The sequence below is a fragment of the Agromyces sp. NBRC 114283 genome, assembly GCF_030268405.1.
GTDB classification, from domain to species: Bacteria; Actinomycetota; Actinomycetes; order Actinomycetales; family Microbacteriaceae; genus Agromyces; species Agromyces mediolanus.
The window spans coordinates 2400845-2456093 of sequence record NZ_BSQP01000001.1; the positions used below are offsets into that span (position 1 = coordinate 2400845).

Below are 55249 nucleotides of genomic sequence, written 5' to 3' on the forward strand. Positions count from 1 at the left end.
GCCTCTACAACGTGTCCGAGTTCGCAGCCGAGGTCGCGCAGGCCGCCGTGGACCCCATCCCCGCCGAGCACACGCGCCTCGTCGGCGACGTCTCGGGCTTCGCCCCCGAGGCCTGACGGGCGAGAGCGCCGAAGACGAAACGGCCGGCCGACGGAAGCGGGGCTTCCGACGGCCGGCCGTCGTCGTTGCGGTTCCGGGTCAGGCGGCGACGCCCTTGCCGAAGGTGAACGCGCGCACGATCTGCACGATGCCGAGCACGATGAGCGCGATTCCCGCGAAGATGAACAGCACCACGGCGCCCCAGAGCGGCGAGAAGAGCAGCACGACACCGGCCACGACGCTCAGGATGCCGAAGAAGATCGCCCACCCCTTCGACGCGGCGTCGCCCGACTGGACGAGTGCCACGATGCCCTCGACGATCCACAGGATGCCGACGAAGAGGCCGAGGAACAGTCCGAGGATGACGGCCGACTCGCTGGGGTTCGCGAGCACGATCACACCGCCGATGACGAACAGGACGCCGAGGATGATGTCGAGCGCCCTCGCCCCGCCCGAGATCCCCTTGGAGAAGATGCCCAGGCCGAGGTAGGCGAGGCCGGCGATGATGAAGTAGATCCCGAAGAGGATCGTGATGACCACGGCGGAGTTCTTCGGCCAGAACGTGATCAGCAGACCGAAGATGAGCGCGACGGCACCGGAGATGCCCAGGGTGGCGCGCACCGTGTTGATGGCGGACTTCGTCAGGTCCCTCGCATCGAGCGAGAACGCAGCGAAGACGCCGTCCGACTGGGGCGTTGACATGAGCGGTTCCTTTCTCACGACTGGGAGATACGGGGCCAGGCTAGGCCGCCACGCAAGCTGAGTGTCGGATGTGAACCCGCGCGTCGCGATGCGACCTTTCGCGACGGGAGCTAAACGGTCGCGCCATGGAACGGATGTCGCTCGGGTGCGCTAGCGTCGCTTCAGGCTCCGAGCGGGCGGTGCGCGCCGCCCTCGCCGAACGATGCACCGGGGGAGAGATGGCCGAGCACGCCGACGCCGACCGCGAGCGACAGCGGCTCGCAGACCTGGCGCGTCTGCGCCGCGTCCGCGATCGCATCGACCGCGAGTACGCCCGGCCGTTGAACGTCGACGAACTCGCCCGCGGGGCGAACCTGTCCGCCGGCCATCTCAGCCGCGCGTTCAAGGCGGCCTACGGCGAGTCGGTCTACAGCTACCTCATGACCCGCCGCATCGAGCGCGCGATGGCGCTGCTCCGGCGCGGCGACCTCAGCGTGACCGAGGTCTGCTTCGAGGTGGGCTGCTCCTCGCTCGGCACGTTCAGCACCCGCTTCACGGAGCTCGTCGGCGTGCCGCCGAGCGAGTTCCGCGCGCAAGCGGCGGGGCCCCTCGAGGGCGTGCCGTCGGTCCTCGCCAAACGCGCGACGAGACCGATCAGGAATCGAGAAGCGCGCCCGAAACCCCAGCGACTAGCGTGACGCGCATGGACATCTCGATTCAGTACACCTTCCTTCCGCACACGGATGCCGAGGCATCCCTCGCCTTCTACCGCGACGTGCTGGGATTCGAGCTGCGCAACGACGTCGGCTACGACGGCATGCGCTGGCTGACGCTCGGCGCGCCGGAGCAGACGAACTCCGTCGTGCTCTACCCGCCGAACGCCGACCCGGGCATCACCGAGGACGAGCAGCGCACCATCGCCGAGATGATGGCGAAGGGCACCTTCGCGAGCATCGTCCTCGCGGCCGGCGACGTCGACGCCGCCTTCGACCGGGTGCAGGCGAGCGGGGCCGAGGTGGCGCAGGAGCCCATCGACCAGCCGTACGGCGTCCGCGACTGCGCGTTCCGCGACCCCGCCGGCAACATGGTGCGCATCCAGCAGCCGAGCTGAGCGACATCCGCCCACCCACCACTGCCGAAGCCGAACGCCGAATGATGGAGCAGCCATGACCGATGCCCCGACGCCCGCCGCCACCGAGCACCCCGCCGACCAGCACGAGCGCATCCTCGTGCGGGGCGCCCGCGAGAACAACCTGAAGGACGTGGACGTCGAGCTCCCGAAGCGCCGACTCACGGTGTTCACGGGCGTCTCCGGCTCCGGCAAGAGCTCGCTCGTCTTCGACACGATCGCGGCGGAGTCCCGGCGCATGATCGACGAGACCTACAGCGCCTTCGTGCAAGGCTTCATGCCCTCGGTGCCGCGCCCCGACGTGGACGTGCTCGAGGGGCTCACGACGGCGATCATCGTCGACCAGGAGCGGCTCGGGGCGAACCCCCGATCCACCGTCGGCACGGTCACCGACGCCAACGCGATGCTGCGTATCCTGTTCAGCAAGCTGGGGCAGCCGTACATCGGCGGCCCGACCGCGTTCTCGTTCAACATCCCGACGCAGAAGGCGAGCGGGGTGATGACCGGACCCGGCGGCGAGAAGAAGATCGTCAAGGACGCGATCTACCTCGGCGGCATGTGCCCGCGCTGCGAGGGCCGCGGGCAGGTGTCGGACCTCGACCTCTCGCAGATCGTCGACGAGTCGAAGTCGCTGAACGAGGGCGCGATCATGGTGCCCGGCTACACGGCCGACGGCTGGATGGTGAAGGGCTTCTCCGAGTCGGGCTTCTATCCCGCCGACAAGCCGATCGCACAGTTCAGCGAGAAGCAGCGGCAACTCTTCCTCTACGGCGAGGTGACGAAGGTCAAGATCAGCGGCATCAACATGACCTACGAGGGGCTCATCCCGAAGCTCACGAAGTCGATGCTCTCGAAGGACCTCGACGCGCTGCAGCCGCACATCCGCGCGTTCGTCGAGCGGGTCGCCTCCTTCGCGACCTGCCCGGAGTGCGACGGCACCCGTCTCACCGAGGGCGCCAGATCCTCGAAGATCGACGGCATCAGCATCGCCGACGCGTGCCGCATGCAGGTGACCGACCTCGCCGACTGGGTGCGCGGCCTGGATCTGCCCGAGGCGGGACCGCTGCTCGGCGCGCTCAGCGCCAACCTCGACGCCTTCGTCACGCTGGGCCTCGGCTACCTGAGCCTCGAGCGGCCGTCCGGCACGCTGTCCGGCGGCGAGGCGCAGCGCATCAAGATGCTCCGTCATCTCGGGTCCTCGCTCACCGACATCACGTACGTGTTCGACGAGCCGACGATCGGGCTGCACCCGCACGACATCCAACGCATGAACGGCCTGCTCCTGCGGTTGCGCGACAAGGGCAACACCGTGCTCGTCGTCGAGCACAAGCCCGAGACGATCGCGATCGCCGACCACGTCGTCGACCTGGGCCCCGGGGCGGGCAGCAACGGCGGCGAGATCTGCTTCGAGGGCGACGTGGAGGGGCTCAAGCGGAGCGGCACGCTCACGGGTCGGCATCTCGACGATCGCGCCTCGCTCAAGGCCGAGGTGCGCAGCGCCTCCGGGGCCATCGAGGTGCGCGGCGCCAACGAGCACAACCTGCGCGACGTCGACGTCGACCTGCCGCTCGGCGTGCTCACGGTGGTGACGGGCGTGGCCGGGTCGGGCAAGAGCTCGCTCATCCACAACTCCGTGGTGAAGCGGCCGGGCGTCGTCTCCATCGATCAGGGCGCGATCAAGGGCTCTCGGCGGAGCAATCCGGCCACGTACACCGGGCTGCTCGAGCCGATCCGCAAGGCGTTCGCGAAGGCGAACGGCGTGAAGCCGGCGCTGTTCAGTGCGAACTCGGAGGGCGCCTGCCCGACGTGCAAAGGCTCGGGCGTCATCGTCACCGAACTCGGCTTCATGGACACGATCGAGACGCCGTGCGAGGACTGCGGCGGCAAGCGCTTCCAGGCGGCCGTGCTCGACTACAAGCTCGGCGGGCTCGACATCACCGAGGTCCTCGACCTCCCCGTCGCGCGGGCGCGCGAGTTCTTCGCCGAAGGTGAGGCGAAGATCCCAGCCGCGGTGGCCATCCTCGGCCGGCTCGCCGACGTCGGGCTCGGCTATCTCACGCTCGGGCAGCCGCTCTCGACGCTCTCCGGCGGTGAACGTCAGCGCGTGAAGCTCGCGATCGCGATGGGGGAGACGGGCGAGGTCTACGTGCTCGACGAGCCCACGACCGGCCTGCATCTCGCCGACGTCGAGAACCTGCTCGGTCTGCTCGACCGGCTGGTCGACTCCGGCAAGTCGGTCATCGTGATCGAGCACCATCAGGCGGTGATGGCGCACGCGGACTGGATCATCGACCTCGGCCCCGGCGCCGGGCACGATGGCGGACTCGTCGTCTTCGAGGGCACGCCGGCCGAGTTGGTCGCGGCGAAATCGACGCTAACCGGGCAGCACCTGGCCGAGTACGTCGGGGCGTGACCGCACGCCTCGATAGGCTCGCGGGATGAGCGACGCCGCGAACACCTCCCGATCCGTCACGAGTGAGACCGGCGAGGTGCTCGCCGGCGGCAACATGGGCGAGGTCGTCCGCATCGGCGACACCGTCCGGCGACCCGCGGGGGAGTGGACGCCGGCCGTGCAGCGGCTGCTGGCCGCGCTCGGCGAATCCGGCGTCTCCGGCATCCCCGTGCCGCTCGGGCTGGATGAGCGCGGCCGCGAGATGCTCTCGTTCGTCGAGGGCGACAACCTCGCGTCGGCCGATCCCGCGGTGCTCTGGTCGGAGCGGGTGCTGAGCGACGCGGGCGCGCTGCTCCGGCGGCTCCACGACGCGAGCGTGCCGCTGATTGGAGCCGATCTCGTCTGGCGCACCGCAGCGCGGGAGCCCGTCGAGGTCATCTGCCACAACGACTTCGCCACGTACAACCTCATCGTGCGCGACGGCGAGCTCGTCGGAGCGATCGACTTCGATCTCGCCTCGCCCGGGCCCAGGCTCTGGGATCTCGCGTACCTCGCCTACCGCATCGTCCCGTACGCGGCGGACGCGCCGGATGCCGACGGGCTCGACCGCGACGCGCGTCTCCTGACGCTGCTCGACGCGTACGGAACGGATGCCTCGCCGCGGCAAGTGCTCGCGGCCGCGGCCGAGCGACTCGGCGAGCTCGAGGCGTTCACGCGTGAGCGCGCGGCGGAGAGCGGACGGGCGGATCTGCTTGAGCATGCGGCGATGTATCGAGCGGATGCGGCGGCCCTCCGCGCCGAGCTGGGGGAGCGGGGCTGAGCAGGACTCGCGGGCGTCAGAGCGTCCGGGTCATCTGGATGCGGCGACCATAGGCGTCAAGCCCGAGCGCCACCTCGATCGGCGGAAGGCGCAGCTCGAAGTCCGTGATCGGTTCCGTCTCGATGAAGCCGTGCCGGAGATAAAAGAGGCCGTTCCACGGCACGTCCGCGTAGGTACGCAGCGTCAGCGCCGTGTACCCGCGCGTCTGCGCCTCGGCCGCGGCCGCTTCGACGAGCTGACCGCCGATTCCGCGGCGCCCCATGTCCGGGCGAACGGACAGCTGTTCGAGATGAGCCTGCCCCGCGATCTCGAGTACCTGGACGAAACCCAGAATGGGAGCCGATGGCTCGGCGCCCGAAGCGGCGACGAGGGTGAACCCGGGCGCCGCGGCACGTTCGTCCGCAGTGCCCGGCGGCGGCCAATCCCGGGCCTCGAAGCGGTCCACGAACAGCTGATCGGCGTCGCGCTCGATCTCCTCGGTCGCAGCGAAGTCGGGGCCGCTCGCGGCGCGAATCGTGATGGCCATCCTCCGACGCTATCGCAGCCGCCAGGCGAATCGGAGAAACCACTACCATTCTTCGCCCGCAGGGCGTATGCTTCCGCTACTGGAACGGGGGAGCGGCATGGAACTCATCTTCTGGCTCGGAGGATTCCTGGCCCTCCTCGCCGGCGGCACCGCCTGGGTGACGGTCAGGTCGCGTCGAAGCCGGTCCCGCGCTGGCGATGCCGACGCGACCATCTCGGGGGAGCGTTCGCACAGCGATGCGCTCGCGGCCGCACACACCGCCGGTCAGGCGCTCGGCCCGCAGTGAGCGAGCCCGGGTATCTGCTCGTCTCGGCGAGCTACGCCTTCGCGAGTGCCGAGCGCGCGCTCGAATTGGGTTTCGACGACAGGCGCGCCATCTCGTCGACCTGGCGCGAATCCCGGGCGAGGATTGGCGCGATCGCCAGCGCCGACTGGACCAGGTGCTCGGGGATGCCGTCCGAGCAGCGGTCGACCTTCAGATGCCGGCGGGCGACGACGGGATCGAGCTCGTGCTGCGCATCAGCTTCATCTCCAACGGCGGCGAGCAGCTCGGGTACGCACTCACGAGCGAGTTCCTGCGGGCGTGGGCCGCACTCGGCGGAGCCATCCACATCGACAACTGAGGCACGCACACGCAGCATCAGTCGTCGCTGGCGACGACGAGATGCAAGGTTCCCGAGCGTCGATCGATCGTGACGAACTCATGAAACCCGAGATTTCCGGTAACCCAGCCGTACTCGTGGAGGAAATCGTCCGACGGGTTCCTGAGTCGATAGGTGCGCCCCGAACGCAACACCTCGTACACCGGCCCGAGACGCTCGTGCACGTCTGACGGCTGGCGGTACTCCGGATCACGCCAGTCCTGCTCATCAACCCAGGTTCGAATCATCGACCTGGCAAGCTCTGCATTCGTCTCGGAGAATCGACCTTGGTGAATCGCTCCCACGTACCAGCGACCGTGAATGACCGGCGGGTCGACCAGTTCCTCGCCGTCAAACGGAGACGCGTAGTCGTGCCCGTATCCCGGGCTCGAGATCAGGAGTTGGAGCAGCTCACGGTCCGACTTCGAGGCGTCGAGCTCGAACCGAATCAACTGCACCCACATGAAGGTCAGACGATCCAGATGCACGACGTCCCATCCGGTGATACGCAGCGCTGCCATTCGATGAATGTACCGGCGCTAGTCCACTATCGAACCAGGTTCTCGTTTCGCCGATAATGCACATTATGTCCGAATGAAGGGCAGAGTCACGTAGTAGCGCAGGAACCCACTCCCCGTTGCTCCGGCGGATGGGCACGGAGAACCCGCCGGTCGCTGCGACACGGGCTAGGCAAACGTTCAAAGGTTCCCATGATCGGTCACCGCTCACTAGAGTGACAGCATCGAGCGGACAGTTCCGTCCGAATCGTTCATTCGATTGAAGAACCCGAAGGATCCACCGATGACGACGACCCCTGCGGCGATTCCCCCAGGCTGGTATCCAGCACCCGACGGGTCGGGAACGACGTGGTGGTGGGATGGCGCTCAGTGGATCCAGCCGCAGCAGCTGCCGGGTTCGACGAACCCCCGCTCGCTCGCCAAGCTAGCCCTGATCACGCAGATTCTCCTGGTTGCCTGCGGCGCGGCGGGCGCGATGACCCTCGCCATCGAGATCTACGGCGTGAGCGTCACCAGCGACTTCCTCAACGGCAACGACACATCAACCGCCCTGTTCGACCTCTACGACCAGGGCAGCCTCGTCATCAGCATCGCCGCCGCCCTCGCCACGATTGCGACCGCGGTGCTCTGGGCCGTCTGGCAGTTCCATGCGGCGAAGCATGTGGCGGGCCAGACCCGGCGCACCCCGGGATGGCACGCCGGGTCCTGGTTCATCCCGATCGCCTGCTGGTGGTTCCCGTACCAGAACATCTCGGACCTGTGGCGCGCCACCGGACGCGTGCGTCCCTCGTGGCAGATCGCTTGGTGGCTGCTCTGGCTCTCCGGGAATGTCGTATCGCAGGTCTCGTACCGCGTCTACCTCGCTGCGGAGGATCTCGAGCAGCTGCGGGTCTCGATGTGGATCAGCATCGTGGGCGAGCTGCTCACGCTGGCCGCGGTGCCCCTCGCCTGCCTGATCGTGCGCGGCATCACCCAGGGCATCGTGCAGCGCGCCGCGACGCCAGCGCACACGCTCGTCGCGTGAGCCGGGCTCGCGTCGACGTGCACGCACTGCTCGAGGCCTTCGGGCCGGAAGCCGGTGCGCTCCCCGACTGCTACGCGGAGGGATCGGCGGCGAGCCACTGGCCGCTGCTCGTCGACGCGCTCCGACAGACCGGCTGGGTGGTGCAGTGGAACTCGGACGGGTCGCACGTGCTCGCCGAGCAGGCGGCGTCGAGACTCGCGGCGGGAGACTCGATCCGCGTGCACCCGACCTCGTCGGTCCAGGTGAACTTCTTCGACTGGGGCGAGGTCGCATTCGACTTCGACCTTCGCGAGCTCACGGACCAGTCCGCAGCAGACGCGCTCTGCGACGTCATCGCCCTCGGCGGCACCGCGCTCGGCCGTGACGTGCGGGTGTTCGAGGAGGGCGCCGCCGACGACGAGGTGCTCCGGTACAGCGTGGCCGACAGCACGTTCATACTCCGTCGTCCGCGGAGCGCGTGAGGCTCGCATCGCCCCATCGTCACACAGCAGGCCCGCGGAACACCCACACGCCCGAGTCTTCGACATGACCGCGGGGGTACTCGAAGGCTTCGACTCCGATGAGTTCGAAGCCCACCTTGCGGCAGATGGCGCCCGAGGCCTCGTTCGTCATGCGCGGGTACGCATAGATCGCGACCGAGGGGTCGTGACGGCGGACCTCCGCGATGAGGGCGCGAAGCGCACCGGTCGCGATGCCACGCCCCTGATAGCCAGATTCCACGGCCCACCCCGCCTCGACCGCCGCTTCGCCGTGGTGCTCGTGCGGCCAGTAGCCGATGGAACCGACGCCCTCCGGGTGCCCGTCGATCACGATGCGGAACATACGGGCGGTACCGTCTCGCCACTCCCCCAGATACCGCTCGTGGCGGCGTTCGACGGCCTCCGGCGTCTCCGGGCCGCCGAGGTGGGCCGTCATCTCTGCCGTGTTGCTGCGCTGGAGCGTGGCGAGATCGTCGTCAGACCATCGTTGCAGTCGCACCTCAGTCATGGCGCCAGTGAATCACCGACCACCGACATCCCCAGGAGCGAAACGGAGACCCAGTAGCCTGTCCGAACGCACTCAGAAGGGGCGGACGGAATGCGCTCGGACGATGACACTCCTCCGTCGTTGCTCGACGGTCTCCAGCCAACTGCCGGATTCGACACGAGCGAGGTCGTCCGGGCGATCGGCGACGGAGACGAGCTGTGGCACCGCGCCGCGGTGGATCTCCTCCGCTGGCGCGTGAAGACACGCAGCGGCTTTCGCGTTCCGGGCGGCGCGGTCGCGACGCCGGGCGCACGGCTCATCGTCCGCGCCGGCATCCTCGCTTGGAGCGTCCCGGAACCGGTCGAAGTGGTCGCCGTCGTCGACGAACCGTCGCGCGTCGGATTCGCCTACGCCACGAGACCGGGCCACCCGCTCGACGGCGAGGAAGCGTTCGTGCTCGATCGCGCCGCCGACGGCGTGATCACCCTCACCATCAGGTCCCGCTCACGCGCGGCAGCGTACGGTCCGTGGCACCGCGCCTACCCGCTGCTTCGGATCGCTCAGCGCGTCACGAGGTGGCGTTACCTCCACGCCCTCCGCTGAGCGCAGCCATTCAGCCCGCCGAGGCGCGCTGCTCGTACCGTTCCAGCCGGCGCCCCTGCGCCGGCATGCCCAGCTCGTTCAGCGGCCCCGTCGTCGCGCGTTCCGGCAGCCGCTCGGTGGTGGGACACGTCATGACGATGTTGCCGGACAGGTCGTCGAAGGTGTGCTCGAAGATCGCGTGACCGCAGACCGGACACGGCCGAGTCCGAAGCTCGGCGGCATCCGTCTGGTCCACGTCACCGACCGAGGGCGGGGCGCCGAAGATCGGCTCGAGCGCGGAGTCCACTCGATCGAAGAACCTGGTGAAAGCGTTGCCGTCTCCTGGGCGGCTCGCTGCGTCGCGTGCCATGGCCGGATGCTACGCCTCGACGCCGGGCGCCGCCACCCCGCCGCGCTGCCTAGGCTGGACCCATGAGCTCTGCCCCCACGACACCCGCGACCATCATCACCGGCGGCACCCGCGGGATCGGCCGGGCCATCGCCGAGCGCCTCGCGGGCAAGGGGCACGCGCTCCTGCTCAGCTACCGCAGCCGGGAGGACGAAGCGCAGGAACTCGCCGCGCGGCTCCGCGCGAGCGGCGCCCGGGTCGAGCTACTCCGTGTCGACCTGGCCGACCTCGACGCGGCCGCGAACATCGTGCCGGCCGCCATCGAGCAGTTCGGCACCGTCACCGGACTCGTGAACAACGCCGGCATCACCGGCAAGATCGGCGGCTTCCTCGACGTCCCGCTCGAAGAGAGCGAGCTCGTCTTCCGGGTGAACGTCCTCGCCCCGCTCCTCATCACCCAGCAGGCGATCCGGCACATGTCCACCGAACTCGGCGGACGAGGCGGCTCGATCGTGAACATCTCCTCCGGCGCCGCGACGAGCGGCTCGCCGAACCGCTACGTGCCCTACTCGATGAGCAAGGCCGCCCTGAACGTGCTCACGCTCGGCACCGCGAAGGAGTTCGCGCGCGCAGGCGTCCGGGTGAACACGGTCTCCCCCGGCACGACGCGCACCGAGATCCACGCGGATGCCGGCCGGCCGAACGCTCCTGACGAGCGCGCAGCATCGATCCCGATGGGTCGCGCCGGCGAGCCCCACGAGATCGCGGGCGCGGTGGACTACCTCCTGTCGGACGACGCGAGCTACACGACGGGCACGGACATTCGAATCAGCGGCGGCAACTGACCCCGGCGACACGGTCGGCCCCGGTCAGACCTCCCCGAACCCGGACTCCACGAGCTCGGCGAGCGCGTCGACCGCCGCCCCGCCCGCGGGATCCGCGCTCGCGATGACGACCTCCGCGCCCTTCGTCAGGCCCATCGCCATGATCGCGAGCAGACTCTTCGCGTCGGTGCCGTTCACCGTCACCGGCTCGGCGAAGGTGCTCGCGAGCTTCACCAGCTCCGCCGCGGGGCGCGCGTGCAGCCCCGACGGGTTGATGAGTCGCACGGTACGCTGGGGCCCGCTCGCTCCGGCAGCGAACGTCGAGCCGGGACCGGCGGCGGATGCCTCACCGCCATCGACCTCGCCTCCGGCGGCGCTGCGAGCCGCAGCGACCACAGCCTCGAGCCCGTCGCCGGCCTGCGCCGCGACCGCAGCGGCCACCCCGCCCTCGACGATCGGGGTGTCCACGATGCGCACGCGCTCGCGCACCTCGTCGTCGAGGAAATCGAGCGCGGTCTCCGCGGTCAGGATCGCCGAGCCGAGATCGCAGAGCACGACCACGCCGTGCCCGGCGTCCGCCTCCGCGATCGCCGCGCTCACGCGGTCGAAGCTCGTCCCGATCCGCCCGTCGTCCGTGCCGCCCGCCGCGATGAGCGCCGTCTCCGGAGCCATCTGACCGGCCAGCTCGACGAGCCCCTCGGCGATCTTCGCGGAGTGCGAGACGAAGACGAGGCCAACACGGCCTGCCGACCCCACCCCTCAGTCCCCCGCCGCCGCGACGGCCGCGTCCGCAGCGGCGCGCAGCAGAAGCGCCGACGACTCGGCCCCCGGGTCGCGATGGCCGGCCGACCGTTCACCGAGGTAGCTCGCGCGCCCCTTCCTGGCGACGAGCGGCTCGGTCGCCTCCGCCCCGGCCTCCGCCGCGCTCGCCGCGGCCTCCAGGACCGTGCGGGCGTCCGCACCGGACGCCGCCTCGGCATCCGCGGCCTCGACCGCCGGAGTCCAGGCATCCACCATCGTCTTGTCGCCCGACTCGGCCTTGCCGCGGGCGACGATGCCGTCACGAGCGGCGGTCAGCACCGCGGCGATCGCCGGCCCATCGAGGGAGGTCGCGGACCCGGCCGCCATCGCCCCCTTCAGGTACGCGGTGCCGTAGAGCGGGCCGGCGGCACCGCCGACCGTCGAGATCAAGGTGGTCGCCACCAGCTTCAGCACGTCGCCAGGGGTCGATCCCGCGGCGAGGTCGTCGAGCTTCGGCAGCACGGCCTGGAAGCCGCGGTCGAGGTTCTCGCCGTGATCGCCGTCGCCGATCTCGCGATCGAGTGCGATGAGCCTCGTGCGATGCTCGGCGACGGTCTCCGCGCTGCGGCGCACCCAGTCGACCGCCCAGGTGATGTCCAAGCCCACGCTCAGCCCCTCTCTACCGGCCCCAGCGGAGCGCGGCCGTCTGCACCGGCGCGTCCCACAGCTGGATCATCTCGTCGTCGAGTTTCAGCAGGGTGATCGACATGCCCTGCATCTCGAGGGCGGTGATGTAGTTGCCGACGAGCGATCGGGCGATCTCGATCCCCCGTTCTCCGAGCGCCTCGGCGGCCCGTCGGTACGCGAGGTAGAGCTCGACCTGCGGCGTCCCGCCCATGCCGTTCACGAAGAGCAGCACGCGGTCCCCCGAGCCGAACGGCAGATCTTCGAGGATCGGGTCGAGCAGCCGGTCGACCAAGCGGTCGGCAGGCTCGAGCTTGATGCGCTCGCGACCCGGCTCCCCGTGGATGCCGATGCCGATCTCGATCTCGTCCTCGGCCAGGGTGAAGCTCGGCTCCCCGGCGTGCGGCACGATGCACGGCGTGAGCGCGAGGCCCATCGAACGTGCGTTGGCGTTCACCCGTTCGGCGACGGCGGCCACCTCGTCCAGGGAATCGCCGCGCTGCGCGGCGGCGCCGGCGATCTTCTCGACGAGCACGGTTCCCGCGACCCCTCGGCGGCCGGCCGTGTAGAGGGAGTCCTTCACCGCGACGTCGTCGTTCGTGACGACCGCACGCACCTCGATGCCCTCCGCCGCGGCGAGATCGGCCGCGGTCTCGAAGTTCAGCACGTCGCCCGTGTAGTTCTTCACGATGTGGAGCACGCCCGCTCCCCCGTCGACCGCCTTCGTCGCGGCGAGGATCGGGTCCGGCGTCGGCGAGGTGAAGACGGCGCCGGGCACCGCCGCGTCGAGCATGCCGTAGCCGACATATCCCGCGTGGAGCGGCTCGTGTCCGCTGCCTCCGCCGCTGACGAGCCCGACCTTGCCGGCGACCGGCGCATCGGCTCGCACGACCAAGATCGGGTCGTACTCGACACGCACCAGATCGGCGTGGGCGGCCGCGAAGCCCGCCACGGACTCGTCGACCACGCGCTTCGGGTCGTTGATGATCTTCTTCACCGCAAATCCCTTCCCCGCAGGGCCGCGCGGCGTCGCGCAGAGGGCACCGACGCCGCAACGGCAGTACCGCCAACCTACGCCCCGCCGAGCGGTTCAGGTAAGGGGGCTCGGATGAATCGCCCGGAACACGCGGCGAGGGAGCGCTCTTCCCCCGCGCCCGAGTCTGTGACTAGGGTGAGCACTATCACCGCCCTTGGGCGCGGCCCGCGGGCTCAGCGAAAGGATGGGTAGTCAACGTGGACAATCTCGGGGTCTTGTTCCTCGCGGAGCTCGTCGGCACGGCGATGCTCGTACTGCTCGGCTGTGGCGTGGTCGCCAACGTCGCACTCGTGCGCACCAAGGGATTCAACGGCGGATTCCTCATGGTCAACTTCGGCTGGGGCCTCGCGGTCTTCGCCGGTGTGGTCGTGTCATACGCCTCTGGCGCGCACATCAACCCGGCCGTGACGCTCGGCCTCGTCGCGAACGGCGCGACCGAGTTCGGCAACGCTGCGATGGGGACGACGGTGGCGGTCTCGTTCCTGAGCGTCATCACCTACATCGGTGCGCAGCTGATCGGCGCGATCATCGGCGCCGTGCTGTGCTGGCTCGCGTACAAGCAGCACTTCGACGAGGAGCCCGAGCCGGCGAACAAGCTCGGCGTGTTCTCGACCGGCCCGGCGATCCGCTCCTACGGCTGGAACCTCGTCACCGAGATCATCGGCACCTTCGTGCTCGTCTTCGTCGTGATCGGCTTCGGCCGCAACGGCGACGCCTCCGGCCTCGCCGCCCTGGGCGCGCTGCCGGTCGCGCTCCTCGTGGTCGGTATCGGCGCCTCCCTCGGTGGCCCGACCGGGTACGCGATCAACCCGGCCCGTGACCTCGGCCCGCGCATCGCGCACGCCATCCTGCCTATCAAGGGCAAGGGCTCGAGCGACTGGAGCTACTCCTGGGTGCCCATCGTCGGTCCGATCATCGGCGGCGTCCTCGCCGGCTGGGCGGCCATCTTCGCCCTGCCGCTCCTCGGTTGAATTCACTCGGGGCCGCCCTCTCGGAGGGAGGCCCCGAGTCGTTCCGACCGCCTGAACCTCAGCATCACCACGACGGCGACCGCCGGAAGGCGGACGCGAGAGGAGCCATTCCATGGCCGACTACATCCTGTCGATCGATCAGGGCACCACGAGCACCCGGGCGATCATCTTCGACAAGTCCGGTTCGATCGTCTCGACCGGACAGCTCGAGCACGAGCAGATCTTCCCCAAGGCCGGCTGGGTCGAGCACGACCCCATGGAGATCTGGAACAACACCCGTGAGGTCATCGGCCAGGCACTCGGCAAAGCGGACCTGACCCGACACGACATCGCCGCGGTCGGCATCACCAACCAGCGCGAGACCGCCGTCGTCTGGGACAAGAACACGGGGCAGCCCGTGTACAACGCGATCGTCTGGCAGGACACCCGCACGCAGAGCATCGTCGACCGCCTCGCCGCCGACGGCGGCGTCGAGCGGTTCAAGCAGGACGTGGGGCTCCCGCTCGCCACCTACTTCTCGGGGACGAAGATCGTCTGGATCCTGGAGAACGTCGAGGGCGCCCGCGAGAAGGCCGAGTCCGGGGACCTCCTCTTCGGCACCACCGACTGCTGGGTGCTGTGGAACCTCACCGGCGGTGCCGACGGCGGCGTGCACGCCACCGACGTCACCAACGCGAGCCGCACCCTCTTCATGGACCTCGAGACGCTGAGCTGGCGCGACGACATCCTCGAGGCGTTCGGCGTGCCCCGCTCGATGCTCCCCGAGATCAAGAGCTCGTCCGAGGTCTACGGGACCGTCGAGCCGTCGAGCCTCCTCCGCGAGGTGCCCGTGGCCGGCATCCTGGGCGACCAGCAGGCCGCGACCTTCGGCCAGGCGGCGTTCGACCCGGGAGAGTCGAAGAACACCTACGGCACGGGCAACTTCCTGATCTTCAACACCGGCACCGAGATCGTGCATTCGAAGAACGGGCTGCTCACCACGCTCGGGTACAAGCTCGGCGACGACGACCCGCACTACGCGCTCGAGGGCTCGATCGCGGTCACCGGCTCGCTCATCCAGTGGCTGCGCGACAACCTCGGCCTCATCTCCAGCGCACCCGAGGTCGAGGAGCTCGCCAAGAGCGTCGAGGACAACGGCGGCGCGTACTTCGTGCCCGCGTTCTCGGGCCTGTTCGCACCCTACTGGCGACCGGATGCGCGCGGTGCGCTCGTCGGGCTCACGCGCTACGTCAACAAGGGGCACATCGCCCGCGCCGCGCTCGAGGCGACCGCCTTCCAGACCCGCGAGGTGCTGGACGCCGTGAACGCGGACTCCGGCGTCGAGCTCAGTGAGCTGAAGGTGGACGGCGGCATGATCGCGAACAACACGCTCATGCAGTTCCAGGCGGACATCCTGGGCGTTCCCGTGGTGCGGCCGGTGGTCGCGGAGACGACGGCGCTCGGCGCGGCGTACGCCGCGGGCCTCGCGGTCGGCTTCTGGTCGGGCCTCGACGACCTCCGCGCCAACTGGCAGGAGGACCGCCGCTGGGAGCCGGAGATGGACGCCGAGGAGCGCGAGCGCGAGCTGCGGCTCTGGAAGAAGGCCGTCACGAAGACCCTCGACTGGGTCGACGAGGACGTGCGCTGACGGCGGTCGCGCCGCGCGATCGGGAAGGACGACGGATGCCCCGCACGCTCGTGCGGGGCATCCTCGCGTCCGCCGGTCGCGACCGGCTCAGCGCTGGGTCGCCGCGACCCACTCGCCGAGCTTGCGCGCCGCGGCTCCGGAGTCGATCGCCTCCTCGGCGACCGCCATCTTGTCCCGGAAGCGATCGATGATCGCCCGCTGCACCTGGGCGGGGTCCTTGGCCAACTCGAACGAGACGAGTCCCGCTGCGGCGTTCAGCACGACGATGTCGCGGATCGGGCCGCGCTCCCCCGCGAACACGCGGTGCACGATCTCCGCGTTGTGCGCCGCGTCGCCGCCCACCAGGGCGCTGATGTCGGCGCGCGGGATACCGAGATCGCGCGGGTCGAGGTCGTGCTCCTTCACCGTGCCCCGCGACACCTCCCAGATGTGCGAGTGGCCCGTCGTCGTGAGCTCGTCGAGGCCGTCGTCGCCGCGGAACACGAGGGCGGTCGCCCCGCGTGTCTGGAACACGCCGACGATGAGGGGGACGCGATCGAGGTGCGCGACGCCGACCGCGGATGCCTCGGGCCGAGCCGGATTGCAGAGCGGCCCGAGGAAGTTGAACACGGTGGGCACGCCGAGCTGCGAGCGCACCGGGCCGGCGTGCCGGAACCCGGGATGGAACGCGCCGGCGAAGGCGAAGGTGATGCCTGCTTCGCCGAGCACCTCGGCGACGCGCTCGGCGGGCAGCGAGAGGTCGATGCCGAGCGCGGCCAGCACGTCGGACGAGCCCGAGGCGCTGCTCGCGGCGCGGTTGCCGTGCTTCACCACCGGGACGCCGGCCGACGCGGCGATGACCGACGCCATCGTCGAGACGTTCACGGTGCCGAAGCGATCGCCGCCGGTGCCGACGATGTCGAGCGCCATGGGGTCGACCTGGAGCGGCAGCGCGTGCTCGAGGATCGCGTCCCGGAAGCCGACGATCTCGTCGACGGTCTCGCCCTTGACCCGCAGCGCGACGAGGAATCCCGCGAGCTGCGCCTCCCCCGCCTGGCCGGTCATGACCTGCTCCATGCACCACGCCGCGTCCGACACGCTGAGGTCCTCGCCCTCGAGGAGGGAGCCGATGATCGCGGGCCAGGTGCGTTGAGCCGTCATGGCTTCGATCCTACTGGCGCGGATTCACGGTGAATTCCCGGCGATCCCGCAGCGCAACTGAGGGTGACCTTACTTCAATGGACGGACACGGCTTGCCCTCCTGACGAAAACTCAGCGCTGGTTTCAGCCATAATGGAGGGGTGACGAGCACCTCTATCACTCCTCAGGCGAGCATGCCCGTGATCAATCGGCCCAACACCGTGGCGGTGGGGACGATCGTCTGGCTCGGCAGCGAGGTCATGTTCTTCGCTGGCCTCTTCGCTATCTACTTCACGCTGCGGTCGACGTCGCCCGAGCTCTGGACGTTCGAGGCGGGTCGCCTGAACTTTCCGTTCGCGCTGACGAACACGATCATCCTCGTGCTGTCCAGCTTCACGTGCCAGTTCGGCGTCTTCGCCGCCGAGCGCATGCAGCCGTACATGACCGGCGCCTGGTACAACCCGCTCAAGTGGGGCATGGTCGAGTGGTTCTTCCTCACCTACGCCATGGGCGCGGTGTTCGTCGCCGGCCAGATCTGGGAGTACGCCCAGCTCGTCAGCGAGGGCATCGCCATCGACTCGAACGCCTACGGTTCGGCGTTCTACCTCACCACCGGCTTCCACGGCCTCCACGTGACCGGCGGTCTCATCGCGTTCCTGCTCGTCATCGGCCGGGTCTTCGCGGTCAAGAACTTCGGCCACAAGGAGGCGACGAGCGCCATCGTCGTCTCGTACTACTGGCACTTCGTCGATGTGGTCTGGATCGGCCTCTTCCTCGTCATCTACGTGCTCAAGTGATGATTCCGAAGCGCCGACGCAGTATGTCCGAGAACAGAAAGAGCCCTATGAACCGCCAGAAGCGACGCACCGGCCGCCGGCACCCGCTCGCCACCGTCGCACTTCTCGCCCTGGGTCTGGTCTTCACCGGCGGCGCCTACGCGGCGTTCAGCACCGGCACGGCCCAGGCCGAGTCCAGCGCGAACTCGCAGCAGACGATCGACGAGGGCAAGAAGCTCTTCCAGGCGAACTGCGCCACCTGCCACGGCCTCGAGGCGCAGGGCACGAAGGAAGGCCCGAGCCTCATCGGCGTCGGCGCCGCGGCGGTCGACTTCCAGGTCGGCACCGGTCGCATGCCGATGCAGATGCAGGGCCCGCAGGCGCAGCAGAAGCCGGTCCAGTTCACTGATGAGCAGGTCAAGCAGCTCGCCTACTACGTCGCCTCGCTCGGCCCTGGCCCGGACATCCCCGCCGACCACCTCACCAACGGCGGCGGCGACGCCGCGAACGGTGCGGAGCTCTTCCGCATCAACTGCGCCATGTGCCACAACGTGGCCGGCGCGGGCGGTGCGCTCACCGAGGGCAAGTTCGCTCCCCCGCTGACGGACGTCTCGGGCGTGCACATCTACGAGGCCATGGTCACCGGCCCGCAGAACATGCCGGTGTTCAACGACATGAACATCTCGCCCGAGGACAAGCGCGACATCATCACGTACCTCAAGTACGTGCAGGACAACCGCTCGCCCGGCGGCTTCGAGCTCGGCTCGATCGGCCCGGTCGCAGAGGGTCTGTTCATCTGGATCTTCGGTCTCGGCTCGCTGGTCGCGATCACCGTGTGGATCACGGCCAAGTCCAACTGACGCACCCCGGCATCGAAGAAGCTTCACAAAGGAGAACCATGGCTCAGGACGACCACAGCGGCACGGAGATCGCCGCTGCCGACTCGTCGCACGCCGCGCCCGCCGCTTCGCCGGGCACCGCGCTCATCGCCCAGGATGCGTTCGAGAACCCGGGCTTCCCGCCCCACCGTCCGCGCGTCACCGACGAGGACCCGAAGCGCGAGAAGCGTGCCCAGCGCACGGTGTACACGCTCTTCTACCTGTCGATCGTCGGCAGCGTGTGGGCGATCGCCGCGTACATGCTCTTCCCGATGGAGTCGAACAACGTCGGCGACGTCCGGCTGAACAACCTCTTCATCGGCCTCGGCGCGACGCTCGCCCTGCTCGGCATCGGCTTCGGCGCCGTGCACTGGGCGAAGTCGCTCATGTACGACGTCGAGCTCGTCGACGAGCGCCACCCGATCGGCGGCTCGCCCGAGACGCAGGCCGCCGCGGTCAAGGTGTTCCAGGACGCCGACCGCGAGTCGGGCTTCTCCCGCCGCGCCGTGATCCGCAACAGCCTCATCGGCGCGCTCCTGGTCTTCCCGCTCCCGGCCGTCGTGCTGTTCCGCGGGCTCGCCCCGCAGGACCAGAACCCGATCGAGTTGCTCAGCCACACGATGTGGAAGAAGGGCACGCGCCTCGCGCTCGACCCCTCCGGCGCCCCGATCAAGGCGTCCGACGTCACAATGGGCAGCGCGTTCCACGTCATCCCCGAGGGCCTCCAGGACCTCGAGCACGGCAAGCTCGACGAGAAGGCCAAGGCCGCCGTCCTGCTGATGCGTCTCGACCCGAAGGACCTCAACGAGCTCCCCGAGCGCAAGGACTGGTCGTACGACGGTATCGTCGCGTACTCGAAGATCTGCACGCACGTCGGCTGCCCGGTGGCGCTCTACGAGCAGCACACCCACCACCTGCTGTGCCCCTGCCACCAGTCGCAGTTCGACGTGTCGAACCACTGCGAGGTCATCTTCGGCCCGGCCAAGCGGCCGCTGCCGCAGCTGCCGATCGCCGTCGACGACGAGGGCTACCTCATCGCGCAGAGCGACTTCACCGAACCTGTCGGCCCGAGCTTCTGGGAGCGTCATTGAGCACCGCAACCACCAACGCCCCGCAGAAGCGGTCGTTCACCGCGGCGGCGTCCGTCTACGTCAACGAACGCACGAGCATCGCGGGCTTCGTCAAGGAGCTCGGCCGCAAGGCCTTCCCCGACCACTGGTCGTTCCTGCTCGGTGAGGTCGCACTCTTCGCCTTCGTGGTCGTGCTCATCTCGGGCACGTTCCTGACCTTCTTCTTCCAGGCCTCCATGGCCGAGGTGCACTACAACGGCTCGTACGTGCCGCTGAAGGGCGTCGAGATGTCGGTCGCCATGGCGTCGACGCTCGACATCTCCTTCGACATCCGCGGCGGCCTCTTCGTCCGCCAGATGCACCACTGGGCGGCCCTGCTGTTCGTGGCGGCCATCGGCCTGCACATGCTGCGCATCTTCTTCACGGGTGCGTTCCGCAAGCCGCGCGAGCTCAACTGGGTGATCGGCTTCGTGCTGTTCATCCTGGCCATGGCCGAGGGCTTCACGGGCTACTCGCTCCCCGACGACCTGCTCTCGGGCAACGGCCTCGCGATCATCAACGGCATGATCAAGGGCTTCCCCCTGGTCGGCACGTGGATGTCGTTCCTGCTGTTCGGCGGCGAGTTCCCGGGCACCGACATCGTCGGACGCCTCTACACGCTGCACATCCTGCTGCTGCCCGCACTCGTGGTCGCCTTCGTGGCACTGCACCTCGTGTTCGTGGTCGTGCACAAGCACACGCAGTACGCAGGCCCCGGCAAGACCCCGGGCAACGCGGTCGGCCCGCCCATCCTCCCGGTGTACGCGGCCAAGGCCGGCGGCTTCTTCTTCATCGTCTTCGGTGTGCTGGCGCTCATCGCGTCGCTGTTCACGATCAACCCCATCTGGAACTACGGCCCGTACGACCCCTCGCCCGTCTCCGCCGGTACCCAGCCCGACTGGTACATCGGCTTCGCCGACGGCGCCCTGCGACTCATCCCGCCGGGCTGGGAGTTCGTCTGGCTCGACCGCACCTGGTCCTTCAACATCCTGGTGCCCATCATCGCGATCGGCGTGTTCATCGTCCTCGCCCTGATGTACCCGTTCATCGAGGCCTGGGTGAAGGGCGACAAGCGCGAGCACCACATCGCCGACCGTCCCCGCAACGCCCCGACCCGCACCGCGATCGGCGCTGCCGGCGTCACGTTCTACGCGGGCCTCTGGGCCGCGGCGAGCTCCGACCTCCTCGCGACGCACTTCTCGCTGACCATGGAGGGTGTGATCCACGCGCTCCAGGCCGTGGTCATCCTCGGGCCGTTCGTGGCGTACTTCATCACGAAGCGCGTCTGCATCGCCCTGCAGAAGAAGGATCGCGAGATCGTGCTGCACGGCTTCGAGTCCGGCCGCATCGTGAAGCTCCCCGGTGGCGAGTTCATCGAGGTGCACGAGCCGCTCGACGAGTACGAGCGCTGGCGCCTGGTCAGCTTCGAGACCTACGAGCCGCTCATGCTGCGCCCGAACTCGCGCGGCAAGATCACCTTCGGTCAGCGCCTCCGCGCCGGCATGTCGCGCTGGTTCTTCGAGGACCGGATCGCCCCGGTCACGAAGGGCGAGCTCGAGGCCGGTCACGGCGAGCACCACTGAGCCGACCCGCTCAGCATCAGCTCGGGCACCGCATGACCATTCAGACCCTGTCTGAGTGGCTGCGGTGCCCGAGCTGTTTCGCGTCTCCGCTCGAGGCGCTCCCCCCGCTGCAGCTGCGCTGCCCGAACGGGCATTCCTTCGACGCGAACAAGCGCGGCTACCTCACGGCGATCGGCGCGCCCTCCGCCGGCCTCCGCGGCGACGACGCCGCGATGCTCGACGCCCGTGACCTCGTGCACGACACCGGCTTCTTCGATCCCCTCAAGCACGAGCTCACGAGCGTGCTGCGGGGCTCCGCGCTCGGCCCTGTGCCGCGCGTGCTCGACGCCGGCTGCGGCACGGGCCACTACACGACGCTCGCGCTCGAGGCACTGTCCGGATCGAACGACACGATGCCGCGGGTGCTCGCGATGGACCTCTCCCCCGCCGCGGTCGTGCGAACCGTCCGCCGTCGGCCGGACTCCGTCGACGGCCTCGTCGCCGACACCTGGCAGCCGCTGCCGGTCCGCGACGCATCGATCGACGTCGTGCTCGACGTCTTCGCTCCGCGCAACGCGCGCGAGTTCCGGCGCATCCTGCGCCCGGGCGGGCTGCTGCTCGTCGTCGTACCTCGACCGGAGCACCTGCGGGAACTCCGCACCGACGGTCGTGTGCTGACCATCCCCGAGGGCAAGGCGGCCGCGCTCGTCGACGAGCTCGCTCCGAGCTTCGCGCTCCGCACCGCGCGGTCCGTCGACGCGCGCTTCGTCCTCGATCAGGATGCCGCCGCTGACGGCGCTCTCGCAGCGGCCATCATCGCGATGGGCCCGTCGGCCCATCATCGTGCCGCTGAGCCCGGAGCGGGCGCCCAGGAGCTCCCGGACGCCATCACCCTCGCGGTCGACCTGCTCGTGTTCGAGGCGGTCGGCGATGATGCCGGAGCCGGCGCAGCTCGCGAGTGACACAGGCCCGCGTACGGCCGCCGCGCACGGAGCCCGGCCCGCCGTACGCCGCCACCGCTCACGCTCGCGCACATACGCGGAACGGCCCGGCATCCATTCGGATGCCGGGCCGTTCGAAACGCGATGCGTCAGCGGGCGAAGTTGCCCCGGTAGTACTCGTAGACCCAGCCGACGAGCGAGATCAGCACGAGCGGGACCGCGATGAACGAGATCCAGAAGCCGACCGCGAGGCCGAGGAAGCCCAGCGCCGCGGCGCCCGCGAGCACGATCGGCCACCAGCTCCACGGGCTGAAGAAGCCCAGCTCGGGGTCGCCGTCGTCGATGTTGGCGTCGAGGCGGTCCTCGGGGAGCTCAGCGCCCTGCGCCTTGTGCACGCGTCCCAGGTAGAACGCGATGAACGCGGACAGGATGGCGGCGAGTGCGATGGCGATCATGCCGGCCCACTCGGGGCCGCCGTTCACCTCGATGCCGCTCGCAGCGGTCCACACGCCGTAGACGGCCGCGATGATCGCGAGGAAGACCGCGAGGATCCAGAAGAGGATGACATTCGCGCGCATTACTTGATCTCCTCCTTGGCGGCGTCGTACACCGGCGCCTCAGGGGCGTCCTTCGCGGGTCCGATGCCGACGGGCACGCCCGCCTCCGGGTGGTTGAGGTCGAACGCCGGGCGCTCCGAACGGATGCGCGGGATCGACGTGAAGTTGTGCCGCGGCGGCGGGCAGCTGGTGGCCCACTCGAGCGATCCGCCGTAGCCCCACGGGTCGTTGACCGTGACCTTCGGAGCCTTCCGCGCCGTGATGTACACGTTGAGGAAGAACGGGATGAGCGAGATCGCCAGGATGCCGGCGCCGATGGTCGACAGCTGGTTCATCCAGGTGATGTTGTCCTCGGGCAGGTACGAGTAGTACCGACGGGGCATGGCCACGACACCGAGCCAGTGCTGCACCAGGAACGTGGTGTGGAAGCCGATGAACAGCAGCCAGAAGTGCCACTTGCCCAGGGTCTCGTTGAGCATCTTGCCGGTCCACTTGGGCCACCAGAAGTAGAAGCCCGCGAACATCGCGAACACGACCGTGCCGAACACGACGTAGTGGAAGTGCGCCACGACAAAGTACGTGTCGGAGACGTGGAAGTCGAGCGGCGGCGACGCGAGGATCACACCGGTGAGGCCACCGAACACGAAGGTGATCAGGAAGCCGAGCGACCAGATGAGCGGCGTCTCGAAGGTGATCGAGCCCCGCCACATCGTGCCGACCCAGTTGAAGATCTTCACACCCGTCGGCACGGCGATCAGCATGGTCATCAGCGCGAAGAACGGCAGCAGCACGGAGCCGGTGACGTACATGTGGTGCGCCCAGACGGTGACCGAGAGGGCCGCGATCGCGATCGTCGCGTAGATCAGGGTCTTGTATCCGAAGATCGGCTTTCGGCTGAACACCGGGAAGATCTCCGACACGATGCCGAAGAACGGCAGCGCGATGATGTACACCTCCGGGTGTCCGAAGAACCAGAACAGGTGCTGCCAGAGGATGACGCCGCCGTTGGCGGGGTCGTAGATGTGCGCGCCGAAGACGCGGTCGGCACCGGCGGCGAGGATCGCCGCGGCGAGGACCGGGAACGCCATCAGGATGAGGATCGAGGTGACGAGCGTGTTCCAGGTGAAGATCGGCATGCGGAACATGGTCATGCCGGGCGCGCGCATCGTGACGATCGTCGTGATGAAGTTCACCGCACCGAGGATCGTGCCGAAGCCGGAGAGGCCGAGGCCGAGCATCCACAGGTTGCCGCCGACGCCAGGCGAGAAGGTCGTCGAGGCGAGCGGCTGATAGGCGAACCAGCCGAACGAGGCAGCGCCCTGCGGGGTGAAGAAGCCGGCGACCGCCATCAGCGAACCGAAGTTGAACAACCAGTAGGCGAAGGCGTTCAGACGCGGGAACGCCACGTCGGGGGCGCCGATCTGCAGCGGCATGAGCACGTTCGCGAAGCCCGCGAAGAGCGGGGTGGCGAACATCAGCAGCATGATCGTGCCGTGCATCGTGAACAGCTGGTTGTACTGCTCACGCGTCTGGATGATCTCCAGGCCCGGCTCGAACAGCTGGGCGCGGATGATCAGCGCCATCACGCCGCCGATGCAGAAGTAGATGAACGAGGTGATCAGGTACATGTACCCGATGACCTTGTGGTCGGTCGAGGTGATCCACTTGACGAGGATGTTCCCCTTGCGCTCCACCTTCGAAGCGCCGAACGGCAGGCTCGACGACTGCGGTCGAGCCGGTGCGGTCGTGGTGCTCATTCGGCTTCGTGCTCCTCTTTCAGTTCGGGCGCGCCCGTGCCGGGCAGGTTCAGGTTCCGGTCGTACTCGTTCGACAGCTGGCCCTCCTGGCCGGCGTCGCGGAGCGACTGGATGTAGTCGTCGTACTCGGCCTGCGAGACGACCTCGACGTTGAAGAGCATGAGCGAGTGGTATTCGCCGCAGAGCTCGGCGCACTTGCCGGCGTAGGTGCCCTCGCGCTCGGGGACGAACGACATGTAGTTCGTCTTGCCCGGGTACATGTCCTTCTTGTAGAGGAAGTCGACGACCCAGAAGGAGTGGATGACGTCGCGCGACTCGAGCTCGAGCTCGACGTTGGCACCCACCGGCAGGTAGAGCGTGGGCAGTGCGGCCTGGTCGACCGAGCCGGCGGGGCCGCTCGCGTCGAGCTGCGCCTGGATGCCGGGCGAGTACACGTCTTCGTTGACGTAGTTGAAGTCCCAGGCCCACTGCTTGGCGATGACCTCGACCTTGACGTCGACCTCGTCGGCGGTGAACCGCTTCTCGATCTCGGCCTGGTCACGCGCCGTGAAGGCGAAGAAGCCCAGCACGAGGATGAGCGGCACGATCGTGTAGAACACCTCGATCGGCATGTTGTACCGCAGCTGCACGGGCAGACCGGTCTGGCCCTTGCGGCGACGGTAGGCGATGACCGCCCAGATCGTGAGGCCCCACGTGATCACACCCACGACGAGGAGCACGATCCAGGAGGTGACCCACAGACCCGAGACGCGCTCCGTGTGATTGGTCGCGGGCGACTCGCCCTCGATGAATCCGGGGAGGAATCCGTTCAGCTGCGCCTGGGTGCACCCGGCGAGGACAAGAGTGAGCGTCGCTGCGATCGGAACTGCAGCCCATCGGAGTCGGCGATTGTTGCGCACCGGAGACCTTTCGGGAGACTCGAAGGCGCTTCACAGGGAAGCGCGGTGATCGCTGTCTAGCCTACTCCGACTCCGCGGCCCGGGTGTGCACTCGACCCGGATGTCGCGATCGCAACCGCGACGATTTCCAAGTGGATCTGCGAAAAAACACGCGAGGGAGACCGCGAAGCGGTCTCCCTCGGAGCGAGTTTTCTCGGGCGGATCAGTGGAACGAGTCGCCGCAGGCGCAACTTCCCTGCGCGTTCGGGTTGTCGATCGTGAAGCCCTGCTTCTGGATCGTGTCCTCGAAGTCGATGGTCGAGCCGTCGAGGTAGGGGACGCTCATCTTGTCGACGATGACCTCGACGCCCTCGAAGTCGACGACCGCGTCGCCGTCGAGCATGCGCTCGTCGAAGTAGAGCTGGTAGATCAGGCCGGAGCACCCGCCGGGCTGCACCGCCACGCGCAGCCGGAGGTCGTCGCGACCCTCCTGCGTGAGGAGGCTGCGCACCTTGTCGGCCGCGGGCTCGCTCAGCTTGACGCCGTGCGTGGTCTCGGTGATGGTCTCGCTCATGTCACTCCTCGTGATCTCGCCGTTCTGACGACGATTGTACGTCCACTCCGTAGAGCGTCGGCTGAATGCCGGATATTCCCGGCCCGCGGTCGAGCGACGCGGCGGGGCGCCCGCCGCGGGCCGGTGAGCGGGTCAGGCCCCGCGGGCGTTCAAGCGGCCGAACAGCAGCGCCTCGCTCAGCAGCGCGCGCTTGAAGACGCCGAGGTGCAGCGACTCGTTCGGGCTGTGCGCGCGCGAGTCGGGGTCCTCGACGCCCGTGACGAGGATCTGCGCGCCCGGGAACTCCTCGACGAGCTCGGCGATGAACGGGATCGAGCCGCCGACCCCCGTGTCCACGGCGGGCTTGCCCCACGCCTCGGCCATCGCCGCCCGGGTCTCCGCGACCGCCCAGCCGCTCGTGTCCACGAGGAACGCCTGCCCGCGGTCGACGTCCTCGAAGCCGAGCTTCGCCCCGAACGGCGCGTGCGCCTCGAGATGGGCGCGGAGGGCCTCGAAGGCCTCCCCGGCGTCCTGCCCCGGCGCGATGCGGGCGCTGATGCGAACCCGCAGCGACGGGATCAGCGTGTTCGAGGCGTTGGCGACGTCCGGCGCGTCGATCCCGGTGACGGTGATCGCCGGCTGTGCCCAGATGCGGTCGAGGATCGAGCCGCGGCCGATCGGGCTGACCCCCTCGAGGAGCCCGGCCTCGGCGCGCAGCTGCGCCTCGTCGTAGGCGGGGATGTCGAGCTGCGCACTCGTGAGACCCTCGACGGCGACGGCGCCCTCGGCGTCCCACATCGTCCCGAGCATCCGGATCGCGGCGAGCATCGCGTCGGGGACGGCCCCGCCGAACATGCCGGAGTGCGAGGCGTGCGCGAGCGTCTCGACGCGGAGGTTGAACGCGACGGCGCCGCGGAGGGCGACCGTGATCGCGGGGGTATCGATGTCCCAGTTGCCCGAGTCGGCGACGATGATCGCGTCGGCCTCGAGGAGCTCGCGGTTCTCGCGCAGGAAGTTCCCGAAGGAGCGGGAGGCCCACTCCTCCTCCCCCTCGATGAAGACCGAGAGGCCGAGGTCGAAGTCGCCGGATGCCTCGGCGAACGCCCGGATCGCGCCGATGTGCGCCATGACGCCCGCCTTGTCATCGGCGGCGCCACGCCCGTGCAGGCGATCGCCGCGCTGGGTCGGCTCGAACGGCGGCGTGTCCCAGTCCTCGTCCTTGCCGGGCGGCTGCACGTCGTGGTGGGCGTAGAGCAGCACCGTGGGGCGCCCGTTGCGCGCGGCGCGACGAGCCACGATGGCGGGCTGGCCGAGCTCGGAGCCGTCCTCGACCGGCGCGCGGCGAATCTCGACGAGCTCGAACACCCCCGTCCCGCGCAGCAGCTCCGCCACGGCCTCCGCGCTCTCCGCGACGTGCGCGGGGTCGAAGGCCGGCCAGGAGACGGAAGGGATCCGGACGAGTCGGCCGAGTTCGGCGACGACGCCGGGGAAGGCCGCATCGACGGCGGCTCGGATCGCGTCCGCGTTCGGCGTCGTGGGCTCGGCGGATGCGTGGTTCGTGGGGTCGGTCATGCCGGTAATCTTAAAGGTGAACCGATTCGAGGAATCCAGTGGCCAAGCAGCAGAAGACCGAGCAGACGTCGACCGAGACGCTCGAGGAGACGCAGGAGCGTCTGAAGAGCGGCGGCAAAGGCGTCCCCACCCCGACCCGTGCCGAGCAGGAGGCCGCGCGCAAGCGGCCGCTCGTGCCATCCGACCGCAAGGAAGCGGCGAAGCAGGCCCGCGCCAAGGCAGCCGAGGCGCGCGAGCGCGCCCGCGTCGGCATGGCGATGGGCGACGACAAGTACCTTCCCGCCCGTGATCGCGGACCGCAGAAGAAGTTCGTGCGCGACTACGTCGACGCCCGCTTCAGCATCGGCGAGATCCTGATCCCGGTGATGTTCCTGGTCATCATCCTGACCTTCGTGCCGAGCGCCGAGGTGCAGGCCATCAGCATCCTCGTGCTCTGGGCGTTCTTCGCCGTCGCCGTGCTCGACTGCATCCTCCTCGGCTACCTGCTGACGAAGAAGCTCCGGGCGAAGTACGGCGACAAGGCCGAGCGCGTGCGCTGGTACGCCGCGATGCGCGCGCTGCAGCTGCGTCCGCTGCGACTCCCGAAGCCCCAGGTCAAGCGCGGCCAGTACCCCGCCTGACCCGCAGCCGCAGGGCCCCGCCTCCGCGGCGGGGCCCTGCGGCGTTTCCGGGCGAGGGCGCGTCCGGCTCAGCGGGCGAACGCGCCGAGGCGGATGAGCGGAATGCGCGTCTCCTCGTCGCTCAGCGATCCGTGCTGGCCGATCATCCGTTCCGGTGCACGATTCGCCTCGCGGGCGTCGTAGTAGGCCACGCCCGCGCGGGCGGCGACGAGCAGATCGCCGATGCGGGGGCGCACGGCGTCGTCGACGCGGGCACCGAACAGCCCGGCGTCGATCGCCTCGTCACGGGTGAGCACCCAGGCGCGCTTCTCCTCGGCCTCCCGCCAGAGCCCGGCGACCCGCTCCCGCTCGGTGTCGGGAAAGGTGGGGTCGAACCAGAGCGCCAGGCAGCGGGGCTCTCCCCCGATGTGCCGCACCCCGTCGAGCAGGGCGGGCCGTGCGTCGATGTGCACGTGGCGGTGCTGCGGCACGTCGATCACACCGTGGTCCGCGGTCACCAGCATGCCGACGTCGCGCGGGAGCCGGGAGGCCAGCGCGGATGCCTCGGCGTCGAGTTCCTCGAGCGTCGCGAGCCAGCGGTCCGACTCCCAGCCGTGGGCGTGCGCGATCTGATCGAGCTCGGGCACATAGAGGTAGACGAGCGAGGCCCCGCGCGCGGTGACCGCCTCGAGCGCCTCGGCGAAGCGTTCGGCGAGGCTCGTGCCCGAGCGGTACTCCGCACCGCGCAGCACCGCCCGGGTGTACCCGCTCGTGGCGTACCGCGGGGCGCCGACCGCGATCGGGCGGATGTGGAGCCCACCGGCGCGCTCGAAGAGGGTCGCGCTGCGCTGCCAGTCGGCGGGGAGCTGTCCGTGCTCCCAGCCGTTCAGCTGGTTCGCCAGCACGTCGCGCGAGGGTTCGAGCGTGCGATAGCCGACCAGGCCGTGCTCGCCGGGCATGTCCCCGGTCGCGAACGAGGCGATGGCGGCGGCCGTCGTCGAGGGGAAGACGGTGCGGATCACGTCGCGCTTCGCCATCCGTCCGGCGAGGAATCGCGCGTGGCCGGCGCGCGCCTGCAGGTTCGTCGCGCCGAGGCCGTCGACGAGGAGGACGAGGGCGGAGCGCACGGGCGGCAGATCGAACGCGCCCCCGCCGCCGGTGACGGCCGCGAGCGAACTCGCGAGCACCCCGGCAAGCCGCGGGGTCGTGTCGTCGGGCACCGGTAGCATGGCAGGCATCGCGCCCAGTCTGACACAGGCCGGGCGCGCCCCAGTTGCCTCGCGCGCGAGCGCCTCGACCGAGATTGACGGATGACCCGAGCACCCCACGACCCCGAGCAGCCGCCCATCGCCGAGCGCATCGAAGACGTCGACGTCGCCGCCGAGATGCAGGGGTCCTTCCTCGAGTACGCGTACTCGGTCATCTACTCGCGCGCCCTGCCCGACGCCCGTGACGGCATGAAGCCCGTGCAGCGGCGCATCCTCTACATGATGAGCGACATGGGCCTGCGGCCCGACCGCGGGCACGTGAAGTCGGCCCGCGTCGTCGGCGAGGTCATGGGCAAGCTGCACCCGCACGGCGACTCGGCCATCTACGACGCGCTGGTGCGGCTCGCCCAGCCGTTCACGCTGCGGGTGCCGCTCGTCGACGGGCACGGCAACTTCGGCTCGCTCGACGACGGGCCGGCCGCCGCTCGATACACCGAGGCGCGCCTCGCTCCCCCGGCGATGTCGATGACCGAGAGCCTCGACGAGGACGTCGTCGACTTCGTCCCGAACTACGACAACAGCCACCAGCAGCCCGAGGTGCTGCCCGCCGCTATCCCGAACCTGCTCGTGAACGGCGCGAGCGGCATCGCGGTCGGCATGGCGACGAACATGGCGCCGCACAACCTCGTCGAGGTCGTGCACGCCGCCCGCCATCTGCTCGAGCACCCCGAGGCCGGCCTTGACGAGCTCATGGAGTTCGTGCCCGGCCCCGACTTCCCCTCCGGCGGCACCATCGTCGGCCTCGCCGGCATCCGCGACGCCTACGCCACCGGCCGCGGCTCGTTCAAGACCCGCGCACGGGTCAGCGTGGAGCAGCTCACCGCCCGCAAGGCGGGCCTCGTCGTCACCGAGCTCCCCTACCTCGTGGGCCCCGAGAAGGTCATCGAGAAGATCAAGGACGGCGTCAACGCCAAGAAGATCACGGGCATCTCCGACGTCACCGACCTCACCGACCGCAAGCGCGGAATGCGGCTCGTCATCGGCATCAAGACCGGCTTCAACCCGCAGGCGGTGCTCGAGCAGCTCTACCGGCTCACCCCGCTCGAGGACTCGTTCAACATCAACAACGTCGCCCTCGTCGACGGCCAGCCACAGACGCTCGGCCTCCGAGAGCTGCTGCTCGTCTACATCGGGCACCGCATCCGCGTGGTCACCCGTCGCAGCGAGTTCCGCCTCGCCCGCCGTCGCGAACGGCTGCACCTCGTCGAGGGCCTGCTCATCGCGATCCTCGACATCGACGAGGTCATCCAGGTCATCCGCACGAGCGACGACACCGACCAGGCCCGGCACCGTCTGCAGGACGTCTTCGACCTCAGCCAGCTGCAGGCCGAGTACATCCTCGAGCTGCGCCTGCGCCGACTCACCAAGTTCTCCCGCATCGAGCTCGAGGCCGAGCGCGACAAGCTGCAGGCCGAGATCGCCGAGCTCGAGGAGCTGCTCGGCAGCGAGGCCCGCATCCGGGCGCTCGTCTCCGAGGAGCTCGAGCAGGTCGCCGAGCTCTACGGCACCCCGCGGCGCACCCTCCTCACCGAGGCGAAGGCGCTCCCCGCCGGAGCCTCGCGCAAGGCCGTCGCCGCCTCGCTCGAGCACGCCGACGTGCCGTGCCGCGTCTTCCTCAGCGTGACCGGCCGCATCGCCCGCGTCGACCGCCCGGAGGGCGAAGAGACTCTCGCGATCACCGTGCCGGCCCGGCGCAGCAAGCACGACGCCGTGGCGTCGACGCTCGACACCACGAGCCGCACCGAGATCGGGGCGATCACCTCGAAGGGGCGCCTCGTCCGCTTCTCGCCGCTCGATCTGCCCACTCTGCCGGCGAACTCGGTGCAGCTGGGCGCCGGGGTCCGCATCGCCGACTACCTCGCGCTCAGCGACCGCGCCGAGCGCGTGCTCGCGATCGTGTCGCTCACGAGCGAGCAGCCGATCGCCCTCGGCACGAAGCAAGGCATCGTGAAGCGCGTGGCTCCCGGCGGGTACCCGAACCGGCCCGACTTCGAGGTGATCTCGCTGAAGCCCGGCGACGAGGTCGTCGGCGCGGTGCAGGGCGGTGACGACGCCGAGCTCGTCTTCATCGCGAGCGACGCGCAGCTGCTGCACTTCCCCGCGTCCTCGGTGCGCCCGCAGGGCTGCCCCGCCGGCGGCATGGCGGGCATGAAGCTCTCCGCCGGTGCGCGGGTGCTCTCGTTCACCGCGCTCACTCCGGCGGAGCTCGAGTCGACGGTCGTCGTCACGATCGCGGCGACGAGCGACACGCTGCTCGGCGCCGACCCCGGCGCCGCGAAGGTGTCGACGTTCGACGAGTTCCCCGGCAAGGGTCGAGCGACGGGCGGCGTGCGCGCGCAGCGCTTCCTGAAGGGACAGGACGCCCTCACGGTCGCGTGGGCCGGGCCCGAGCCGGCGTACGCCCTCGGCGCCGACGGCTCGGTGCGCGCGCTCCCCGAACCCGGGGCGAAGCGCGACGCCTCCGGCGTGCAGCTCGACGCGGTCGTCAGCGCCGTGGGCCGCCGCATCGGCTGAACCGCCCGGTGCCCCGGGCGCGCGCCCGACCGCCTGCAGCGCTCGGGCTCGGCTTCGAGCGCGGGCGCGCGCGGGTTCAGGCGTCGATGCGCTCGCGGCTGAGGCCCGTGGCGCTGTCGACGATGAACTCCTTGCGCGGCGCGACCTCGTTGCCCATCAGCAGCTCGAACACGCGCCCGGCATTCTCGGCGTCGGCGAGGTTCACGCGGCGGAGCGTACGGTGCTGGCGGTCCATCGTGGTCGACGCGAGCTGCTCAGCATCCATCTCGCCGAGGCCCTTGTAGCGCTGAATCGGGTCCTGGTACTTCTTGTTCTGCCGCTTGAGCGTCGCGAGCACGCCGTTCAGCTCGGCCTCGGAGTAGGTGTAGATCGTCTCGTTCGGCTTCGAGCCCGGGTTCTGCACGACGATGCGGTGCAGCGGCGGCACCGCGGCGAACACCCGCCCCTCCTCGATCATGGGCCGCATGTAACGGAAGAAGAGGGTGAGCAGCAGCGTTCGGATGTGCGCGCCGTCGACGTCGGCGTCGCTCATGATGATGACCTTGCCGTACCGGGCGGCCGAGAGGTCGAAGGTGCGACCCGAGCCGGCGCCGATCGTCTGGATGATCGCCGCGCACTCCGCGTTGCCCAGCATGTCGGCCACGGACGCCTTCTGCACGTTCAGGATCTTGCCCCGGATCGGCAGCAGCGCCTGGTGCTCGCTGTCGCGCGCGAGCTTCGCGGTGCCGAGCGCGGAGTCGCCCTCGACGATGAACAGCTCGCTCTGCGCGACGTCGCTCGAGCGGCAGTCGGCGAGCTTCGCGGGCAGCGAGGAGCTCTCGAGCGCGTTCTTGCGGCGCTGGGTCTCTTTGTGCGTGCGTGCCGAGATGCGCGCCTTCATCTCGGAGACGATCTTCTCGAGCACGAGCGAGGTCTGGGCCTTGTCGTCGCGCTTCGTCGAGGCGAAGCGCTCGCCGAGTTGCTTGGTGATGACCGAGGAGACGATGGCGCGCACGGCGGGCGTGCCGAGGATCTCCTTCGTCTGCCCCTCGAACTGCGGCTCGGGCAGGCGCACGGTGAGCACCGCGGTGAGGCCGGCGAGGATGTCGTCCTTCTCGAGTTTGTCGTTGCCAACCTTGAGCCGCCTCGCGTTCTGCTCGACCTGCGAGCGGAGCAGCTTCAGCAGACCCTGCTCGAAGCCGGCGAGATGCGTGCCGCCCTTCGGCGTGGCGATGATGTTCACGAAGCTGCGGACGACCGTGTCGTAGCCGGTGCCCCAGCGCAGCGCGACATCGACCTCGCAGCTGCGCTCCACCTCGGTCGGGATCATCGCGCCGCCCTCGGAGAGCACCGGCACCGTCTCGGTGAAGCGTCCCTCGCCCGTCAGCCGCCAGATCTCGGTGACCGGCCCGTCGGTGGCGAGGTGCTCGACGAACTCGGAGATGCCGCCCTCGAAGTGGAAGCGGTGCGTCTCGGGTGCCTCGCCGCGCTCGTCGACGACGGTGAGCCCGAGGCCGGGCACGAGGAAGGCGGTCTGCCGGGCGCGACCGAGGAGCTCCTCGATCTGGAAGCTCGCGCCCTTCGTGAAGATCTGCGGGTCGGCCCAGTAGCGCACGCGCGTGCCGGTGACGCCCTTCTTCACCTTGCCGACGGCGTCGAGGGAGCTGGACTGCTCGAAGGGGGTGAACGGCGCGTCGGGAGAGGGCGTGCCCCCGTCGGCGAAGCGACCCGGCTCGCCGCGGTGGAACGACATCGCCCAGGTCTTGCCGTCGCGGTCGACCTCGACGTCGAGCCGCGAGGAGAGCGCGTTGACGACCGACGCGCCGACGCCGTGCAGACCGCCGGAGGCGGCGTACGAGCCGGAGCCGAACTTGCCGCCGGCGTGGAGCTTCGTGAACACCACCTCGACCCCCGTGAGCCCGGTCTTGGGCTCGACGTCGATCGGAATGCCTCGCGCCTGGTCGCGCACCTCGACGCTCTCGTCGGCGTGCAGCACCACCTCGATCTCACGGCCGTGGCCGGCGAGCGCCTCGTCGACCGAGTTGTCGATGATCTCCCACAGGCAGTGCATGAGCCCTCGGGAGTCGGTCGACCCGATGTACATGCCGGGTCGCTTGCGCACGGCCTCGAGGCCCTCGAGCACGGAGAGATGGCGGGCGGAGTAATCGGAGCTCACGTCGGTCAAGCCTAGTGACCGGGACCGACAGTGCTGCGCAGCCACTGCGCTCTCAGCGAAATGCCCGGCGATACGGAAGGAACCCCGCGCGCCCCGTGTTTTGATTGATGAACACGGAAGTCAGCGCGTGAACGAAGGAGGAGCTATGACCCAGCAGACCGAGGCGAACGATGCGGTCGACGTCGAGCGTACCTACGAGCTCACCGCGCTCGATCGCTGCGACGCATGCGGCGCCCAGGCGTACATCCGCGTGGTCGTCGCGAACGGCGAACTCCTGTTCTGTGCTCACCACGGCCGCAAGCACCAGGAGAAGCTCTCGCAGATCGCGCAGAGCTGGCACGACGAGTCCGACCGGCTCCTCGTCGACGCTCGCGACTGAGTCCGACCGACTTCGCGAAACGCCCCGGCTCCGGCCGGGGCGTTTCGTCGTTCAGGCCGAGGGTTCGACGTCGAGGCCGGCGGCGCGGAGCTGCGCGGCGCGGGCGGCTGCGGCGTAGGCGTCGGCGGTGAGGGCACGCTCCCCCGGCGCATAGCCGATGCCGCGGCGCTCGGCCATGATCCGAAGCAGCGCGTCGGCGAAGGCCGGGTTCTTCGCGAGCACCGGCCCGTGCAGATGGGTGCCGATCACGGAACCCATGATGACGCCCTCCTGGCCCGAGTCGCGCCCGTTGCCCTCACCGGCCCGCAGTCGCCCGAGCGGCGAGGCCTCGGCGCCGACGTAGGCGCGGGCGTGGTTCTCGAAGCCCACGAGCTGCCCGAAGCGCGGCGTGCTGACGACGATGTCGCCGGTCACCCGACCGTCGCGCGGGACGGCGCGCCCCGGCAGGATGCCGAGCCCCTCGAGCGAGCTGCCGTCCCGGTGCTCGATACCCCAGCTGAGCAGCTCCCAGCCCGTGCCGACGGCGAGGATCGGGATGCCCTCGGTGCCCCAGCGGCGGAGTTCGTCGTGCATCGTGCGCAGCGCATCGCGGCTGCGCTCGAGCGAGGCGTCGCTGCCCGAGCCGAGCACGATCGCGTCGATCTCCCCCGGCAGCTCCGACGCGCGCTCGACCAGGACGGTGCGGGCGGCGATGCCGGCCCATTCCGCCCGCGTCTCGAGCACGGTCGCGTTCTGCGCGTCGCCGTTCGTGTTCTGCGTGCCGGGCAGCAGGGAGACGATCGTGAAGGTCATTCCGCCTCCGTGAGTCCGAGGTGGGCCCGGGTCCTGCGCATCGAGTCGGCGGTGAAGACGATCGTCTTCACCCCGTTGCTCGGCGCCGGCGCGGCCAGGAAGTCGTCGAGCGCGCGGCCGAGCTCGGGCTCGACCCGGTCGATCGCGACGCCGTCGTAGGCGAGCATCAGTGCGGCCTCGGCCGCCTTCGAGCCGCTGACGATGGCGACCCGGCCGAGCGAGGAGGCGTCGACCGGCCAGAAGTACGACGGGTCGCGCACGTCCGAGCCGATCGCGAAGAGGATCTGCTCGGTGCCCGCCGGGATCGCGTCGATGTTCAGCTGATAGCTCGCGGGATTCTGCACGAGGACGAAGTCCACGTCCTGCTCGCGGATGCGCACCCGCTCGCCACGGCCGAACACCGGGGGGATCCTCGACAGCGCCGCCGACGCGGTCTCGGGTGAGAAGTGCTCGCCGAGCACCGCGCGCGCCGTCGCGTAGGCGGCGGCCGCGTCGACCGCGTAGTGGATGCCTCGGGCCGGCAAGCCGATCGGACGCTCGACGCCTCCGTCGAGGAGCACCGCCGACGCACCGTCGACTCGGGCCACGACGACGCCCTCGGCCGGATCGAGGCGCGCCTCGCTCGTCTCGGTGTTGCCGAGCCCGCGCGGTGAGGCGGCGAGGACCTCGGCCGAGACGCCGAAGCGTCGGACCGCGACCCCGGGCGCCACCCGTGCGGCGAGCCGCTCGAGGTAGGCGTCGTCGGCGTTCAGCACGACGGCTTCGCCGGCACGTGCGGCGATCCGCGCCAGCATTCCGGCGACCATCTCCGAATCGTGGAAGCGGTCGATCTGATCGACCATGACGTTCGTGAGCGCCACGACCCTCGCATCGACGCCCTGCATGACGAGCGCGCCATGGCCCTCGTCCATCTCGAGCACCGCGACGTCGCCGGGGACCCGGCCGCGCCAGTCCGCCTGCTCGAGGAGCGCGGAGGTGAGCCCCTGGCTGATGTTCGCGGTGGACGGGTTCGTGAAGATCGAGACCTCGTGGGCGCGGAGGATCGCGACGAGCATCTTCGTCGTCGTGGACTTGCCGCTCGATCCGGAGACGACGACGAGCCCCTGCGGGAAGCCCGACAGCGTGCGCTTGAGGTACCCGGGCGCGATGCGGTTGACGATCAGCCCCGGGATCGCGGAGCCGCCGCCCGGCTTCCTCAGCCGGGCGGCGATCCGAACGAGCTTGCCGACGGCGATCGCCGGCGCGTAACGCACCGCCGGCCTACTCGAGGTAGTCCCGCAGCGACTGCGAGCGCGACGGGTGCCGCAGCTTCGCCATCGTCTTCGACTCGATCTGCCGGATGCGCTCGCGCGTGACGCCGAAGGTGTCGCCGATCTGGTCGAGCGTCTTCGGCATGCCGTCGCCGAGGCCGAAGCGCATGCGGATGACGCCCGCCTCGCGCTCGCTCAGCGAGTCGAGCAGCGACTCGAGCTGCTTCTGCAGCATCGTGAAGCCAACCGCGTCGGCCGGCACGACCGCCTCGGTGTCCTCGATGAGGTCGCCGAACTCGCTGTCGCCGTCCTCGCCGAGCGGGGTGTGCAGCGAGATCGGCTCCCGACCGTATTTCTGCACCTCGATGACCTTCTCAGGGGTCATGTCGAGCTCCTTCGAGAGCTCTTCCGGCGTGGGCTCGCGCCCCAGGTCCTGCAGCATCTGACGCTGCACCCGGGCGAGCTTGTTGATGACCTCGACCATGTGCACCGGGATGCGGATGGTGCGCGCCTGGTCGGCCATGGCGCGCGTGATCGCCTGCCGGATCCACCAGGTGGCGTACGTCGAGAACTTGAAGCCCTTGGTGTAGTCGAACTTCTCGACCGCGCGGATGAGACCGAGGTTGCCCTCCTGGATCAGGTCCAGGAACTGCATGCCGCGGCCGGTGTAGCGCTTCGCGAGCGAGACGACGAGACGCAGGTTCGCGCCGAGCAGGTGGCTCTTCGCCCGCTGCCCGTCCTTCGCGACCCACTGCAGCTCGCGACCGAGCTGCGAGCGCTTCTCGGCGTCGGACATGTGCGAGAGCTTCTCCTCGGCGAAGAGGCCCGCCTCGATGCGCATCGCGAGTTCGACCTCTTCGGCCGCGTTGAGCAGCGCGACCTTGCCGATCTGCTTCAGGTAGTCCTTGACCGGGTCGGCGGTGGCGCCGGTGATGGTCGCGGAGTAGACGGGGACCTCGTCCTCGTCGTCGGTGGCGCGCAGCACGAGCGCACCGGTGGGGTGCGGGTCGGCCGGGATCGGCTTCGCCTCCTCATCGGTGTCGGCTTCATCGCCGGCCGCGTCGGTCTCGTCGATCTCGACCTCGTCGACGGCGGGCTCGTCGCCCTCGTCGAGCTCCTCGTCCTCGTCGTCGCCCTTGCGCTTGCCCTTCGGCTTGCTCGCCGTCTTCGCGGTGGCGGTGCGGGGCGTCTTCGCCGCGGTCTTCGCCTTCGGCGCGGCCTTCGCCGTGCCTGCCTTCGCGGCGGGGCGCTTCGTCCCGGCTGCGGCCGGCTTCTCGGCGGTCGCCTCGGCTTCGGCCGTCGCAGCCTTCGTGGACTTGGTTGCCATAGGTGTTGACCCTCTCCTCGTCGGTGCGCTCGCGACACGACGACGGTGCTCGGCATGTTCGGCTGCCCGGTATTCTCGGACCCTGCCCGATGTTTTCGGACACTACGAGGACCCATGTCAAGTCCGCAGCGAATGCGATCGAGATCGCCTCGGCCGACCAGAACGGGTCCTGCCTACAATTATACCAGCGAGCCGCCGGTTCCTTGCACGTTCGGCACCGATCGGCCACGCGCGCCCTTCGAAGAGTGAGAACGCCTCGGCATCCGCCGCTATTCCGCCGTACGGCGAGTCGGCGCCGGGGGTCACACCGGGTGCGGGGGCTCCTCGTCGGAGCGGCGGAAGGCCAGGAACTTCTCGAGCTCTGCGGCGATCTCGTCTGCCGTCGGCACCTCACCGTCCTCGTCGGTCAACGGGGAGCGCAGGCTCGTGCCGGCCATGTACGCGTCATAGCGGTGCTCGAGCGTCGTCACGAGCTTCGCGAGCTCGCCGTTCTCGGCGACCTGCTCGTCGATGCGCGCCACGAAGTCGCGCCCCTGCTCGCGCAGCACCTCGGTGGGGAAGATCAGCCCGGTGCCCGCGCTGATCGCCTCGAGCGCCGCGATCGCCGCCGCCGGGTACTCGGTGTCGCCGAGGTAGTGCGGGACCAGCAGCACGAAGCCGGCAACGGGCAGCTCGCGCTCGTGCAACCGGTACTCGACGAGGTGCAGTGCGTTCGACGGGACCTGCGTCGTCGGCCGCCAGACCGACATGGTCTCGATCAGCTCGCTGCGGTTGCCGCTCACGGTGACGCCGATCGGCCGCGTGTGCGGCACCGGCATCGGGATGGCGTTCAGCCAGCTGAAGGAGGCGACCTGGTAGCGCTCGACGAGCTCGAGCACCGCGCGAGAGAACCGCTCCCACTGGAAGTCCGGCTCGAAGCCGGTGAGCAGCAGGAAGGGACGGCCGAGCTCGTCCTTCGCGAGGTCGAGGGCGAGCCGCGCGGGCCGGTACTCGGTGAGGTGATCGCCGTCGAAGACGATGATCGGGCGGCGCGCCCGGTAGTCGAGCAGTTCGTCGGCGTCGAACTCGGCCACGACCGTCGTGTCGAGCGTCGAGCACAGGTACTCCGTGGTCTGCGCGACCGCGCCGCCGGCGTCGGCGAAGCCGGTGAGCCCGGCCACGAGCGGGAGGCCGAGCGGCACTTCGACCGCGGGGTTCGGCTCGTACAGGGATCGGGGGTCGCGCATGATTCCAGACTACTGAGACGGATCCGGGCCACCGCCGGCGCGGATGCCTCCCGCGAACGCTCAGAGCGAACACCGCTCCGCGTAGCATCGATGGCATGCCCACTCCCGTGATCTCGCTCTCCTCCTCCCCTGCCGTCGACGCCGCCGCCGACGTCGTCGTCCTCGCGTCGCGGAGCGGCGACGACGGGGTCGTCCTGCTCGCTCCGGACGGCTTCGAGTGGGCGGAGGGACAGCTGCGCGCGCTGGGGGCGAAGGGCGCGGCCGACGAGCTCGTCCGGCTCGCCGACCCGGGCGTCGAGGGCCGGGTCGTGGCCGTCGCCGGCACCGGGCCCACCGCCGACGCCGACGCGCTCCGGCTCGCCGCGGGAAGCGCGCTCCGCCAGCTCAGCGACGTGGAATCGGTCGCGATCGGCGTGCCCACCGCGTCCGCGGCCGAGGCCGCCGCGCTCCTCGAGGGCGCCGCGCTCGGGGCGTACCGATTCAACGAGTACCGCTCGAAGCCCAAGGTGCCCGTCGCCTCGATCACCCTGCACACCGGCTTCGACGACGAGGAACTGGGCACCGAGCGGGTGCGCGCGGTCGCCGAGGCGGTCGCCTCGACCCGCGACCTCGTGAATCTCTCGCCCTCCGAGCTCTTCCCCGCGAGCTTCGCCGAGCTCGCGGTCGAGGCGGCTCGCGCGGCCGGCGTCGATGCGCGGGTCTCCGCGGAGGACGAGCTCGAGGCCGGCGGCTTCGGCGGCATCCTCGGCGTCGGACAGGGCTCCACCCGCGGTCCCAGGCTCGTCCGCCTCGAGTACGCGCCCGAGGGCGCGACCCGTTCGCTCGCCCTCGTCGGCAAGGGCATCACCTTCGATTCCGGCGGCCTGAGCCTGAAGCCCATGCAGTCGATGGTGGGCATGAAGGGCGACATGGCCGGTGCCGCGGCCGTGCTCAACGCGACGATCGCGCTCGCCCGGCTGAACGTGCCGATCCGGGTCACCGCCTGGCTGTGCCTCGCCGAGAACCTGCCGTCAGGCACCGCCATGCGGCCGAACGACGTGCTTCGCATCCGCGGCGGCAAGACCGTCGAGGTGCTCAACACGGATGCCGAGGGCCGGCTCGTGCTCGCCGACGGCATCGTCGCCGCGAGCGAGGAGCAGCCCGACGCCATCGTCGACGTGGCCACCCTGACGGGCGCGCAGATGGTCGCGCTCGGCGGTCGGATCACCGGCCTCATGGGCGAGGACGCCCTCGTGCAGCGCGTACGCGACGCCGCGGCCGCCGTCGACGAGTCGGTCTGGCCGATGCCGCTGCCGGCGCATCTCCTCCCGCTCCTGAAGTCCGACGTCGCCGACCTGACGAACACCAAGCTCGGCGGCATCGTCCCGGGCATGCTGCTCGCGGGCGTCTTCCTCCAGGAATTCGTGGGCGAACGCGACGGCGAGCGGATCCCGTGGGCGCACCTGGACATCGCCGGCCCCGCGGACAACGGCGGAGCGGCCTGGGGCTTCACGAGCGGCGGGCCGACCGGCATCGCCGTGCGCACGCTCGTCCGCCTTGGCGAGGAGCTCGCCGCGGGGTAGTAAGGTCGAACCGGGGCGAAAACACTCGCCCCGGTCACCCGCTCCGGGCACGAACCCGGTGCGGTCCGTGTCGCAGATCTGATGCGCGAGGGAGATACCGGTTTGTCCGAGCAGAACTTTGACATCGTCGTCCTGGGCGGCGGGAGCGCCGGGTACGCGGCGGCCATCCGAGCGGTCGAGCTCGGCATGACCGCCGTGGTCGTCGAGAAGGACAAACTCGGCGGCACCTGCCTGCACCGCGGCTGCATCCCGACGAAGGCGCTGCTCCACGCCGCCGAGGTCGCCGAGTCCGCCAAGGACGCGGCGAAGTACGGCGTCAAGACCGCGTTCGAGGGCATCGACATGCCCGGCGTCACCGCGTACCGCGAAGGCATCGTCGCGAGCAAGTGGAAGGGCCTGCAGGGCCTGCTGAAGGCGCGCGGCATCCCCGTCGTCGAGGGCGAGGGCCGTCTGGTCTCGCCGAACACCGTCGAGGTCGCCGGTGAGCGCTACGTCGGCAAGAACGTCGTGCTGGCCACCGGCTCCTACTCCCGCTCGCTGCCCGGTCTCGAGATCGGCGGGCGCGTCATCACGAGCGAGCAGGCGCTGCAGCTCGACTTCGTCCCCGGCAAGGTCGCCGTCCTTGGCGGCGGCGTCATCGGCGTCGAGTTCGCGAGCGTCTGGCGTTCCTTCGGCGCCGAGGTGACCGTCATCGAGGCGCTCCCCCACCTCGTGCCGAACGAGGAGGAGTCGATCTCGAAGCAGCTCGAGCGCGCCTTCAAGAAGCGCGGCATCGACTACTCGCTCGGCATCCGATTCCAGAGCGTGACCCAGAACGAGTCGGGCGTCGTCGTGACGCTCGAGAACGGCACCACGATCGAGGCCGAGCTCCTGCTCGTCGCCGTCGGTCGCGGCCCCTCGACCCAGGGGCTCGGCTTCGAAGAGGTCGGCGTCCAGCTCGACCGCGGCTTCGTGCCCACGAACGAGCGCCTCCAGACGAACGTTCCCGGCGTCTACGCCATCGGCGACATCGTCCCCGGCCTCCAGCTCGCGCACCGCAGCTACCAGCAGGGCATCTTCGTCGCCGAGGAGATCGCGGGACTGAACCCGATCGTCGTCGAGGACGTGAACATCCCGAAGATCACCTACTGCGAGCCCGAGGTCGCCTCGGTCGGCTACACCGAGGCGAAGGCCGCGGAGAAGTTCGGCGCCGAGCAGGTCACGAGCTACGAGTACAACCTCGCCGGCAACGGCAAGAGCAGCATCCTCGGCACGAGCGGCTCGATCAAGGTCGTGCAGGTCAAGGAGGGCCCGATCGTCGGCGTCCACATGATCGGCGGCCGCGTCGGGGAGCTCATCGGCGAAGCCCAGCTCGCCGTGAACTGGGAGGCGTACCCCGAGGACATCGCGCCCTTCATCCACGCCCACCCCACGCAGAACGAAGCGTTCGGCGAGGCCGTGCTGAAGCTCGCCGGCAAGCCGCTGCACGCGATCTGACCCCACCCGCTCCAAAATCGGACCACACAAGGCGTCCAACGCTGTGAAGGAGACAAGCGAATGAGCCAATCAGTCAGCCTCCCGGCACTCGGTGAGAGTGTCACGGAGGGGACGGTCACGCGCTGGCTGAAGGCCGTCGGCGACCGCGTGGAGGTGGACGAGCCCCTGCTCGAGGTCTCCACCGACAAGGTCGACACGGAGATCCCGTCGCCGGTCGCCGGTGTCATCGAGGCGATCCTCGTCCAGGAGGACGAGACCGTCGAGGTCGGCACCGCCCTCGTCACGATCGGCGACGGTTCGGCCGCCGCCGAGGAGCCTGCCGCCCCGGCCGCTGAGGCACCCGCCGCCGAGGCGGCTGCTCCGGCTGCCGAAGCGCCCGCTGCACCGGGGCCCGCCGCCCCGGCACCGGCTGCCGAAGCGCCCGCTGCTCCGGCGCCCGCCGCCCCGGCACCGGCTGCCGAAGCGCCCGCTGCCCCGGCACCGGCTGCACCGGCTGCACCGGCTCCCGCCGCTGCTCCTGCCCCTGCCGCTGCTCCGGCTCCTGCTGCTCCGGCTCAGGCTCCTGCTGCACCGGCCCCCGCTGCCCCGGCTCCCGCCGCCGCACCGGCCGCTCCGGCACCGGCCGCCCCGGCCCCCGCCGCTGCTCCGGCCGCTCCGGCACCGGCCGCGCCCGCCGCTGCTCCGGCCGCCGGCGGTTCGCACGCCGGCCCCAGCGGCTACGTGACCCCGATCGTCCGCAAGCTCGCGAGCGAGCAGGGCGTCGACCTGGCCAGCGTCACCGGCACCGGTGTCGGCGGCCGCATCCGCAAGCAGGACGTGCTGCAGGCCCAGGGCGCGCCCGCGGCGAGCGGTGCTGCTGCACCGGCCCGCACCCCGCTCGAGACCTCGCCGCTGCGCGGCACCACGCAGGCGATGACCCGCCTGCGCAAGGTGGTCGCCGAGCGCGCCGTCGTCTCGATGCAGTCGACCGCGCAGCTCACCACGGTGGTCGAGGTGGACGTGACCAAGGTCGCGAAGCTGCGCGACCGCGTCAAGGACGAGTTCCTGCAGAAGACCGGCAACAAGCTCTCGTTCCTGCCCTTCTTCGCGATGGCCGCGGCCGAGGCGCTCCGCGCGTACCCGATCATCAACTCGACGGTCGAGGGCGACTCCATCGTCTACCCGGCCCAGGAGAACATGAGCATCGCGGTCGACACCGAGCGCGGCCTGCTCACGCCGGTCGTCCGCGACGCGGGCGAGCTCGACCTCGCCGGCCTCGCCGCGCAGATCGCCGATCTCGCCGAGCGCACCCGCAACAACCAGCTGAAGCCCGACGAGCTCTCCGGTGGCACCTTCACGCTGACCAACACGGGTTCGCGCGGCGCACTGTTCGACACTCCGGTGGTGTTCCTGCCCCAGACGGCCATCCTCGGCACCGGCACTGTGGTGAAGCGCGCGGTCGTCGTCTCGCAGGACGGCTCGGACGCCATCGCGGTCCGCTCGATGGTGTACCTGGCGCTCTCGTACGACCACCGCATCATCGACGGGGCCGACGCCGCCCGCTTCCTCACCGCGGTGAAGGAGCGGCTCGAGGAGGGCGCGTTCGACGCCGACCTCGGCATCTAGTCGAAGATCTCCCGCAGACGCCAACCGGCCTCGCTCCGAATCATGAGGAGCGAGGCCGGTTCGCGTTCTGTCCCATTGACCGGCACCTCGAGCAGCACCGCGCCGCCCATGGTGCCGACCACCGCCACGGCGTCGAGATCGTAGGGCGCCTGCTCCACCGGCTGCTCCCCCGCGATCTGGGCCAGATCACTGCGCTCGAGCGCAGATCCCGGCTGCACGAGCTGCGCGAGGCACTCTGGGTCTGCGGCCGCGAGACACGTGGCGCGGTCGGCCAGGAGTTCCGCGGCCGTCGCCGCGAGCGCCTCACCATCGTCGCTCGCCGGCGGCCCCTCAGCGAGGGTCTCTCCTTCGAGGTCGGTGGGCCCCGCGTCGTCCGGCGGTGTGAGGCGCTCGGACGACGGAGCCTCCGGGACTGACGGACGCGACTCCGCCGCGCGCTCGACGGAGTCGCCCCGGTCCGGCGGGACCAGGGTGAGCAGCAGGACCGAGGTCGCAGCGGAGAGGAGCGCCCCGACGACGACCGCTCCGCGCCGCCGCCCGAGCCGTTCCGCGAGGCGCCCGCGCCAGCGCCCGCTCCGGAGCAGCTCGAGTACCGGGACCTCCACCGCGAGCAACTCGCTGAGCGCCGTCCTCGGCGCCGCACCGCCCGCCTGCGCTCGCGTCCCTCGACGGAAGCGGCCGCGCCCGACGCTCACCGACGGAGTCGACGGAGCACCCGGCGGCACCGATGCGGCGCCCTTCGGCCAGGCACCGGGCGCACCGATGGCCGACGGCGGCGGCGGCACGATGCCCGTTGCCCGGTGGTCTTCGCCGACGCCGCGGACCGGGGCCGCGACTGCGACACGGAAGAGTTCCTGCTCCAGCGAGGGGGCGAACGGCTCGAACGGGCGCGCAGCGAGCCGAGACTGGGCGAGTTCCACGAGCTGCTGCAGCGCCGTCGCAGGATTCGCCGCCCCGGCGACCAGCTCGAGCAGGTCGACGAGCGCCTCGTGCGCTTGCCGTTCGAGCGCGGTCCGCTCGGCCGATGCCGCTCCCAGCCGTTGCAGCCGCCCGAGCCCGGTGATCCGAGGTCGTCCCGCTGCATCGAAGCGCACATCGGCCGCGGTCAGGGCGGGATGGGCGAATCCCGCCCGCGCGAGTTCACTCACTGCGGCCACGATCGGCGCCAGCACGGTCACCGCCTCGCCCGGGGTCAGGCGACGTTCGTCGAGCACGTTCGAGAGTCGGCGGCCGGGGATCAGTTCGACCACGAGGCAGATCGACGACCCGGCGGTGAAGAGGTCGGCGATCGCCGGGAGCGGTCCGCCGCCGAGCGTTTCGAGGGCCTCGAGCTCGGTGGTGACGGTCTGCTGCTCGGCCGCTTCGTCGTACACGCGGAGCAGCAGCGGACGCTCGGCGACCTCATGGTCGTCAAGCTCTTCACCGGCCGGCTCAGCTGTTACCAGGAAGAGCTGCGCGCGAGACCCCGTGGCGAGTCTCCGCACGAGACGATAGCCGCCGAGGGATCCGCCCGGCGCGATCGTCACTCGGCCCGGGGATGTCGCGGCCGGCTCCGCCCACGGCGAGTCGCCCCTGTGCCCCGGCGCGGCCGACGTGCTCGGCGTGTGCTCCGTGCGCGGTTGTGGCACCACGCGGCCCCCGTGCCGGCGCACGGCGTCGCCGCGGGCTCGTCGCCCTCGTCGTGTCTGCTGCGTCTGCTGCTCCATGCCTCGATGCTCGCCCGGGATCCGCGACTGCGACCGCCGATCACCGGCATCGGTGGACGCCGACGCCCGCGGCGCGCCTGTGGACGACCGTTGTCATCGTTCGCCGGGTGTCTAGACTGATCCGCATGCTCGACTCTGTCGTCACGGGGCTAAGCGCCAACTCCGTGCCGTACGAAGAGGGACTCTCCCTCCAGCGCGCCGTCCATCAGGCGGTGGTCTCCGGAACCAGCCCGGGCACCGTCATCCTCCTCGAACACGAAGCGGTCTACACGGCCGGCAAACGGACGAGTCCAGACGAACGGCCGATCGACGGCACACCCGTCGTCGACGTCGACCGCGGCGGCAAGATCACCTGGCACGGTCCGGGGCAGCTCGTCGGCTATCCGATCCTCCGCTTGCCGGAGCCCATCGACGTCGTCGGCTACGTCCGCCGGCTCGAGGACGTGCTCATCGCGGTCCTCGCGGAGCTCGGCATCGCCGGGCGCCGCGTCGAGGGCCGCTCCGGCGTCTGGGTCGGCGACGGCGTCGACGAGAAGATCGCCGCCATCGGCATCCGCGTCGCCGACGGCGTGACCATGCACGGCTTCGCCCTCAACTGCTCGAACTCGCTCGAGCCGTACGGGAAGATCGTCGCCTGCGGCATCCGCGACGCCGGCGTCACGACGATCTCCCGGGTCCTCGGCCGCACCGTGCGGCCGATCGACGTCGTCGAGCCGGTGCTCCGCCACCTCGAGGCGGCCGAGGCGGCGGTCGCCGCGTGACGGCCGAACCGCAGGGGCGCCGTCTGCTGCGCCTCGAAGTCCGCAACGCCCAGACGCCCATCGAACGCAAGCCCGAGTGGATCAAGACCCGGGCGAAGATGGGCCCGGAGTACCGTGCGCTGCAATCGCTCGTGAAGAGCGAGGAGCTGCACACCGTCTGCCAGGAGGCCGGCTGCCCGAACATCTACGAGTGCTGGGAGGACCGCGAGGCCACCTTCCTCATCGGCGGCTCCCAGTGCACCAGGCGCTGCGACTTCTGCCAGATCGACACCGGCAAGCCCGCCGAGTTCGACGCCGACGAGCCGCGCCGCGTCGCGGAGTCCGTCGTCCGGATGCAGCTGCGCTACTCGACCGTCACCGGCGTCGCCCGCGACGACCTTCCCGACGGCGGCGCGTGGCTCTATGCGGAGACGATCCGGCAGATCCACGCGCAGTCCCCTGGCACGGGCGTGGAGATCCTCGTGCCCGACTTCAACGGCGAGCCGGAGCTGCTCGGGCAGGTCTTCGACGCCCGGCCGGAGGTCTTCGCGCACAACGTCGAGACGGTGCCGCGCATCTTCAAGCGCATCCGCCCGGCGTTCCGCTACGAGCGCTCGCTCGACGTCATCGCGCAGGGTCGCGAGGCGGGGCTGATCACGAAGTCCAATCTGATCCTCGGGATGGGCGAGGAGCGCGCCGAGGTGTCTCAGGCGCTCCGCGACCTGCTCTCGGCCGGCACCGACATCATCACGATCACGCAGTACCTCCGGCCGAGCCCGAGGCATCTGCCGGTCGCGAGGTGGGTGCGGCCCGAGGAGTTCGTGGAGCTGAAGGCCGAGGCCGAGGAGCTCGGCTACCTCGGCGTGCTCGCCGGTCCGCTCGTGCGATCGTCGTACCGCGCGGGCCGCCTCTGGGCCCAGTCGATGCGGGCGAAGGGGCGCGAGCTCCCGCCCGAGCTCGCGCACCTCGCGGACCCCGAGCTCGGCTTCGCCCGAGCGGTCGGCTGAGCCCGGTTCCATCCGGTCTCATCGCCGGGGTCGGCGGGGGTCGCACGCGGGCCGCGAACACGGTCCGCGGCGGCCCCCGCCGCCGGTATCCTTGACGCATGGCACGCACCAAGGACTCCGCGTCCTCCCCCAAGGAGCCCGGCCGTCTGAAGCAGATGTGGCAGGTCTTCCAGATGACCCGCCGCTACGACTCGACCGCGCAGTGGCTCATGCTCCTCGGCTTCCTCGCCCCCATCGCGGTGACGCTCGGACTCGCGCTGTGGCTCAGCGAGGGCAACGGCTTCACCATCGCGCTCTGGGTCGTCGCGGGCGTGCTCGCCGGCCTGCTGATCGCCATGATCATCCTCGGCCGTCGTGCCGAGCGGGCGGCGTACTCCCAGATCGACGGGCAGCCGGGCGCGGTCGGCGCCGTGCTCCGCAGCGGTCTCCGCGGCGGCTGGGTCGGCAATGAGATGCCGGTCGCCGTCAACGGGCGCACGCAGGACGCGGTCTATCGCGCCGTCGGCCGCGGCGGCGTCGTGCTCATCAGCGAAGGCCCTGCCAGCCGCACCCAGCGCATGCTCGACGACGAACAGCGCAAGGTCGCGCGCGTGCTCCCGACCGTCGACGTCACGCTCATCTCCGTCGGCCACGAGGAGGGCGACGTCGAGCTGCACCGCCTCGCGGCGACGCTGCGCAAGCTCAAGAAGACGCTCACCAAGCCGGAGGTCATGGCGGTGTCGAACCGGCTGAACTCGCTGCAGAGCTCGCTCCCGATCCCGAAGGGCATCGACCCGCTGAAAGTGCGTCCGCAACGCGGCAAGCTCCGCTGACCCGCACGGGTCCCGACGACGCGAACGGGGCGGTCTCCTTCGGGAGACCGCCCCGTTGCGCTTGTGCGGCGCGGTGTCAGCGACTGCGGATGAGGACGGTGCCCGCGACCTTGTCGTGGAAGCCGCGCTGGTCGGAGTCCCACACGAGCGCGGGCACGACGATGATGAGCAGCAGCGACCGGACGACGGTGCGGCGGATGCCGATCCAGCCGCCCTCGAGCGGGACGACCGCCATGCCGAGCAGGCGGTGGCCGATGCTGCCGCCGATCGTCGGGATGAAGACGATCTGCAGCACGACGAACACGAGCGGCGTCACGAAGTTGTAGGCGACCGAGTCGTACGGGGTGAACAGGAGCGCGAGGAGCATCGCGCTCGCCCAATCGATGAGGAGGGCGGCGATGCGACGACCGATCCGCCCGACGGAACCGCGGCCCGACTCGGGGAGCCCGAGCCGCTCCCCCGGCCACTTGCTGGGCTGGAGGTCTCCGAAGGTGGTGGGCTTCGCGTCGGGCATCCTTCGATCCTACCGAGCGGCCGCTGTGTAACATGCCGGAAACATTCACGTCATGGCCGGGAAACGGCCCGGGGATACCGTCGGTGACGGCTGCTGGCCGCCCCGGAGATTCCGGACTTCCCGCCCGCCCCGTTGGAGAGTCGTCGCATGTTCAGTGATTCGTCTGAAGTCCTCAAGTTCATCACGGAGACCGAGGTCAAGTTCCTCGACATCCGCTTCACCGACCTCCCGGGTGTGCAGCAGCACTTCAACATCCCGGCGTCGACGGTCGACGAGGACTTCTTCACCGTCGGCCAGCTCTTCGACGGCTCGTCGATCCGCGGCTTCGCGTCGATCCACGAGTCCGACATGCAGCTCATCCCCGACGTGTCGACGGCGTACATCGACCCGTTCCGCGCCGAGCGCACGCTCATCATGATCTTCGACATCTACAACCCGCGCACGGGCGAGATCTACTCGAAGGACCCGCGCCAGGTCGCGAAGAAGGCCGAGAAGTACCTCGCCTCGACCGGCATCGCCGACACCGCCTACTTCGCCCCCGAGGCCGAGTTCTACATCTTCGACGACGTCCGCTACGAGGTGAACCAGCACACGAGCTTCTACTCGATCGACTCCAGCGAAGGCGCGTGGAACTCGGGTCGCGTCGAAGAAGGCGGCAACCTCGCCAACAAGACCCCGTTCAAGGGCGGCTACTTCCCCGTCTCGCCGGTCGACCAGCACGCCGACCTCCGCGACGACATCTGCCTGAAGCTGATCGATGCGGGCCTCGAGCTCGAGCGCAGCCACCACGAGGTCGGCACCGCCGGCCAGGGCGAGATCAACTACAAGTTCGACACGATGGTGCACTCCGCGGACGACATCCTGAAGTTCAAGTACATCGTCAAGAACACCGCCAACGAGTGGGGCAAGACGGCGACGTTCATGCCGAAGCCGCTGTTCGGCGACAACGGCTCGGGCATGCACACGCACCAGTCGCTCTGGAACGACGGCAAGCCGCTGTTCTACGACGAGGCCGGCTACGGCGGCCTGTCGGACATCGCCCGCTGGTACATCGGCGGCATCCTGAAGCACGCCCCGGCGCTGCTCGCCTTCACGAACCCGACGGTGAACTCGTTCCACCGCCTCGTGCCCGGCTTCGAGGCCCCGGTGAACCTCGTCTACTCGGCGGGCAACCGTTCGGCGGCCATCCGCATCCCGATCACGGGTACCAACCCGAAGGCGAAGCGCATCGAGTTCCGCGCGCCGGATGCCTCGGGCAACCCGTACCTCGCCTTCGCGGCGCAGCTCATGGCCGGCATCGACGGCATCAAGAACCGCATCGAGCCGCACGAGCCGGTCGACAAGGACCTCTACGAGCTTCCCGCCGAAGAGGCCAAGACGATCCCGCAGGTGCCGGGCTCGCTCGACGCCGTGCTCGACGCGCTCGAGGCCGACCACGACTTCCTCCTCGAGGGCGGCGTGTTCACCAAGGAGCTCATCGAGACCTGGATCGACTACAAGCGCGAGAAGGAGCTGAAGCCGCTGGCTCAGCGTCCGCACCCCTTCGAGTTCGAGCTGTACTACGGCGTCTGAGCCGCAGTTCTCGATCCGAACGCCCCGGGCAGCGTCAGCTGCCCGGGGCGTTCGTCGTCGTCGGTGCTCGCCCGAACGCTCACTCGGAAGCGGCCGGGATCTCCCGCACCTCGGCGGTCCGCGCTCCCCCGGCGTCGCCGGTGTTCACGGTGCCCTTCGGCTCGATGAGGATCGCATGCACCTCCTCCTCGGCTTTCGGGCAGTGCTCGACGCCCTTCGGCACGACGAAGACGTCGTTCGGCCCGAGCACGACGTCCCGGTCGCGCAGCTGGATGGTCAGCTCGCCCGCGACGACGAGGAACAGTTCGTCGGTCTCGGGATGGCTGTGCCAGACGAACTCGCCGAGGAGCTTCACCACCTTCACGTCGTAGTCGTTCACGCTCGTGAGGCGGTGCGGCTGCCAGGGCTCGCCGACCGCCGCGAGGGCGGTCAGCACATTGCGGACGTCGTCGTTCATCCCGCCATCGTAGGGCGGCGGCCGGGACCTGGAGCGGATGCCTCGGGCGCGCGCGTTTGCCCCCTTGTGCGCGCGGGCGTCTGGACGCCACGATGTGTTCGAGTCGGCGCACGCCGGCGCCCGTTTCGAGAAGGGGCCGAGAATGGCTGGGAAGTTCGAGCTCTACACCGACGCGCGAGGCGAATGGCGCTTCCGCCTGAAGGCCGGCAACGGCGAAACGATCGCGGTCTCCGAGGGCTACAGCTCGAAGTCGGCCGCCCAGAACGGCATCGAGTCCGTGAAGAAGAACGCCCCGGACGCCCCGGTCGTCGAAGCCTGACCCCACGACTCCGGAACCCCGCGCCGCCCCATGCCGCGTGGGGTTCCGGCCCGTCGGGCGGCCGCGCGGCTCAGCGGGTGGGCTCGCGCCCCGGTTCGATGCCGTAGAAGTCGCGGTCGAAGATCGCGCGCGAGCGCCGGGTGAGTTGCAGGTAATCCTGCTCCAGCTGCGCCGCGGACCCGGGCGGATAGCCCATGAGGCGGGCGACGCCCTCGAGCTGGGTGCGCTCGACCGGCAGCACGTCGGTCGTGCGGTCGAGCCAGAGAGTCAGCGCGGAGCGCGCCCGCGAGGAGAAGATCCAGGCGGCGCGCAACGTCTCCGCGTCGTCGGCGGCGACGAGCCCGGCGTCGACGGCCGCCTGCAGGGCATCGAGGGTGGAGGTCGTGCGGAGGGCGGGCACCGCCGCGGCGTGCTGCAGCTGGATGAGCTGCACGAACCACTCGACGTCGCTGAGCGAGCCGCGTCCGAGCTTCAGATGCCTCGCCGGATCCGCGTTCTGCGGCAGCCGCTCGTTCTCGACCCTGGCCTTGATGCGCTTCACCTCGCGCACGGCCTGCTCGGCGATCGACGCCGGATAGCGCACGCCGTCGGCGAGCTCGCGGAAATCGTCGAGGAGCGCGGCATCACCCGCCACGCCGCGAGCACGCAGCAGCGCCTGCGCCTCCCAGGTCAGCGACCAGCGCGCGTAGTAGGCGCGGTACGCCTCGAGCGAGCGCACCATGACCCCGTTGCGCCCCTCGGGTCGCAGGTCCGCATCGAGCTCGAAGGGCAGGCGGGCGTCTTCGGTGAGCCGACCGAGCTCCGAGACGATGCGCAGCGCGACCCGGTGGGCGGCGTCGCCCTCGAGCGCGGCGGGGCGGTAGACGTAGATGACGTCGGCGTCGGAGGAGATGCCGAGTTCGCGCCCGCCGAAGCGGCCCATGCCGATCACCGCGAACTCGATGCCGTCGCCGTCGCCGTCGTCGCCGCGACGGATGGCCGCGACCGTCGCTGCGAGGTGGTTCTCGGTGACGTCGCTGAGCCCGTGGCCGAGCTCCTCGACGCTGCAGACGTCGAGGATGCCGGCGAGCGCGAGGCGTAACACCTCGCGGCGACGGATGGCCCGCAACACGTTCGCCGCGGCCTCCACCTCGCCGTGGCGCGCGAGGACGGCCGCGGACTCGTCGCGGAGCGCCGCGAGCGAGCGCGGTCGCAGCTCGTCGAGGTCTTCGAGCCACGCGACCGCCTCCGGGCTGCGCTCGAGGAGTTCACCGACGAAGCGGGACCCGGAGAGCACGCGGGTGAGACGCAGCGCGGCGTCGGACGAGTCGCGGAGCAGTCGCAGGTACCAGTGCGTCGTGCCGAGCGTGTCGGAGAGCCTTCGGAAGGCGAGCATGCCGTAGTCGGGGTCGGCGCCCTCGGCGAACCAGGAGATGAGCACGGGCATGAGGTGCCGCTGGATCGTCGCCCGTCGGGAGACCCCGGAGGTGAGGGCCGCGATGTGCCCGAGCGCGCCCTTCGGATCACGGAAGCCGATCGCGGCGAGCCGAGCCTCCGCCTGCGCGCTCGTGAGCTCGAGCCCGCTGGCCGGGAGCGCCGCCACGGCGGAGAGCAGCGGCCGGTAGAAGAGCCGTTCGTGCAGTCCGCGCACCCGCTGCCGCGTCGCCTGCCAGAGCGCGGTCAGCTCGGCCGCGTTGCGGGCGAGCCCGCTCGCTCGCGCGAGGACGCGGAGCTCGGCCTCGTCGCGCGGCATGAGGTGGGTCCGGCGCAGGCGCGACAGCTGCAGGCGGTGCTCCAGCACGCGGAGCAGGCGATAGTCGTGCGCGAACTCGCCGGCCTCCTCGCGGCCGACGTAGCCGCGGCTCGCGAGCGCGCCGAGCGCGGGCAGGGTGCCGCGCTGGTGGATCTCGTCGTCGCTCGCGCCGTGCACGAGCTGCAGCAGCTGCACGGTGAACTCGATGTCGCGGAGTCCGCCGGGACCGAGCTTCAACTGCACGTCGACCTCGTCGGCGGGGATGTGCTGGGTGACCCGCTCGCGCATCTGCTGCACCGACTCGACGAAGCCGTCGCGTGCGGAGCTCGCCCAGACCATCGGCGAGAGCGCCGCGAGGTACCGGGCGCCGAGCTCGGCGTCGCCGGCGAGCGGCCTGGCCTTCAGCAGGGCCTGGAACTCCCAGCTCTTCGCCCACCGCTCGTAGTACTGCACGTGCGAGTCGAGGGTGCGCACGAGCGCCCCGTCCTTGCCCTCCGGGCGGAGGTTCGCGTCGACCTCCCAGAGCGGCGGCTCGACCCCGGCGTCGTCGATGAGCCGGCTCGCCACGACCGCGAGCCGGGTCGCGATCTCGACCGCGCGCCCCTGGGCGAGGCGCTCCTCGTCGGCGGACTCCGCGACGAAGATCACGTCGACGTCGCTCAGGTAGTTGAGCTCGCGCGCCCCGGCCTTGCCCATGCCGATGACGGCGAGGCGGGTCGCCGCGACCTCATCGGCCGGATACCGCCCCGGGGCGGCCCCCTCGCCCGGGCGTCGCCCGACCAGCCGGCGCGCCGCGACGAGGGCGGCGTCGAGCGCGGCGCCGGCGAGGTCGGCGAGGCCTGCCGCCACCGTGTCGACGGCCTCGATCGCACTCGCCCGGCTCAGGTCGTAGACGGCGATGCCCGCGAGCAGGCGGCGGTAGCGGAGGCGGATCGCCCGGGCTGCCTGTTCCGGCTCCACCGGACCGTCGCCGAGCTCATCGAGGGCGCCGACGAGGACCGCGCGCGCCTCGTGCTCGCCGAGCGGCGGCTCGGGCTCGCGCTCGAGCAGCACGAGCTCGTCGGGGTTCCGCAGCAGGAACTCGCCGAGCCCTCGTGAGGCGCCGAGCAGCCGGGCTGCGCGCTCGGCGGCCGTCGGGCGTTCCAGGACCCGGCGCACCTCGGCGGGGGCGCGCTCGGCGAGGCGCTCGAGCGTGGCGAGCGCCTCGTCGGGATCGGCCGCGACGGTGAGCGCATCCAACAACTCGGGCGCGTCGACCTCCGTCGCCTCCGCGAGTCGGGCGAGTCCCGATCGGGCGCGCTCGAAGTCGTCGAAGCCGGCCCGGGCGAGCCCGCTGTACGGCGCCGCCTGCCGAGTCATCCGATCAGAGGATCTCGAGGTTGCGCGTCAGCTCGAAGGGCGTCACCTGCGAGCGGTAGTCCTGCCATTCGGCGCGCTTGTTCGCGAGCACGTAGCGGAAGACCTGCTCGCCCAGGGTGTCGGCGACGAGTTCGGAGCGCTCCATCTCCTCGATCGCGTGGTCGAGGCTCGCGGGCAGCGGGCTGTAGCCGAGCGCCCGGCGCTCGCGGTCGCTCAGCATCCAGACGTCGTCCTCGGCCTCGGGCGGGAGCTCGTAGCCCTCCTCGACGCCCTTGAGGCCGGCGGCCAGCAGCAGGGAGAAGGCGAGGTACGGGTTCGCGGCCGAGTCGATCGCGCGGTACTCGACGCGCGCGCTCTGCCCCTTGTTCGGCTTGTAGAGCGGCACCCGCACGAGCGCCGAGCGGTTGTTGTGGCCCCAGCAGACGAAGCTCGGCGCCTCGCCGCCGCCCCAGAGCCGCTTGTACGAGTTCACGAACTGGTTCGTGACCGCGGAGATCTCGCCCGCGTGGCGCAGCAGCCCGGCGATGAACTGCCGGCCGATCTTCGAGAGCTGGTACTGCGCACCGGGCTCGTAGAAGGCGTTCTGATCGCCCTCGAACAGGGAGAGGTGGGTGTGCATGCCGCTGCCCGGGAACTCGGAGAACGGCTTCGGCATGAACGTCGCGTACACGCCCTGCTCGATCGCCACCTCCTTCACGACAGTGCGGAAGGTCATGATGTTGTCGGCCGTCGTCAGCGCATCGGCGTAGCGCAGGTCGATCTCGTTCTGACCGGGACCGGTCTCGTGGTGGCTGAACTCCACCGAGATGCCCAAGTCTTCGAGCATGCGCACCGAGCGGCGGCGGAAGTCGTGCGCGGTGCCGCCGGGAACATTGTCGAAGTAGCCCGCGGAGTCCACCGGCTGCGGGCCCTCGGGGCCGTACTTCGACGACTTGAGCAGGTAGAACTCGATCTCGGGGTGCGTGTAGAACGTGAAGCCGCGGTCGGCGGCGCGCGCGAGCGTACGCTTCAGCACGTTGCGGGGGTCGGACACCGCCGGCTCGCCGTCGGGGGTCGTGATGTCGCAGAACATGCGCCCGGTCGGGTCGATGTCGCCCCGCCAGGGCAGGGTCTGGAACGTCGAGGGATCGGGGTACGCGAGCAGGTCGGACTCGTAGGTGCGGCTGAGGCCCTCGATGGCGGAGCCGTCGAAGCCGATGCCCTCGGTGAACGCGCCCTCGACCTCCGCCGGAGCGATCGCGACCGATTTCAGGGTGCCCACGACATCGGTGAACCACAGCCTGATGAACTTGACCCCACGTTCTTCGATGGTCCGGAGAACGAAGTCGCGCTGCTTATCCATCCACACCCTTTCTCGCGCTTCTCAGCGTACTGGGTCGGGCCGGGCGGGACCCGCGGCTGTGCCAGACTGACGGCATGTCAGAGCAGAACCCGTACGGCGGGGCCTCGGCCTCGGGCGGCCCCAAGCGCGTGCGCACCAGGCACTTCCAGAACGCGAAGCGCGACGGCATCAAGATCACGGGCCTCACGAGCTACGACCAGCTCACGGCGCGCATCTTCGACCAG

At 70.0% G+C, this 55249-nt stretch carries 54 protein-coding genes and 1 pseudogene (2 of these 55 cut by a window edge); 30 read left to right on the plus strand and 25 right to left on the minus strand.

Annotated features, from left to right (window positions below; translation table 11 throughout):
- Positions 1-116, plus strand: partial view of an SDR family oxidoreductase gene (locus QSJ60_RS11580; protein WP_230768740.1) — the 3' portion only. It extends 652 nt beyond the left edge of the window; only the last 116 of its 768 coding nucleotides appear in the window; the start codon falls outside the window, past its left edge; it ends in the stop codon at positions 114-116.
- A gap of 82 nt (positions 117-198) precedes the next feature.
- Here QSJ60_RS11580 and QSJ60_RS11585 read toward each other — a convergent pair whose 3' ends face one another.
- Positions 199-801 (minus strand): HdeD family acid-resistance protein, encoded by a 603-nt coding sequence (locus QSJ60_RS11585; RefSeq protein WP_230768739.1) that lies wholly within the window; start codon positions 799-801, stop codon positions 199-201.
- A 218-nt stretch (positions 802-1019) separates the two neighbouring features.
- Here QSJ60_RS11585 and QSJ60_RS11590 point away from each other — a divergent pair, with 218 nt between their 5' ends.
- From QSJ60_RS11590 to QSJ60_RS11605, 4 genes are read left to right on the plus strand one after another with little or no spacing between them, the layout of a single operon-like run.
- Positions 1020-1478, plus strand: a complete 459-nt coding sequence (locus QSJ60_RS11590) for a helix-turn-helix transcriptional regulator (RefSeq protein WP_189086774.1) — start codon at positions 1020-1022, stop codon at positions 1476-1478.
- 5 nt (positions 1479-1483) lie between these two features.
- Entirely contained in the window at positions 1484-1891 is a 408-nt protein-coding gene (locus QSJ60_RS11595) for a VOC family protein (RefSeq protein WP_230768738.1), read from the plus strand.
- A 55-nt stretch (positions 1892-1946) separates the two neighbouring features.
- The gene (locus tag QSJ60_RS11600; protein ID WP_285463694.1) at positions 1947-4322 is read left to right on the plus strand and encodes an ATP-binding cassette domain-containing protein; all 2376 of its coding nucleotides are present in this window, start codon (positions 1947-1949) and stop codon (positions 4320-4322) included.
- A 25-nt stretch (positions 4323-4347) separates the two neighbouring features.
- Positions 4348-5121, plus strand: a complete 774-nt coding sequence (locus tag QSJ60_RS11605; protein WP_285463695.1) for a phosphotransferase — start codon at positions 4348-4350, stop codon at positions 5119-5121.
- A gap of 16 nt (positions 5122-5137) precedes the next feature.
- On the opposite strand, the gene QSJ60_RS11610 is transcribed toward QSJ60_RS11605, so the two are convergent.
- Positions 5138-5647: a GNAT family N-acetyltransferase gene (locus QSJ60_RS11610; RefSeq protein WP_285463696.1), complete on the minus strand. Its 510-nt coding sequence runs from the start codon at positions 5645-5647 to the stop codon at positions 5138-5140.
- Positions 5648-5744: 97 nt separating this feature from the next.
- On the opposite strand from QSJ60_RS11610, the gene QSJ60_RS11615 reads away from it, so the two are divergent.
- A complete protein-coding gene (locus QSJ60_RS11615) occupies positions 5745-5933 on the plus strand; it encodes a hypothetical protein (protein ID WP_285463697.1) in 189 nt (62 codons plus the stop codon).
- Between the two features lie 154 nt (positions 5934-6087).
- Positions 6088-6270 carry a hypothetical protein gene (locus QSJ60_RS11620; protein ID WP_285463698.1) on the plus strand — a complete coding sequence of 61 codons (183 nt, stop codon included), beginning with the start codon at positions 6088-6090 and terminating at the stop codon, positions 6268-6270.
- Between the two features lie 17 nt (positions 6271-6287).
- Here QSJ60_RS11620 and QSJ60_RS11625 read toward each other — a convergent pair whose 3' ends face one another.
- Entirely contained in the window at positions 6288-6809 is a 522-nt protein-coding gene (locus QSJ60_RS11625; RefSeq protein ID WP_285463699.1) for a hypothetical protein, read from the minus strand.
- 280 nt (positions 6810-7089) lie between these two features.
- Between QSJ60_RS11625 and QSJ60_RS11630 the strand changes: the two genes are divergently transcribed.
- Together QSJ60_RS11630 and QSJ60_RS11635 are read left to right on the plus strand one after the other, a co-directional pair.
- On the plus strand, positions 7090-7830 hold the full coding sequence (locus QSJ60_RS11630) for a DUF4328 domain-containing protein (RefSeq protein WP_285463700.1): 741 nt from the start codon (positions 7090-7092) through the stop codon (positions 7828-7830).
- Complete coding sequence (locus QSJ60_RS11635) at positions 7827-8291, plus strand: hypothetical protein (protein WP_285463701.1); 465 nt, start codon at positions 7827-7829, stop codon at positions 8289-8291. The genes QSJ60_RS11630 and QSJ60_RS11635 overlap by 4 nt, the downstream gene beginning before the upstream one ends.
- Before the next feature lie 19 nt (positions 8292-8310).
- On the opposite strand, the gene QSJ60_RS11640 is transcribed toward QSJ60_RS11635, so the two are convergent.
- The gene (locus QSJ60_RS11640) at positions 8311-8817 is read right to left on the minus strand and encodes a GNAT family N-acetyltransferase (RefSeq protein WP_285463702.1); all 507 of its coding nucleotides are present in this window, start codon (positions 8815-8817) and stop codon (positions 8311-8313) included.
- A 90-nt stretch (positions 8818-8907) separates the two neighbouring features.
- On the opposite strand from QSJ60_RS11640, the gene QSJ60_RS11645 reads away from it, so the two are divergent.
- Positions 8908-9399, plus strand: coding sequence for a DUF1990 family protein (locus QSJ60_RS11645; RefSeq protein ID WP_285463703.1), 492 nt, complete (start codon positions 8908-8910; stop codon positions 9397-9399).
- Between the two features lie 10 nt (positions 9400-9409).
- On the opposite strand, the gene QSJ60_RS11650 is transcribed toward QSJ60_RS11645, so the two are convergent.
- Positions 9410-9748 (minus strand): hypothetical protein, encoded by a 339-nt coding sequence (locus QSJ60_RS11650; protein ID WP_285463705.1) that lies wholly within the window; start codon positions 9746-9748, stop codon positions 9410-9412.
- Between the two features lie 62 nt (positions 9749-9810).
- Between QSJ60_RS11650 and QSJ60_RS11655 the strand changes: the two genes are divergently transcribed.
- Entirely contained in the window at positions 9811-10572 is a 762-nt protein-coding gene (locus QSJ60_RS11655) for an SDR family NAD(P)-dependent oxidoreductase (protein ID WP_285463706.1), read from the plus strand.
- A gap of 24 nt (positions 10573-10596) precedes the next feature.
- Here QSJ60_RS11655 and dhaM read toward each other — a convergent pair whose 3' ends face one another.
- The 3 genes from dhaM to dhaK are packed head-to-tail and all read right to left on the minus strand — an operon-like array spanning position 10597 to position 12973.
- Complete coding sequence (gene dhaM, locus QSJ60_RS11660) at positions 10597-11307, minus strand: dihydroxyacetone kinase phosphoryl donor subunit DhaM (RefSeq protein WP_285463707.1); 711 nt, start codon at positions 11305-11307, stop codon at positions 10597-10599.
- A 3-nt stretch (positions 11308-11310) separates the two neighbouring features.
- Positions 11311-11958: a dihydroxyacetone kinase subunit DhaL gene (dhaL, locus tag QSJ60_RS11665; protein WP_189086761.1), complete on the minus strand. Its 648-nt coding sequence runs from the start codon at positions 11956-11958 to the stop codon at positions 11311-11313.
- Between the two features lie 13 nt (positions 11959-11971).
- Positions 11972-12973 carry a dihydroxyacetone kinase subunit DhaK gene (gene dhaK, locus QSJ60_RS11670; RefSeq protein WP_285463709.1) on the minus strand — a complete coding sequence of 334 codons (1002 nt, stop codon included), beginning with the start codon at positions 12971-12973 and terminating at the stop codon, positions 11972-11974.
- Between the two features lie 236 nt (positions 12974-13209).
- On the opposite strand from dhaK, the gene QSJ60_RS11675 reads away from it, so the two are divergent.
- Both QSJ60_RS11675 and glpK read left to right on the plus strand, forming a co-directional pair.
- Positions 13210-13983 (plus strand): MIP/aquaporin family protein, encoded by a 774-nt coding sequence (locus QSJ60_RS11675; RefSeq protein ID WP_285463710.1) that lies wholly within the window; start codon positions 13210-13212, stop codon positions 13981-13983.
- Positions 13984-14095: 112 nt separating this feature from the next.
- A complete protein-coding gene (glpK, locus tag QSJ60_RS11680) occupies positions 14096-15610 on the plus strand; it encodes a glycerol kinase GlpK (protein ID WP_285463711.1) in 1515 nt (504 codons plus the stop codon).
- An 87-nt stretch (positions 15611-15697) separates the two neighbouring features.
- On the opposite strand, the gene trpD is transcribed toward glpK, so the two are convergent.
- A complete protein-coding gene (gene trpD / locus QSJ60_RS11685) occupies positions 15698-16750 on the minus strand; it encodes an anthranilate phosphoribosyltransferase (protein ID WP_230768766.1) in 1053 nt (350 codons plus the stop codon).
- 173 nt (positions 16751-16923) lie between these two features.
- On the opposite strand from trpD, the gene ctaE reads away from it, so the two are divergent.
- Genes ctaE through QSJ60_RS11710 form a run of 5 tightly spaced genes read left to right on the plus strand, consistent with a single transcriptional unit; the run spans position 16924 to position 22016 of the window.
- A complete protein-coding gene (gene ctaE / locus QSJ60_RS11690; RefSeq protein ID WP_189086519.1) occupies positions 16924-17526 on the plus strand; it encodes an aa3-type cytochrome oxidase subunit III in 603 nt (200 codons plus the stop codon).
- A 47-nt stretch (positions 17527-17573) separates the two neighbouring features.
- Positions 17574-18365, plus strand: coding sequence for a cytochrome bc1 complex diheme cytochrome c subunit (gene qcrC, locus QSJ60_RS11695; protein WP_230768765.1), 792 nt, complete (start codon positions 17574-17576; stop codon positions 18363-18365).
- Positions 18366-18403: 38 nt separating this feature from the next.
- Positions 18404-19474, plus strand: a complete 1071-nt coding sequence (gene qcrA, locus QSJ60_RS11700; protein ID WP_189086379.1) for a cytochrome bc1 complex Rieske iron-sulfur subunit — start codon at positions 18404-18406, stop codon at positions 19472-19474.
- Positions 19471-21075, plus strand: a complete 1605-nt coding sequence (qcrB, locus tag QSJ60_RS11705) for a cytochrome bc1 complex cytochrome b subunit (protein WP_189086380.1) — start codon at positions 19471-19473, stop codon at positions 21073-21075. The genes qcrA and qcrB overlap by 4 nt, the downstream gene beginning before the upstream one ends.
- A 32-nt stretch (positions 21076-21107) precedes the next feature.
- Positions 21108-22016 (plus strand): methyltransferase domain-containing protein, encoded by a 909-nt coding sequence (locus QSJ60_RS11710; protein WP_285463712.1) that lies wholly within the window; start codon positions 21108-21110, stop codon positions 22014-22016.
- A gap of 128 nt (positions 22017-22144) precedes the next feature.
- On the opposite strand, the gene QSJ60_RS11715 is transcribed toward QSJ60_RS11710, so the two are convergent.
- From QSJ60_RS11715 to QSJ60_RS11735, 5 genes are all read right to left on the minus strand, one after another.
- Entirely contained in the window at positions 22145-22573 is a 429-nt protein-coding gene (locus QSJ60_RS11715; RefSeq protein WP_189086382.1) for a cytochrome c oxidase subunit 4, read from the minus strand.
- The gene (gene ctaD / locus QSJ60_RS11720; protein WP_230768763.1) at positions 22573-24309 is read right to left on the minus strand and encodes an aa3-type cytochrome oxidase subunit I; all 1737 of its coding nucleotides are present in this window, start codon (positions 24307-24309) and stop codon (positions 22573-22575) included. The genes QSJ60_RS11715 and ctaD overlap by 1 nt, the downstream gene beginning before the upstream one ends.
- Entirely contained in the window at positions 24306-25208 is a 903-nt protein-coding gene (gene ctaC, locus QSJ60_RS11725) for an aa3-type cytochrome oxidase subunit II (protein ID WP_189086384.1), read from the minus strand. The genes ctaD and ctaC overlap by 4 nt, the downstream gene beginning before the upstream one ends.
- A 202-nt stretch (positions 25209-25410) precedes the next feature.
- Positions 25411-25761, minus strand: coding sequence for an iron-sulfur cluster insertion protein ErpA (gene erpA / locus QSJ60_RS11730; RefSeq protein ID WP_189086385.1), 351 nt, complete (start codon positions 25759-25761; stop codon positions 25411-25413).
- Between the two features lie 132 nt (positions 25762-25893).
- A complete protein-coding gene (locus tag QSJ60_RS11735) occupies positions 25894-27312 on the minus strand; it encodes a dipeptidase (protein ID WP_285463713.1) in 1419 nt (472 codons plus the stop codon).
- Positions 27313-27350: 38 nt separating this feature from the next.
- Between QSJ60_RS11735 and QSJ60_RS11740 the strand changes: the two genes are divergently transcribed.
- Positions 27351-27932 carry a DUF3043 domain-containing protein gene (locus QSJ60_RS11740; protein ID WP_189086387.1) on the plus strand — a complete coding sequence of 194 codons (582 nt, stop codon included), beginning with the start codon at positions 27351-27353 and terminating at the stop codon, positions 27930-27932.
- Between the two features lie 68 nt (positions 27933-28000).
- Here QSJ60_RS11740 and QSJ60_RS11745 read toward each other — a convergent pair whose 3' ends face one another.
- A complete protein-coding gene (locus QSJ60_RS11745; RefSeq protein ID WP_285463715.1) occupies positions 28001-29149 on the minus strand; it encodes an alkaline phosphatase family protein in 1149 nt (382 codons plus the stop codon).
- 72 nt (positions 29150-29221) lie between these two features.
- On the opposite strand from QSJ60_RS11745, the gene QSJ60_RS11750 reads away from it, so the two are divergent.
- On the plus strand, positions 29222-31693 hold the full coding sequence (locus QSJ60_RS11750) for a DNA gyrase/topoisomerase IV subunit A (RefSeq protein WP_285463716.1): 2472 nt from the start codon (positions 29222-29224) through the stop codon (positions 31691-31693).
- A gap of 76 nt (positions 31694-31769) precedes the next feature.
- Here QSJ60_RS11750 and QSJ60_RS11755 read toward each other — a convergent pair whose 3' ends face one another.
- On the minus strand, positions 31770-33848 hold the full coding sequence (locus tag QSJ60_RS11755; protein ID WP_189086389.1) for a DNA gyrase/topoisomerase IV subunit B: 2079 nt from the start codon (positions 33846-33848) through the stop codon (positions 31770-31772).
- Between the two features lie 145 nt (positions 33849-33993).
- Here QSJ60_RS11755 and QSJ60_RS11760 point away from each other — a divergent pair, with 145 nt between their 5' ends.
- Positions 33994-34227 carry a DUF7455 domain-containing protein gene (locus tag QSJ60_RS11760; RefSeq protein WP_189086390.1) on the plus strand — a complete coding sequence of 78 codons (234 nt, stop codon included), beginning with the start codon at positions 33994-33996 and terminating at the stop codon, positions 34225-34227.
- A gap of 51 nt (positions 34228-34278) precedes the next feature.
- On the opposite strand, the gene QSJ60_RS11765 is transcribed toward QSJ60_RS11760, so the two are convergent.
- The 4 genes and pseudogenes from QSJ60_RS11765 to QSJ60_RS11780 all read right to left on the minus strand — a co-directional run bounded on the left by QSJ60_RS11765 (position 34279) and on the right by QSJ60_RS11780 (position 38822).
- Complete coding sequence (locus QSJ60_RS11765) at positions 34279-35019, minus strand: type 1 glutamine amidotransferase (protein WP_285463718.1); 741 nt, start codon at positions 35017-35019, stop codon at positions 34279-34281.
- Positions 35016-36272 (minus strand): MurT ligase domain-containing protein, encoded by a 1257-nt coding sequence (locus QSJ60_RS11770; RefSeq protein WP_285463719.1) that lies wholly within the window; start codon positions 36270-36272, stop codon positions 35016-35018. The genes QSJ60_RS11765 and QSJ60_RS11770 overlap by 4 nt, the downstream gene beginning before the upstream one ends.
- 7 nt (positions 36273-36279) lie before the next feature.
- Positions 36280-37689, minus strand: a pseudogene (locus QSJ60_RS11775) (RNA polymerase sigma factor); the annotation flags it as partial.
- Between the two features lie 209 nt (positions 37690-37898).
- Complete coding sequence (locus tag QSJ60_RS11780; protein ID WP_285463720.1) at positions 37899-38822, minus strand: proteasome assembly chaperone family protein; 924 nt, start codon at positions 38820-38822, stop codon at positions 37899-37901.
- Between the two features lie 95 nt (positions 38823-38917).
- Between QSJ60_RS11780 and QSJ60_RS11785 the strand changes: the two genes are divergently transcribed.
- From QSJ60_RS11785 to sucB, 3 genes are all read left to right on the plus strand, one after another.
- Positions 38918-40384 (plus strand): leucyl aminopeptidase, encoded by a 1467-nt coding sequence (locus QSJ60_RS11785; RefSeq protein WP_285463721.1) that lies wholly within the window; start codon positions 38918-38920, stop codon positions 40382-40384.
- A gap of 102 nt (positions 40385-40486) precedes the next feature.
- Positions 40487-41860: a dihydrolipoyl dehydrogenase gene (lpdA, locus tag QSJ60_RS11790; protein WP_230768767.1), complete on the plus strand. Its 1374-nt coding sequence runs from the start codon at positions 40487-40489 to the stop codon at positions 41858-41860.
- A 60-nt stretch (positions 41861-41920) separates the two neighbouring features.
- Positions 41921-43465 (plus strand): 2-oxoglutarate dehydrogenase, E2 component, dihydrolipoamide succinyltransferase, encoded by a 1545-nt coding sequence (gene sucB / locus QSJ60_RS11795; RefSeq protein ID WP_285463722.1) that lies wholly within the window; start codon positions 41921-41923, stop codon positions 43463-43465.
- Here sucB and QSJ60_RS11800 read toward each other — a convergent pair.
- The gene (locus QSJ60_RS11800; protein ID WP_285463723.1) at positions 43462-44949 is read right to left on the minus strand and encodes a serine/threonine-protein kinase; all 1488 of its coding nucleotides are present in this window, start codon (positions 44947-44949) and stop codon (positions 43462-43464) included. The genes sucB and QSJ60_RS11800 overlap by 4 nt on opposite strands.
- Before the next feature lie 347 nt (positions 44950-45296).
- Here QSJ60_RS11800 and lipB point away from each other — a divergent pair, with 347 nt between their 5' ends.
- The 3 genes from lipB to QSJ60_RS11815 all read left to right on the plus strand — a co-directional run bounded on the left by lipB (position 45297) and on the right by QSJ60_RS11815 (position 47730).
- Positions 45297-45932, plus strand: a complete 636-nt coding sequence (lipB, locus tag QSJ60_RS11805; protein ID WP_285463725.1) for a lipoyl(octanoyl) transferase LipB — start codon at positions 45297-45299, stop codon at positions 45930-45932.
- Entirely contained in the window at positions 45929-46918 is a 990-nt protein-coding gene (lipA, locus tag QSJ60_RS11810) for a lipoyl synthase (RefSeq protein WP_230767011.1), read from the plus strand. Before lipB ends, lipA begins: the two co-directional genes overlap by 4 nt.
- 98 nt (positions 46919-47016) lie before the next feature.
- Complete coding sequence (locus QSJ60_RS11815; RefSeq protein ID WP_189086400.1) at positions 47017-47730, plus strand: DUF4191 domain-containing protein; 714 nt, start codon at positions 47017-47019, stop codon at positions 47728-47730.
- Between the two features lie 76 nt (positions 47731-47806).
- On the opposite strand, the gene QSJ60_RS11820 is transcribed toward QSJ60_RS11815, so the two are convergent.
- Positions 47807-48244 carry an RDD family protein gene (locus QSJ60_RS11820; protein ID WP_285463727.1) on the minus strand — a complete coding sequence of 146 codons (438 nt, stop codon included), beginning with the start codon at positions 48242-48244 and terminating at the stop codon, positions 47807-47809.
- A 147-nt stretch (positions 48245-48391) separates the two neighbouring features.
- On the opposite strand from QSJ60_RS11820, the gene glnA reads away from it, so the two are divergent.
- Complete coding sequence (gene glnA, locus QSJ60_RS11825) at positions 48392-49816, plus strand: type I glutamate--ammonia ligase (protein WP_189086402.1); 1425 nt, start codon at positions 48392-48394, stop codon at positions 49814-49816.
- Between the two features lie 79 nt (positions 49817-49895).
- Here glnA and QSJ60_RS11830 read toward each other — a convergent pair whose 3' ends face one another.
- Positions 49896-50273: a cupin domain-containing protein gene (locus tag QSJ60_RS11830; protein WP_285463728.1), complete on the minus strand. Its 378-nt coding sequence runs from the start codon at positions 50271-50273 to the stop codon at positions 49896-49898.
- 142 nt (positions 50274-50415) lie between these two features.
- Here QSJ60_RS11830 and QSJ60_RS11835 point away from each other — a divergent pair, with 142 nt between their 5' ends.
- Entirely contained in the window at positions 50416-50592 is a 177-nt protein-coding gene (locus tag QSJ60_RS11835; protein ID WP_189086404.1) for a YegP family protein, read from the plus strand.
- A 70-nt stretch (positions 50593-50662) separates the two neighbouring features.
- On the opposite strand, the gene QSJ60_RS11840 is transcribed toward QSJ60_RS11835, so the two are convergent.
- Both QSJ60_RS11840 and QSJ60_RS11845 read right to left on the minus strand, forming a co-directional pair.
- Complete coding sequence (locus QSJ60_RS11840) at positions 50663-53683, minus strand: bifunctional [glutamine synthetase] adenylyltransferase/[glutamine synthetase]-adenylyl-L-tyrosine phosphorylase (RefSeq protein ID WP_285463729.1); 3021 nt, start codon at positions 53681-53683, stop codon at positions 50663-50665.
- Positions 53684-53687: 4 nt separating this feature from the next.
- Positions 53688-55025 carry a glutamine synthetase family protein gene (locus QSJ60_RS11845; protein ID WP_189086406.1) on the minus strand — a complete coding sequence of 446 codons (1338 nt, stop codon included), beginning with the start codon at positions 55023-55025 and terminating at the stop codon, positions 53688-53690.
- Between the two features lie 74 nt (positions 55026-55099).
- Between QSJ60_RS11845 and panB the strand changes: the two genes are divergently transcribed.
- On the plus strand, positions 55100-55249 hold the 5' end (the start) of the coding sequence (panB, locus tag QSJ60_RS11850; RefSeq protein WP_189086407.1) for a 3-methyl-2-oxobutanoate hydroxymethyltransferase. 693 nt of this gene lie beyond the right edge of the window; 150 of the gene's 843 nt are visible here — the first part of the coding sequence; the start codon lies at positions 55100-55102; its stop codon lies beyond the right edge, outside the window.

Bases quoted from the DNA above. Each gene is read 5' to 3' on its own strand.
- QSJ60_RS11585 (WP_230768739.1), bottom strand. From the start codon at position 801: ATGTCAACGCCCCAGTCGGACGGCGTCTTCGCTGCGTTCTCGCTCGAT.
- QSJ60_RS11590 (WP_189086774.1), top strand. From the start codon at position 1,020: ATGGCCGAGCACGCCGACGCCGACCGCGAGCGACAGCGGCTCGCAGAC.
- QSJ60_RS11595 (WP_230768738.1), top strand. From the start codon at position 1,484: ATGGACATCTCGATTCAGTACACCTTCCTTCCGCACACGGATGCCGAG.
- QSJ60_RS11600 (WP_285463694.1), top strand. From the start codon at position 1,947: ATGACCGATGCCCCGACGCCCGCCGCCACCGAGCACCCCGCCGACCAG.
- QSJ60_RS11605 (WP_285463695.1), top strand. From the start codon at position 4,348: ATGAGCGACGCCGCGAACACCTCCCGATCCGTCACGAGTGAGACCGGC.
- QSJ60_RS11610 (WP_285463696.1), bottom strand. From the start codon at position 5,647: ATGGCCATCACGATTCGCGCCGCGAGCGGCCCCGACTTCGCTGCGACC.
- QSJ60_RS11615 (WP_285463697.1), top strand. From the start codon at position 5,745: ATGGAACTCATCTTCTGGCTCGGAGGATTCCTGGCCCTCCTCGCCGGC.
- QSJ60_RS11625 (WP_285463699.1), bottom strand. From the start codon at position 6,809: ATGGCAGCGCTGCGTATCACCGGATGGGACGTCGTGCATCTGGATCGT.
- QSJ60_RS11630 (WP_285463700.1), top strand. From the start codon at position 7,090: ATGACGACGACCCCTGCGGCGATTCCCCCAGGCTGGTATCCAGCACCC.
- QSJ60_RS11640 (WP_285463702.1), bottom strand. From the start codon at position 8,817: ATGACTGAGGTGCGACTGCAACGATGGTCTGACGACGATCTCGCCACG.
- QSJ60_RS11645 (WP_285463703.1), top strand. From the start codon at position 8,908: ATGCGCTCGGACGATGACACTCCTCCGTCGTTGCTCGACGGTCTCCAG.
- QSJ60_RS11650 (WP_285463705.1), bottom strand. From the start codon at position 9,748: ATGGCACGCGACGCAGCGAGCCGCCCAGGAGACGGCAACGCTTTCACC.
- QSJ60_RS11655 (WP_285463706.1), top strand. From the start codon at position 9,811: ATGAGCTCTGCCCCCACGACACCCGCGACCATCATCACCGGCGGCACC.
- glpK (WP_285463711.1), top strand. From the start codon at position 14,096: ATGGCCGACTACATCCTGTCGATCGATCAGGGCACCACGAGCACCCGG.
- trpD (WP_230768766.1), bottom strand. From the start codon at position 16,750: ATGACGGCTCAACGCACCTGGCCCGCGATCATCGGCTCCCTCCTCGAG.
- ctaE (WP_189086519.1), top strand. From the start codon at position 16,924: ATGCCCGTGATCAATCGGCCCAACACCGTGGCGGTGGGGACGATCGTC.
- qcrC (WP_230768765.1), top strand. From the start codon at position 17,574: ATGAACCGCCAGAAGCGACGCACCGGCCGCCGGCACCCGCTCGCCACC.
- qcrA (WP_189086379.1), top strand. From the start codon at position 18,404: ATGGCTCAGGACGACCACAGCGGCACGGAGATCGCCGCTGCCGACTCG.
- QSJ60_RS11710 (WP_285463712.1), top strand. From the start codon at position 21,108: ATGACCATTCAGACCCTGTCTGAGTGGCTGCGGTGCCCGAGCTGTTTC.
- QSJ60_RS11715 (WP_189086382.1), bottom strand. From the start codon at position 22,573: ATGCGCGCGAATGTCATCCTCTTCTGGATCCTCGCGGTCTTCCTCGCG.
- ctaD (WP_230768763.1), bottom strand. From the start codon at position 24,309: ATGAGCACCACGACCGCACCGGCTCGACCGCAGTCGTCGAGCCTGCCG.
- erpA (WP_189086385.1), bottom strand. From the start codon at position 25,761: ATGAGCGAGACCATCACCGAGACCACGCACGGCGTCAAGCTGAGCGAG.
- QSJ60_RS11735 (WP_285463713.1), bottom strand. From the start codon at position 27,312: ATGACCGACCCCACGAACCACGCATCCGCCGAGCCCACGACGCCGAAC.
- QSJ60_RS11745 (WP_285463715.1), bottom strand. From the start codon at position 29,149: ATGCCTGCCATGCTACCGGTGCCCGACGACACGACCCCGCGGCTTGCC.
- QSJ60_RS11750 (WP_285463716.1), top strand. From the start codon at position 29,222: ATGACCCGAGCACCCCACGACCCCGAGCAGCCGCCCATCGCCGAGCGC.
- QSJ60_RS11760 (WP_189086390.1), top strand. From the start codon at position 33,994: ATGACCCAGCAGACCGAGGCGAACGATGCGGTCGACGTCGAGCGTACC.
- QSJ60_RS11765 (WP_285463718.1), bottom strand. From the start codon at position 35,019: ATGACCTTCACGATCGTCTCCCTGCTGCCCGGCACGCAGAACACGAAC.
- QSJ60_RS11780 (WP_285463720.1), bottom strand. From the start codon at position 38,822: ATGCGCGACCCCCGATCCCTGTACGAGCCGAACCCCGCGGTCGAAGTG.
- QSJ60_RS11785 (WP_285463721.1), top strand. From the start codon at position 38,918: ATGCCCACTCCCGTGATCTCGCTCTCCTCCTCCCCTGCCGTCGACGCC.
- sucB (WP_285463722.1), top strand. From the start codon at position 41,921: ATGAGCCAATCAGTCAGCCTCCCGGCACTCGGTGAGAGTGTCACGGAG.
- lipB (WP_285463725.1), top strand. From the start codon at position 45,297: ATGCTCGACTCTGTCGTCACGGGGCTAAGCGCCAACTCCGTGCCGTAC.
- QSJ60_RS11815 (WP_189086400.1), top strand. From the start codon at position 47,017: ATGGCACGCACCAAGGACTCCGCGTCCTCCCCCAAGGAGCCCGGCCGT.
- QSJ60_RS11820 (WP_285463727.1), bottom strand. From the start codon at position 48,244: ATGCCCGACGCGAAGCCCACCACCTTCGGAGACCTCCAGCCCAGCAAG.
- glnA (WP_189086402.1), top strand. From the start codon at position 48,392: ATGTTCAGTGATTCGTCTGAAGTCCTCAAGTTCATCACGGAGACCGAG.
- QSJ60_RS11830 (WP_285463728.1), bottom strand. From the start codon at position 50,273: ATGAACGACGACGTCCGCAATGTGCTGACCGCCCTCGCGGCGGTCGGC.
- QSJ60_RS11835 (WP_189086404.1), top strand. From the start codon at position 50,416: ATGGCTGGGAAGTTCGAGCTCTACACCGACGCGCGAGGCGAATGGCGC.
- QSJ60_RS11840 (WP_285463729.1), bottom strand. From the start codon at position 53,683: ATGACTCGGCAGGCGGCGCCGTACAGCGGGCTCGCCCGGGCCGGCTTC.
- QSJ60_RS11845 (WP_189086406.1), bottom strand. From the start codon at position 55,025: ATGGATAAGCAGCGCGACTTCGTTCTCCGGACCATCGAAGAACGTGGG.